The 57,671-nt window shown below is 68.4% G+C and carries 48 protein-coding genes (2 of these 48 only partly in view); 29 read left to right on the top strand and 19 right to left on the bottom strand.

The genetic code is table 11. The features are described from left to right. The 4 genes from BS329_RS16730 to BS329_RS16715 form a co-directional block, all read right to left on the bottom strand. On the bottom strand, window positions 1–142 hold the 5' portion of the coding sequence (locus BS329_RS16730; RefSeq protein ID WP_244197183.1) for an enediyne biosynthesis protein. 932 nt of this gene lie to the left of the window's left edge; 142 of the gene's 1,074 nt are visible here — the first part of the coding sequence; it begins with the start codon at window positions 140–142; its stop codon lies beyond the left edge, outside the window. Window positions 143–152: 10 nt separating this feature from the next. Beyond that, a complete protein-coding gene (locus BS329_RS16725) occupies window positions 153–2,126 on the bottom strand; it encodes a CRTAC1 family protein (protein ID WP_076161758.1) in 1,974 nt (657 codons plus the stop codon). A 3-nt stretch (window positions 2,127–2,129) separates the two neighbouring features. Continuing rightward, window positions 2,130–3,095 carry a DUF1702 family protein gene (locus BS329_RS16720; RefSeq protein WP_076161756.1) on the bottom strand — a complete coding sequence of 322 codons (966 nt, stop codon included), beginning with the start codon at window positions 3,093–3,095 and terminating at the stop codon, window positions 2,130–2,132. A 111-nt stretch (window positions 3,096–3,206) separates the two neighbouring features. Further along, window positions 3,207–4,211 (bottom strand): DUF1702 family protein, encoded by a 1,005-nt coding sequence (locus BS329_RS16715; RefSeq protein ID WP_076161754.1) that lies wholly within the window; start codon window positions 4,209–4,211, stop codon window positions 3,207–3,209. A gap of 758 nt (window positions 4,212–4,969) precedes the next feature. Here BS329_RS16715 and BS329_RS16710 point away from each other — a divergent pair. From BS329_RS16710 to BS329_RS16695, 4 genes are all read left to right on the top strand, one after another. After that, complete coding sequence (locus BS329_RS16710) at window positions 4,970–10,768, top strand: type I polyketide synthase (RefSeq protein WP_076161752.1); 5,799 nt, start codon at window positions 4,970–4,972, stop codon at window positions 10,766–10,768. A gap of 1 nt (window position 10,769) precedes the next feature. After that, window positions 10,770–11,219, top strand: coding sequence for an acyl-CoA thioesterase (locus tag BS329_RS16705; protein ID WP_076161750.1), 450 nt, complete (start codon window positions 10,770–10,772; stop codon window positions 11,217–11,219). Continuing rightward, entirely contained in the window at window positions 11,219–11,794 is a 576-nt protein-coding gene (locus BS329_RS16700; RefSeq protein ID WP_076161748.1) for a flavin reductase family protein, read from the top strand. Before BS329_RS16705 ends, BS329_RS16700 begins: the two co-directional genes overlap by 1 nt. A gap of 145 nt (window positions 11,795–11,939) precedes the next feature. Further along, complete coding sequence (locus BS329_RS16695; protein ID WP_076161886.1) at window positions 11,940–13,481, top strand: acyl-CoA carboxylase subunit beta; 1,542 nt, start codon at window positions 11,940–11,942, stop codon at window positions 13,479–13,481. A 117-nt stretch (window positions 13,482–13,598) separates the two neighbouring features. Here the strand turns inward: BS329_RS16695 and BS329_RS16690 are convergent, their stop codons facing one another. The 4 genes from BS329_RS16690 to BS329_RS16675 all read right to left on the bottom strand — a co-directional run bounded on the left by BS329_RS16690 (window position 13,599) and on the right by BS329_RS16675 (window position 17,478). Next, window positions 13,599–14,321: a helix-turn-helix transcriptional regulator gene (locus BS329_RS16690; protein ID WP_158075799.1), complete on the bottom strand. Its 723-nt coding sequence runs from the start codon at window positions 14,319–14,321 to the stop codon at window positions 13,599–13,601. 448 nt (window positions 14,322–14,769) lie between these two features. Further along, window positions 14,770–15,621: an alpha/beta fold hydrolase gene (locus BS329_RS16685; RefSeq protein WP_076161744.1), complete on the bottom strand. Its 852-nt coding sequence runs from the start codon at window positions 15,619–15,621 to the stop codon at window positions 14,770–14,772. 184 nt (window positions 15,622–15,805) lie between these two features. Next, window positions 15,806–16,870, bottom strand: coding sequence for a DmpA family aminopeptidase (locus tag BS329_RS16680; protein WP_076161742.1), 1,065 nt, complete (start codon window positions 16,868–16,870; stop codon window positions 15,806–15,808). Then, entirely contained in the window at window positions 16,867–17,478 is a 612-nt protein-coding gene (locus BS329_RS16675; RefSeq protein ID WP_076161740.1) for a TetR/AcrR family transcriptional regulator, read from the bottom strand. Before BS329_RS16675 ends, BS329_RS16680 begins: the two co-directional genes overlap by 4 nt. Before the next feature lie 142 nt (window positions 17,479–17,620). Here BS329_RS16675 and BS329_RS16670 point away from each other — a divergent pair, with 142 nt between their 5' ends. After that, window positions 17,621–19,012, top strand: a complete 1,392-nt coding sequence (locus BS329_RS16670) for an APC family permease (RefSeq protein WP_076161738.1) — start codon at window positions 17,621–17,623, stop codon at window positions 19,010–19,012. Here the strand turns inward: BS329_RS16670 and BS329_RS16665 are convergent, their stop codons facing one another. Continuing rightward, window positions 19,013–19,579: a helix-turn-helix domain-containing protein gene (locus BS329_RS16665; RefSeq protein WP_076161736.1), complete on the bottom strand. Its 567-nt coding sequence runs from the start codon at window positions 19,577–19,579 to the stop codon at window positions 19,013–19,015. It abuts the gene before it with no gap. Between the two features lie 67 nt (window positions 19,580–19,646). On the opposite strand from BS329_RS16665, the gene BS329_RS16660 reads away from it, so the two are divergent. From BS329_RS16660 to BS329_RS16640, 5 genes are all read left to right on the top strand, one after another. Continuing rightward, a complete protein-coding gene (locus BS329_RS16660; RefSeq protein WP_076161734.1) occupies window positions 19,647–20,360 on the top strand; it encodes an AzlC family ABC transporter permease in 714 nt (237 codons plus the stop codon). Continuing rightward, complete coding sequence (locus BS329_RS16655) at window positions 20,360–20,680, top strand: AzlD domain-containing protein (RefSeq protein WP_007034928.1); 321 nt, start codon at window positions 20,360–20,362, stop codon at window positions 20,678–20,680. Before BS329_RS16660 ends, BS329_RS16655 begins: the two co-directional genes overlap by 1 nt. A gap of 54 nt (window positions 20,681–20,734) precedes the next feature. Further along, window positions 20,735–21,364, top strand: a complete 630-nt coding sequence (pdxT, locus tag BS329_RS16650) for a pyridoxal 5'-phosphate synthase glutaminase subunit PdxT (RefSeq protein WP_076161732.1) — start codon at window positions 20,735–20,737, stop codon at window positions 21,362–21,364. Window positions 21,365–21,415: 51 nt separating this feature from the next. Further along, the gene (locus BS329_RS16645) at window positions 21,416–22,165 is read left to right on the top strand and encodes a YebC/PmpR family DNA-binding transcriptional regulator (RefSeq protein WP_076161730.1); all 750 of its coding nucleotides are present in this window, start codon (window positions 21,416–21,418) and stop codon (window positions 22,163–22,165) included. Window positions 22,166–22,316: 151 nt separating this feature from the next. Then, window positions 22,317–22,847, top strand: coding sequence for a DUF4262 domain-containing protein (locus tag BS329_RS16640; RefSeq protein ID WP_076161728.1), 531 nt, complete (start codon window positions 22,317–22,319; stop codon window positions 22,845–22,847). Between the two features lie 265 nt (window positions 22,848–23,112). On the opposite strand, the gene BS329_RS16635 is transcribed toward BS329_RS16640, so the two are convergent. Next, on the bottom strand, window positions 23,113–23,562 hold the full coding sequence (locus tag BS329_RS16635) for a cupin domain-containing protein (protein WP_076161726.1): 450 nt from the start codon (window positions 23,560–23,562) through the stop codon (window positions 23,113–23,115). Between the two features lie 76 nt (window positions 23,563–23,638). Between BS329_RS16635 and ruvC the strand changes: the two genes are divergently transcribed. The 8 genes from ruvC to BS329_RS16595 all read left to right on the top strand — a co-directional run bounded on the left by ruvC (window position 23,639) and on the right by BS329_RS16595 (window position 32,638). Then, window positions 23,639–24,223, top strand: coding sequence for a crossover junction endodeoxyribonuclease RuvC (gene ruvC / locus BS329_RS16630; RefSeq protein WP_076161884.1), 585 nt, complete (start codon window positions 23,639–23,641; stop codon window positions 24,221–24,223). Continuing rightward, complete coding sequence (gene ruvA, locus BS329_RS16625; protein ID WP_076161724.1) at window positions 24,220–24,819, top strand: Holliday junction branch migration protein RuvA; 600 nt, start codon at window positions 24,220–24,222, stop codon at window positions 24,817–24,819. The genes ruvC and ruvA overlap by 4 nt, the downstream gene beginning before the upstream one ends. An 8-nt stretch (window positions 24,820–24,827) precedes the next feature. Beyond that, window positions 24,828–25,904 (top strand): Holliday junction branch migration DNA helicase RuvB, encoded by a 1,077-nt coding sequence (gene ruvB / locus BS329_RS16620; RefSeq protein WP_076161722.1) that lies wholly within the window; start codon window positions 24,828–24,830, stop codon window positions 25,902–25,904. A 145-nt stretch (window positions 25,905–26,049) separates the two neighbouring features. Continuing rightward, on the top strand, window positions 26,050–26,448 hold the full coding sequence (gene yajC / locus BS329_RS16615) for a preprotein translocase subunit YajC (RefSeq protein WP_076161720.1): 399 nt from the start codon (window positions 26,050–26,052) through the stop codon (window positions 26,446–26,448). 232 nt (window positions 26,449–26,680) lie between these two features. Next, the gene (gene secD / locus BS329_RS16610; protein WP_076161718.1) at window positions 26,681–28,387 is read left to right on the top strand and encodes a protein translocase subunit SecD; all 1,707 of its coding nucleotides are present in this window, start codon (window positions 26,681–26,683) and stop codon (window positions 28,385–28,387) included. Window positions 28,388–28,443: 56 nt separating this feature from the next. Continuing rightward, the gene (gene secF / locus BS329_RS16605; protein ID WP_244197194.1) at window positions 28,444–29,589 is read left to right on the top strand and encodes a protein translocase subunit SecF; all 1,146 of its coding nucleotides are present in this window, start codon (window positions 28,444–28,446) and stop codon (window positions 29,587–29,589) included. Window positions 29,590–29,701: 112 nt separating this feature from the next. Next, window positions 29,702–30,220 carry an adenine phosphoribosyltransferase gene (locus BS329_RS16600; RefSeq protein ID WP_076161714.1) on the top strand — a complete coding sequence of 173 codons (519 nt, stop codon included), beginning with the start codon at window positions 29,702–29,704 and terminating at the stop codon, window positions 30,218–30,220. Window positions 30,221–30,298: 78 nt separating this feature from the next. Then, complete coding sequence (locus tag BS329_RS16595; protein ID WP_076161882.1) at window positions 30,299–32,638, top strand: RelA/SpoT family protein; 2,340 nt, start codon at window positions 30,299–30,301, stop codon at window positions 32,636–32,638. Window positions 32,639–32,741: 103 nt separating this feature from the next. On the opposite strand, the gene BS329_RS16590 is transcribed toward BS329_RS16595, so the two are convergent. Further along, on the bottom strand, window positions 32,742–34,586 hold the full coding sequence (locus tag BS329_RS16590) for a PPC domain-containing protein (RefSeq protein WP_076161712.1): 1,845 nt from the start codon (window positions 34,584–34,586) through the stop codon (window positions 32,742–32,744). A gap of 123 nt (window positions 34,587–34,709) precedes the next feature. On the opposite strand from BS329_RS16590, the gene BS329_RS16585 reads away from it, so the two are divergent. Next, a complete protein-coding gene (locus BS329_RS16585) occupies window positions 34,710–35,489 on the top strand; it encodes an enoyl-CoA hydratase/isomerase family protein (RefSeq protein ID WP_076161710.1) in 780 nt (259 codons plus the stop codon). A 126-nt stretch (window positions 35,490–35,615) separates the two neighbouring features. Here the strand turns inward: BS329_RS16585 and BS329_RS16580 are convergent, their stop codons facing one another. Next, on the bottom strand, window positions 35,616–36,473 hold the full coding sequence (locus BS329_RS16580; RefSeq protein ID WP_076161708.1) for a peptidylprolyl isomerase: 858 nt from the start codon (window positions 36,471–36,473) through the stop codon (window positions 35,616–35,618). Window positions 36,474–36,629: 156 nt separating this feature from the next. On the opposite strand from BS329_RS16580, the gene BS329_RS16575 reads away from it, so the two are divergent. Both BS329_RS16575 and BS329_RS16570 read left to right on the top strand, forming a co-directional pair. Then, the gene (locus BS329_RS16575; protein ID WP_076161706.1) at window positions 36,630–37,229 is read left to right on the top strand and encodes an MBL fold metallo-hydrolase; all 600 of its coding nucleotides are present in this window, start codon (window positions 36,630–36,632) and stop codon (window positions 37,227–37,229) included. Beyond that, on the top strand, window positions 37,229–37,888 hold the full coding sequence (locus BS329_RS16570; RefSeq protein ID WP_076161704.1) for a hypothetical protein: 660 nt from the start codon (window positions 37,229–37,231) through the stop codon (window positions 37,886–37,888). The genes BS329_RS16575 and BS329_RS16570 overlap by 1 nt, the downstream gene beginning before the upstream one ends. Window positions 37,889–38,121: 233 nt before the next feature. Here BS329_RS16570 and BS329_RS16565 read toward each other — a convergent pair whose 3' ends face one another. Together BS329_RS16565 and BS329_RS16560 are read right to left on the bottom strand one after the other, a co-directional pair. Then, the gene (locus BS329_RS16565) at window positions 38,122–39,528 is read right to left on the bottom strand and encodes a YibE/F family protein (RefSeq protein WP_076161702.1); all 1,407 of its coding nucleotides are present in this window, start codon (window positions 39,526–39,528) and stop codon (window positions 38,122–38,124) included. 41 nt (window positions 39,529–39,569) lie between these two features. Further along, window positions 39,570–40,547 carry a GlxA family transcriptional regulator gene (locus tag BS329_RS16560; protein ID WP_076161700.1) on the bottom strand — a complete coding sequence of 326 codons (978 nt, stop codon included), beginning with the start codon at window positions 40,545–40,547 and terminating at the stop codon, window positions 39,570–39,572. Window positions 40,548–40,645: 98 nt separating this feature from the next. Between BS329_RS16560 and BS329_RS16555 the strand changes: the two genes are divergently transcribed. Together BS329_RS16555 and BS329_RS16550 are read left to right on the top strand one after the other, a co-directional pair. Beyond that, on the top strand, window positions 40,646–41,353 hold the full coding sequence (locus BS329_RS16555; protein WP_076161698.1) for a DJ-1/PfpI family protein: 708 nt from the start codon (window positions 40,646–40,648) through the stop codon (window positions 41,351–41,353). A gap of 88 nt (window positions 41,354–41,441) precedes the next feature. Beyond that, window positions 41,442–44,408 carry an AfsR/SARP family transcriptional regulator gene (locus tag BS329_RS16550; RefSeq protein ID WP_076161696.1) on the top strand — a complete coding sequence of 989 codons (2,967 nt, stop codon included), beginning with the start codon at window positions 41,442–41,444 and terminating at the stop codon, window positions 44,406–44,408. A 179-nt stretch (window positions 44,409–44,587) separates the two neighbouring features. Here the strand turns inward: BS329_RS16550 and BS329_RS16545 are convergent, their stop codons facing one another. Then, a complete protein-coding gene (locus BS329_RS16545; protein WP_076161694.1) occupies window positions 44,588–45,706 on the bottom strand; it encodes an erythromycin esterase family protein in 1,119 nt (372 codons plus the stop codon). 596 nt (window positions 45,707–46,302) lie between these two features. Between BS329_RS16545 and BS329_RS16540 the strand changes: the two genes are divergently transcribed. The 3 genes from BS329_RS16540 to BS329_RS16530 all read left to right on the top strand — a co-directional run bounded on the left by BS329_RS16540 (window position 46,303) and on the right by BS329_RS16530 (window position 49,169). Next, window positions 46,303–47,160 carry a helix-turn-helix domain-containing protein gene (locus BS329_RS16540; protein ID WP_076161692.1) on the top strand — a complete coding sequence of 286 codons (858 nt, stop codon included), beginning with the start codon at window positions 46,303–46,305 and terminating at the stop codon, window positions 47,158–47,160. Between the two features lie 70 nt (window positions 47,161–47,230). Continuing rightward, the gene (locus tag BS329_RS16535; RefSeq protein WP_244197182.1) at window positions 47,231–48,739 is read left to right on the top strand and encodes a CYTH and CHAD domain-containing protein; all 1,509 of its coding nucleotides are present in this window, start codon (window positions 47,231–47,233) and stop codon (window positions 48,737–48,739) included. Window positions 48,740–48,815: 76 nt separating this feature from the next. Beyond that, a complete protein-coding gene (locus BS329_RS16530; protein WP_076161687.1) occupies window positions 48,816–49,169 on the top strand; it encodes an STAS domain-containing protein in 354 nt (117 codons plus the stop codon). 229 nt (window positions 49,170–49,398) lie between these two features. Here BS329_RS16530 and BS329_RS16525 read toward each other — a convergent pair whose 3' ends face one another. The 4 genes from BS329_RS16525 to BS329_RS16510 all read right to left on the bottom strand — a co-directional run bounded on the left by BS329_RS16525 (window position 49,399) and on the right by BS329_RS16510 (window position 55,404). Beyond that, a complete protein-coding gene (locus BS329_RS16525; RefSeq protein ID WP_084749831.1) occupies window positions 49,399–50,853 on the bottom strand; it encodes a DNA polymerase ligase N-terminal domain-containing protein in 1,455 nt (484 codons plus the stop codon). A 111-nt stretch (window positions 50,854–50,964) separates the two neighbouring features. Further along, window positions 50,965–52,986, bottom strand: a complete 2,022-nt coding sequence (locus tag BS329_RS16520; protein WP_076161685.1) for an ABC transporter ATP-binding protein — start codon at window positions 52,984–52,986, stop codon at window positions 50,965–50,967. Beyond that, window positions 52,986–54,719 carry an ABC transporter ATP-binding protein gene (locus BS329_RS16515; RefSeq protein WP_076161683.1) on the bottom strand — a complete coding sequence of 578 codons (1,734 nt, stop codon included), beginning with the start codon at window positions 54,717–54,719 and terminating at the stop codon, window positions 52,986–52,988. The genes BS329_RS16520 and BS329_RS16515 overlap by 1 nt, the downstream gene beginning before the upstream one ends. Before the next feature lie 31 nt (window positions 54,720–54,750). Then, entirely contained in the window at window positions 54,751–55,404 is a 654-nt protein-coding gene (locus BS329_RS16510) for a TetR/AcrR family transcriptional regulator (protein ID WP_076161681.1), read from the bottom strand. A gap of 271 nt (window positions 55,405–55,675) precedes the next feature. Here BS329_RS16510 and BS329_RS16505 point away from each other — a divergent pair, with 271 nt between their 5' ends. The 3 genes in view from BS329_RS16505 to BS329_RS16495 are tightly spaced (at most 19 nt apart) and all read left to right on the top strand, a layout consistent with a single transcriptional unit that may run on beyond the window. Next, window positions 55,676–56,896, top strand: coding sequence for a sensor histidine kinase (locus BS329_RS16505; protein ID WP_076161679.1), 1,221 nt, complete (start codon window positions 55,676–55,678; stop codon window positions 56,894–56,896). Next, window positions 56,893–57,327 carry a roadblock/LC7 domain-containing protein gene (locus BS329_RS16500; protein ID WP_005159022.1) on the top strand — a complete coding sequence of 145 codons (435 nt, stop codon included), beginning with the start codon at window positions 56,893–56,895 and terminating at the stop codon, window positions 57,325–57,327. The genes BS329_RS16505 and BS329_RS16500 overlap by 4 nt, the downstream gene beginning before the upstream one ends. A 19-nt stretch (window positions 57,328–57,346) precedes the next feature. Further along, window positions 57,347–57,671, top strand: partial view of a DUF742 domain-containing protein gene (locus BS329_RS16495; protein ID WP_076161677.1) — the 5' portion only. It continues 59 nt past the right edge of the window; the window shows 325 of its 384 coding nt (coding positions 1–325); the start codon lies at window positions 57,347–57,349; the stop codon falls past the right edge of the window.

Raw genomic sequence — 57,671 nt, 5'->3', positions numbered from 1 at the left:
TGTAGCCGAGGATGTTGAAGATCGTGATCGAGATGGCGAACCGCCGCAGGGCCGTGATCACTTTCGGATCGTGCCGCGGAGCGATGCTCTTGCCGTTCTGGACGCCGTTCTTCGGGTTGGCGTCGGTTGCGTGCTCGGTCATGTCGGTCACCTCATTTCTTCAGGGGTTCGGCTTGCGCGCCGAGCCGCAGGTCGTGCCAGCCCGCGTTCAGCGAGAGGTCCTGCTGCCGCACCTGACCGGTGCGGTCGCGCCATTGCAGGTGGACCTGTACCGGCCCGGACACCTTTTCGCCGAGGCCGATGTGCAGCTCGTGACTGCGCTTGCCGGAGTGACCGCTGCCGCCGTCCACCCGGCCGATGAGCTTGCGCCCGTCCGCGGTGGTGACGGTCGCCTCCGCGCCGATCACCGGTGAGCCGGTGGCGGCGGAAGGTCCGGCCGAGGACGGCGCGTCGTGGGAAAGCCGCAAGCCGAGGAAGGAGCCCGTGTCCGGACTGTCGTTGTGGTAGAACACCGGCGCTTCCCACTGCCGGGCGACGGCGAGGTCGAGGCGGCCGTCACCGTCGGCGTCGCCGGTGGCGATGGCCCGGGTGGGCACCGGTACGGCCAGCCCGAGCTTCGGCGCGAGGTCGGTGTAGCGGCCGTCGGAACCCTTGACGAAGAAGTGCAGCGTCTGGTCGCCGGCGAGGTCGTCGCCCGCCTTGAGATTGGGCCACCACAACGGATTGTCGAGCAGTCCGTCGTTCGCCGTCGCGAGTTCCTGAAGCTGCGGCCAGCGGTTGACCGCGCCCTTGACGAAGCCGGTGGCCTGTGCGATCGCCGGGTCACCGCTGTTGTCGAAGTCGGCGATCTTGACGTCCCAGCCCCAGCCGGACCAGGCGGTCCCCGCTTCCGTGCTGCGGTCGGCGTAGGGTGCCACGCCCTTGCTCATCTCGGCCCGCATCCCGGCGTGGTCCTTGGCGTCGGCCAGGAAATGGAAGTTGCTTTCCTGGATGCCGAACGTGGTGGTGATGTTGCTGACGAACGCGTCGTTGAGGCCGTCGTGATTCAGGTCGCCGAAGTCCACGCCCATGCCCTTGAACGAGTCGTTGCCGAGCCGTTTGGACTTGGGCACCCCCGGGGTGTGCGCCCCGATCACGTCGGTGAAGGCGAACTGGCCGGGCTTGGACTGGTTGTACAGCAAGTGATCCGGACCGAAGTCGTTGCCGATGTAGAGTTCCGGCAACAGATTGCCGTCGAGGTCGGTCGCGCTGGCCGCGAGCGACCAGCCGGTGTTCGCCAGCCCTGGCAGCGCGTTGTCGAAGCTCTTGAAAGTGGCGCTCGGCCGGTCGCCGCCGCTCGCCCCGGTCCAGCGGAACAGGTACTTGCCGCCGCTGTTGTGGGCGTGTGACATCGAGTGGTTCATCGCGACCCCGGTGCTCACGCGGTCGTCGAGCACCGGACCGTCGGGGAAGTAGTTGCCGATGAAGATGTCCTGGTGCCCGTCACCGTCGAAGTCGCCGACCGTGGCGGCGTTGGTGTTCCACAGTGGACCCGTGTAGCGCCCGGCGTCGGAGTTGTCGCCGGGCACCAGTTCGGTGGCCTGGTAGGTGGAGGCGTCGAGCCGGGTGGCGGTGGGCTTGGCGAGGTGGAGGATCGGCGTGCGGCCCCAGTAGTAGGCCAGCAGGTCCATCCGGCCGTCCTCGTTGAAGTCGCCGGGCACGCAGCCCATGGGCGCCATGATGTCGCTCGTCGGCAGGGGTGCCGGGTCCAGTGCGAACGGGGCATAGCGGTCGCTGCCCGCGCCCGGCGTCGGGGTGATCACGACCTGGTCGCTGCGTGGGTCGACCAGGCACAGGTCGTTGGCGCGGCGGTCACCGTCGAGGTCGTTCATCGCGACCGCCGCGCCGACCGAGGAGATCCACGCGCGAATGTGCTCGTAGTCCTTGTTCACCTTGCGGATGCTCTGGTGCTTGGCCGCGGCGGGCAGCGCGATCGTCATCGGGGTGAACGCGTACTTGCTCGCCATGCGGTCCTGATCGGCGGAGGCGGCGACCGGGAGGCGCACCAGCAGGTATCCGATCACCAGCAGCACCACCGCGAGGATGCCGGGTAGCTGCTTGCGCAGCGGGCCGAACGTCGTGGTCATCGGTCAGCACCTTCCGAGAGAGACGAATTGGTCGGCTGTCTGCCGGCGCCAGATCTCGTAGGCGGCGACTCCGGCCTGTGGCTCGGCCGAGCCCGGGCGGGCGCGGACGGTGAGTTCGGCGGCATCGTGCGGGTTCATGCCGCAGAGGATCTCGGTGGCGACGCCGGTGTGCGGGACCACCAGTCCCGCCCGGACGCGGGCTTCGGCGGCGAAGGCGCTGGCCTGCGCGACAAGTGGCCAGTGCTCGCCAGACCGCTTCCGCAGCAGTTGGAGTTCTTCCCTGTCCACGCCGCCCGCGTAGGTGGCCGCGAGGGCCGCTCCGCTGTAGAGGTCTTCGTGCCGCCGTGGCGCGAACCCTTCGATCTGGGTGCAGACCCGTTCGGCGTCCGTGCCGCAGACGAACCACAAAGCCCGTCCGATGCCCTGGTCGAGTACCCGGTCGGCATACGAGGCCGGTTCGTCCGGCCAGGAGAACGCGCTGTCGACGAACTGTTCCCCGACGTACTTGGTGGTGTGGAAGTAGGCCTGGTGGAACCCGTAGCCGTCGAGGAGGAGCCAGCGCAGCAACGGGTCGTACGCGGTGATGTCGGGCCAGAGGAACCGGGGAAGCCTCGCCAGCGCCCACCCCACGCCGATGTAGGCCATGTAGACGTGTTGTGAGCTTCGGGCGGCCAGCGCGTCGAGGACCCGGCGGCCGCTGGTCAGGGGCAACGCGTCCATGACGGCGAAGCCCATCGCCGCGCCTTCGTAGGCGAAACCGCGGAAGCGTGACGGCACCTGTTCCAGTTCGGTCTCCGCCTCGGCGACCGTACGAGCCTCCGCGGCGAATCCGTACCCGGTGAGGAATGTTCTACCCACGGTTTCCAGCAAGTCCTTGCTGGCCGCTGTCTTCACGTGAAATCCGCGTGTTTCGACCTGTGTCGCCTTGACACCTGGTGTCAGGATTTGTCGCCTGAGTGCTCTGAACATGGCGGCCAATGGATTCTCCGCTCGTGGACTGGAATGCGATTCGTTTTTCGGGCAGCATGCTGATTCCGGTGCCGCGGGCACCGGGTCGAGGTTTTCTGCTTTTCGGGTTTTCTACTTTTCGGAACGGGACAGCTTTTCCCGTGGCGTGGCCGGTTCCGCGAACTTGTCACGGATCCCGCGTCGCCAGAGTTCGTAGGCGGGCACGCCGTTCTCGCCGGTGGTGACGGCTGTCGCGCCCGCCACTTCGAGCAGTTCGCCGGGGCCGCGGCCGGTCAAGGCCCTGCTGGCGACTTCGGTGTGCGGCGGGCTGTATCCCGCCAGTGTGCGGGCACTGACCGCGAAGACCGACCCCACCGCCACCGACGCCGCATGGCCGCCGGATGCCTTTCTCAGCGCGATCAGGCCGGATTCAGCGCACCCGCCGGCGAAAGTGGCGGCCAGGCCGACGCCCGACCAGAGATCGGCGTGGCGCGGGTCGGGGAACCTGGTGACGGCGGCCGTCACCGCCTCCGGGGCCCCGCCGTGCATGAACCACAGCGCCCGGCCGATGCCCTGGTCCACCGCGCGGGTGAAGTAGTCCGGCGTCCCCTGCCAGGGATAGGGCTTGGGTACCTCCTGGCGGTCCACCCAGCGTTTCTTGTCGAAGTAGGCGAGATCGAACCCGTAACCGTCGACCGCCAGCCAGCTCATGGCCGGGTGGAACAGCGAGTCGTCCAGTGACGGCAGTACCTTCTTCCACAGCATTCTCGGCAGTTTCGCCATGGCGAAACCGATCCCGATGTAGGCGAGCAGGAGATGCGGTGCCCCCGGCCCCCGGAGGAGGTCGCGGGTGCGGTGCCCGCCGCCCATCGCGTCGAGCACGGTGAACGCCATGGTGGCTCCCTCGTAGGCGAATCCACGCATTTCCGGTTCGATCAGCTCGAGTTTGCGTTCGAGCTCCCACAGGCTTCGCGTGTCTATACCCCATTCGAATCCGCAGACGACCGCCTGCGGTATCGCTTCCAGCCTGCGGACGGCGTCGGAATCCGTCACGTCGAAACCGCGGGTGGCGAAGGAGACTTCACTCAACGCGGGGGTCAGGACGAGTCTGCGCAGTGAACCTGATGTGGTGGGCATGGTTCCTCCTGATAAGCGATCGTGGCTCAAGCGGTCGGTGGCGTCATCTCAAGCCATGCCCGCTTCTTCTTTTGGATTCAATTGTCAGGAGCGCGTGCCACGTGGATGAACACGCGGTGGCAGAAGGTGTTTCCGCGACAGGCGGGAACCGGGGGAAATGCCCCTTGTGTTTCGATGCGGCCGCCCCACTTCGCGCGGCCGAGTGATCCATGCTACCGACTTCCGCATTTGTTTCGAATGGTCGTCGCGAACAAGGGCAGACGTGAAGTCGTTAGGCAGGCGAACGGCCCAGCGGGATCGCTTTCAGTGAGCATCGCCTGGTCAGGCCGCTCGGCCAAACGGGACGCCGTTGCGACTATCGGGTGGGAGCGCCCGGAAAACGGGTGAACGGCGAATCCTTGTGTGACGCTCGGTCACTCGTCCGGGGAAAGTGCTCCGAAGGAGTCCCGGGCGGGTCGTCGCGTACGCCGGCGGGTTTCGCGATTAATTCGAGAACATTGTTGTGACTTGTCCGTCGTTTCGGTGGGCACGGCTGAAGGCGGAGGTTTCGCCTGCCTGGGGCAGACTGAGGGCATCAAGGGTGCACGCCGCCGGTGAGTGTCGATCCGCCGTCGCCGCGTGCCGAATGGAATTCTCCGCACCGAGTAAGGGGATCCATGTTCTGCGTTCCATCGCGATTAAACGAATGCCGGCCGAGGCGGATCGATGGCGGTGGAACCGGCCGGTCAACGGGCAATCACCGTGGAGGTGGTGAAAGCGTGAGCAGTACCAGGATCGCGATCGTCGGTATCGGGCTGTGCTACCCGGACGCGGGCTCGCCCCGCGAACTGTGGGAGAACGTGCTGGCAGGACGCCGAGCCTTCCGGCGGCTGCCGGACGAGCGGATGAACCACGCGGACTACTACTCGCCGGACCCGGCGGCGCCGGACCGGTTCTATTCGGCGAAAGCCGCTGTGCTGCGCGACTTCGAGTTCGACCGGGCACGTTACAAGGTGTCCGGTGGAACCTACCGCGCGACGGATCTGACCCACTGGCTCGCACTCGACGTCGCCGCGCAGGCGCTGACCGACGCGGGTTACGCCGACGGTGAGGGGCTTCCGCGGCAGTCGACGGGCGTCGTTCTCGGCAACAGTCTCACCGGGGAGTTCTCCCGCGCCAACATCATGCGGCTCCGCTGGCCGTACGTCCGCCGGACGCTCGCGGCGGCACTGGCCGACAAGGGATGGACCCCGGAAGAGTCGGGCGAATTCCTCCGCGAGTTCGAAACCCGCTACAAGGAACCGTTCCCGCCGATCAACGAGGACTCGCTGGCCGGGGGACTGGCGAACACCATCGCCGGCCGGATCTGCAACCACTTCGACCTGCGCGGTGGCGGCTACACGGTCGACGGCGCGTGCTCCTCCTCGCTGCTGTCCGTCGCCACGGCGGCGAAGGCGCTGGAGGACGGTGACCTCGACGTCGTGCTGGCCGGTGGTGTCGACCTGTCCATCGATCCCTTCGAGGTGATCGGGTTCGCGAAGACCGGTGCGCTCGCCAAGAGCGAGATGAAGGTCTATTCCAAGGACTCCAACGGTTTCTGGCCGGGGGAGGGGTCGGGACAGCTGGTGCTGATGCGGGAGTCCGACGCGATCGAGCAAGGGAAGCGGATCTACGCCACGATCACCGGCTGGGGTGTCTCCTCCGACGGCAAGGGCGGGATCACCCGGCCCGAGGCGGACGGCCACCGGCTCGCGCTCTCGCGCGCCTACCGCCGGGCGGGCTACGGGCTGGAGTCGGTCTCCTACTTCGAGGGGCACGGCACCGGGACCGCTCTCGGCGACGCCACGGAAATCGACGCGCTGTCTTCGGCACGCCGGGACGCGAAGCCGTCGGCCCGTCCGGCCGCGCTCAGCACCGTGAAGGGCAACCTCGGGCACACCAAGGCCGCTGCCGGGGTCGCCGGCCTGATCAAGGCGTCTCTCGCGGTGTATCACCAGGTCATCCCGCCGGGCACCGGGTTCGGCGAACCGCATCCGAAGCTGCTCGACGACTCCGCCGCGCTGTACCTGCCGAACAGCCCTGAACTGTGGCCCACGAGCGAGCCTGTACGGGCCGGGGTCTCGGCGATGGGCTTCGGCGGGATCAACACCCACATCGCGGTCGAGGAGCCGCGTGGTGTCACGCGCCGCGCCGAGCTGGACGGCTGGACCGCGAACGCCGTGGCCGGACGCCAGGACGCCGAGGTCTGGCTGTTCGACGCGGCCGACACCGCGGAACTGCGGGAGCGGATCGCGAGGGCCGCCGCGGTCGCGGGCAAACTCGCGTTCGCCGAACTGGCCGACGTCGCGGCGGTTCTGGCCGGTGAACTCACCGGCGCCGCCGTCCGCGCCGCCGTGGTGGCGGCGAACCCCGAAGAAGCGGAGAAGCGCCTCGCCGGTCTGCTCGGCCGGATCGACGCGGGGGAGGCCACCGTCTTCGAACCGGGTGAAGGCATCTTCCTCGGCCGTCCGGCCCGCACACCGGCGATCGCTTTCCTCTTCCCGGGGCAGGGCTCGGGCAAGGGCACTGCCGGAGCTCTCCGGCGGCGGTTCGAAGAGGCCGACGAGCCTTTCGTGACGGTGGGGTTGTCCGGGAACGGCGACCAGGTCGCGACGCAGGTCGCCCAGCCGAGGATCGTGGCGGGAGCGGTGGGCGCGCTACAAGTGTTGCGGCGCCTCGGAATTGAAGGTGCTGTCGCGGCGGGGCACAGCCTCGGCGAACTGAGCGCGCTGCATTGGGGCGGTGCCCTGGACACCGCGCAGGTGCTGCGTCTGGCCGCGGTGCGCGGCGAAGTCATGGCCACGGCCAGCCGCGGTGGCGGCACGATGGCGGGTCTCGCGACCGGCCCCGACGACGCGGCACGGCTGGCCGAAGGCGAGGACGTCGTCATCGCCGGGTTCAACGGGCCCTCCCAGACCGTGCTGTCCGGTGCCGTCGCGGCGATCGAGCGGGTGTGCGCCCGAGCGGCCGCGGCCGGGGTCACCGCCACCCGGATCGCGGTCTCCCACGCGTTCCACTCAACGCTCGTCGCGCCCGCGGCCGAGGCGATGACCGAGCGTCTCGCCGAGTTCGACTTCGCGCCGTTGACCGGCCGGGTGATCTCCACCGTGACCGGCACGGCCCTCACCGCGGGGACCGACCTGCGGGCGTTGCTGCGCGAGCAGGTCCTGGCGCCGGTGCGGTTCCACCAGGCGGCCGCCGAGGCCGCGGGCCAGGCCGACCTGGTGCTCGAGCTGGGGCCCGGCCGGGTGCTCGGCGGCCTGCTGGCCGAGATCGCGCCGGGTAAACCGGTGCTGTCCCTCGACACCGACAACCCGTCACTCATCCCGCTGCTGCGGATCGTCGCGGCGGCGTTCACCGCGGGCGCGCCGGTGGACACCGAGGCGCTCTTCGAGGGCCGGGTCGTCCGGCCGTTCCCACTCGACGGCGGGTTCACCTTCCTGGCCAGTCCCTGCGAGGAGGCCCCGGAAAGCTCGATCGGGCAGACCATGCTGCCGGAGGAGGCGCCCGCCGAGACGGCGGTCCTCGCGTCCGATATCGGCCGGTCGACGCTCGACCTGCTGTGCAAACTGGTCGCCGACCGGCTGGAACTCCCGCCCGACGTCGTCGGCCCGGACACTCATCCACTCGACGACCTGCATCTGAGCTCGATCACTGTCGGCCAGCTGATCAACGACGTGACCAGGGAGCTTGGCCGTCCGGCGCTGGCCGCGACGACGAACTTCGCCACGGTGAGCATCGGTGAACTCGCGAAGATGATCGACGAGCTGGCCGCGACCGCGCAGGCGGACGAGTCGCCGGACAACACGGAGCCGCCCGGTGTCGCGACCTGGGTGCGGGCCTTCTCTGTCGGCGAAGTCGCCGAACCCGCCCCAGCGGCCGGCGACACGACGAGCGCCGGTCCCGGCTCCTGGACCGTTCACACGGTGGCGGGTCATCCCCTCGCCGGACCCGTGCGCAGGGCGCTCGAGGCCGCGGCCGTCGGCGGGGGTGTGCTGCTGTGCCTGCCGCCCGAGTGCGACGAGTCGCGTTCGGGACTGTTCCTCGAAGCGGCACGAGCGGCGCTGGCCGCGCCCGCGGGCAGCCGGTTCGCGGTGGTCCAGCACGGGCTGGGTGCGGACGGGCTGGCCAGGACGCTGTTCCTGGAGTCGGGCGCCACACCCACGACCGTGATCACCTTCGACGACTCGGCGATCGCGGCCGAGGCGGCGGCAGCGCTGGTGGCCACCGAGGTCGCCGCGACCACGGAATACACCGCGGTGCGCTACGCGGCGGACGGCACCCGGACGGTACCGGCGCTCACCGCGATGCTGCCGGACCGGGCCGGACCGTCCCCTTTGGACACCACCGACGTGGTGCTGGCGACCGGGGGCGGCAAGGGCATCACCGCCGAGTGCGCGCTGGCCATCGCCATGGACAGCGGTGCCAGGCTGGCCCTGTTCGGCAGGGCAGCGGTGCACGAGGACACCGAACTCGCCGCGAACCTGTCCAGAATGGACGCCGCGGGAGTCGAGTACCAGTACGAACAGGTCGATGTCACCTCGGCGGCGGAGGTCGCGGCCGGGGTGGCCCGGATCAAAGCCGGCCTGGGTGCCGTCACGGCCGTTCTCCACGGCGCCGGGCGCAACATGCCCGCCGCGATCGGCTCGCTGACCCCGGAGGAGTTCAGCGCGACCTTGGCGCCGAAGGTCTCGGGGCTGCGGAACGTGCTGGCCGCGGTCGACCAGGACCGGCTCAAGCTACTGCTGACCTTCGGCAGCGTCATCGGCCGTGCCGGTTTACGCGGGGAAGCGCATTACGCCACCGCCAACGACTGGATGTCCGAGCTGACCGTGCGGTTCCAGCGGGAGCACCCGCGGGCCAGGGCGCTCGCGCTCGAGTGGTCGGTGTGGTCCGGTGCGGGCATGGGGGAGCGGCTGGGCGTGGTGGAGGCGCTGATGCGCGACGGCATCACGCCGATCTCGACCGAAGAGGGAATCGCGGTGCTGCGCCAGGTGCTGGGCGATCCGTCGGCAGGACCGGTGCTGGTGGTTTCGGGCAGGCTCGGCGGGCAGCCGACGCTGAACCTGCCCCGCCCCGAACTGCCGCTGCGCCGGTTCACCGACCGGGTTCTCGTGCACTACCCGGATGTCGAACTCGTCACAGAAGCCGACTTGAGCGCGGGCAGCGACCCGTACCTCGCCGATCATCTTCTCGACGGCGACTACCTGTTCCCGGCGGTGCTGGGCATGGAGGCGATGGCGCAGGTCGGCGCCGCGGCCGTCGGGCACCGGAGCTCGCCGCTGCTCGAAAACGCCGAGTTCCTGCGCCCGATCGTCGTGCGCCCCGGTGGTGTCACGACCGTCCGGTTCGCGGCGCTCGTACGGGACGCCTCGACGGTGGAAGTGGTCATCCGCAGTGCCGAGACGGGCTTCAGCGCCGACCACTTCCGGGCCACCCTGCGGTATCCGCGTCCGCGGCTGATGGCGGCGGTCGACGGCGCCGAGCCCGGTTTGCCGCTGGTCCCGGTGGAACCGGTCAGCGACCTCTACGGCGGGGTGCTGTTCCAGGGAAAGCGGTTCCAACGACTACAGGCCTACCGGCGCGTCGGAGCGCGACGTGCCGTCGCCGAGGTCTCGACGAGCTCGACGTCGGCGTGGTTCGCGCCGTTCCTGCCGCAGGAACTGGTACTGGCCGACCCGGGCACCCGGGACACGATGATGCACGCTTTGCAGTGCTGCGTCCCCGACGCGACGTTGCTGCCCGAACGCGTCGACCGGCTCCATCTGTCCGAAGTGGAGGACCAGAACACGCCGTACGTCGTTCTCGACGCGCGTGAGCGGTCACAGGACGGGGACAGCTACATCTACGACATCGACGTCCGCGACCAGGTCGGGATCCTGGTCGAACGATGGGAAGGTCTCAAGCTCAGGGCGGTCCGCAAACGCGACGGCGCCGGCCCGTGGGTGCCGTCGCTGCTGGGGCCGTATCTCGAACGCTCCCTCGAAGACGTGCTCGGGGGTGGGCGCACGGTGGTGGTCGAACCCGACCCGGTCCGGACGGACGCGGGTCCGCCCGCGGAGCGGCGGGCGCAGACGAAGCTCGCCGTGAGCCGGGCGCTGGGCCGCCCCGTCCAGGTGCGGTACCGGCCTGACGGGCGCCCCGAGACCGACGGCGCGGTCATCTCGGCTTCCCACACCGCGGGGCTGACCATGGCGGTGGTGGGCGAGGGACGGCTGGGTTGCGACATCGAAACGGTTCTGTCACGCACCGAAGCCGACTGGGCGGGCCTCCTGGGGCCGGACGGCGTCGCGGTCCGCGACCTGTTGTGCTCCTTGTCTGCGGACGACGAGGCGGTGGCGGGCACTCGCGTCTGGAGCGCGCTCGAGTGTGTGCGCAAAGCGGGTTCGGCCGGTCAGGCGCTGACCGTGGACCGGGTGCTGCCCCACGGCTGGACGGTGCTTTCCGCCGGCGACACCCGCATCGCCACCTGGGTGACGACGATCTCCGGGGTGGCCGAGCCGGTGGTGTTCGCCGTGCTGGTGGGGAAGGAGTGGTGACATGTCCGGGTACTACGAGATCCGTCATATCGTCGGGTTCGAGGAGACGAACCTGGTCGGCAACGTCTACTACGTGAACTATCTGCGCTGGCAGGGACGGTGCCGTGAGATGTTCCTCAAAGACAGGGCACCGGCGGTGCTGGAGGAGGTGCGCGACGACCTCAAACTCTTCACGCTCAAGGTCGATTGCGAGTTCTTCGCGGAGATCACCGCCTTCGACGAACTGGCGGTGCGGATGCGGCTCGAGGAACTGACGCAGACGCAGATCCAGTTCACCTTCGACTACGTACTGCTGGAGCGGGACGGCGAAGAGACGCTGGTCGCCCGAGGCCGTCAACGCATCGCTTGCATGCGAGGCCCCAACACGGCGACAGTCCCGACAAGGGTTCCTGAAGCGCTCCGCGACGCGCTCGCGCCTTATGCGGTGTCGACGGCGGCGGTGAGCCCCTGATGGGCGGCGACGTCACACCGGGGCCGGGGCGCGGCTCCCCGGTACTCGCCAGGAACCCGGTACCCACCCGGTTCCGCGAGACGATGTCCCGGTTCGCCACCGGGGTCACGGTCCTCACCACGGGGGGCGAACGGGTGCACGGGATGACCGCCAACGCGTTCACCTCGGTGTCGCTCGAACCGCCGCTGGTGCTGTGCTGTGTGTCCCGGGCGGCGGTGATGCACGAGGCGATCACCGCCACCGGGTCGTTCGGCGTATCCGTGCTGGGTGCCCGGCAACAAGATCTGGCGAAGTACTTCGCCGGCCGGTCGCGGCCCTTGGGCGCCGCCCAGTTCGACCCTGTCGAGTGGGTACCGGGTCCGCGTACCGGCGCCCCTCTGCTGACCGGCGCGCTCGCCTGGCTCGAGTGCGAACTGGTCGACGGGCACCAGGGTGGGGACCACTCCATCTTCGTCGGGTCGGTCCTGGCGTCCACCGTGGGCGCCGGGCACGACGCGCTCGTCTTTTTCGGCGGAGCCTTCGGGCAGACGGACCAAGGGCAGGGCGTGCCCCGGCTCGACCGAGGAGGAGCCTGATGCGGGCCACCGGATCGCCGGGCACCGCCCGGGAAGGGACCAAAGTGGACAGAACGCCGTGGCCGGTGATCGCGTCTTGAGCACCTTCGAGCGAGAAGCCAGTCCGAGGATCCCGTTCGAAGAGCGTGTGGCCTCGTTCGTGTCGATGCGCGAGCTGCGCGAACGGCGGGACAGCCTGCACCGGAACACGCTCGCCGGCGGCCACGCGGCCGTGGAACGACAGCGCGCGAGCGGGAAGCGCACCGCACGGGAGCGACTGGACCTCCTGCTCGACGAAGGATCGTTCGTCGAGCTCGGCCTGCATCGCCGGCAGCTGCCGACAGGTCCGTTGAGCCCCCGTGAGCGGCCGCGGACCGACGGCGTGGTCGTGGGATCCGGGACGATCGAGGGCCGCCAGGTGTTCGTCTACGCCCAGGACTTCTCCATCTTCGGCGGCTCACTGGGCGAAGCGCACGCGGCGAAGATCCACAAGGTGATGGATCTGGCGCTGGAGACCGGTTCGCCGTTGATCGGGTTGAACGACAGCGGCGGTGCGCGGATCCAGGAAGGGGTGATGGCGTTGCACGGCTACGGCGGTATCTTCCGCCGCCAGGTCGCCGCCTCGGGCATCATCCCGCAGATCAGCGTGGTGCTCGGCCCCTGCGCGGGCGGCGCCACCTACTCGCCCGCGCTGGCCGACTTCACCTTCATGGTCCGCGACATCGCGAAGATGTACCTGACCGGCCCCGCGGTCGTGAAGGCCGTCACCGGCGAGCACGTCAGTCACGAGGAACTCGGCGGGGCCGGGGTGCACGGCGAGTCCTCGGGGGTGGCGACCTTCGTGTACGACGACGAACCGGGTTGCCTGGAAGACGTCCGTCACCTGGTCTCGCTGCTGCCGTCCAACAACATGGAGCTGCCACCCCGCTCCGCCGCGTCGGGCGCGGACACGGACGTGCGCCCCCGGCTGGCCGAGATCGTGCCCGCGGATCCGGCCAAGCCCTACGACGTCCGTGACGTGATCGCGGAGGTGACCGACGACGGCGCGTACTTCGAACTGCACGAGGGCTGGGCGGCCAACATCGTGTGCGCGTTCGCCCGCGTCGACGGTGAGGTGGTGGGGATCGTCGGCAACCAGCCGATCGTGCTCGCCGGAGTGCTGGACGCCGACGCGGCACAGAAGGCGGCACGGTTCGTGCGTTTCTGTGACGCCTTCGGTATTCCTCTCGTCACCCTGGTGGACGTACCGGGCTTCCTGCCCGGCAGCGAACAGGAACGCGGGGGCATCATCCGTCACGGAGCGAAGCTGCTCTACGCCTACTGCGAGGCGACCGTGCCACGCGTCCAGGTGATCCTGCGAAAGGCATACGGCGGCGCCTACATCGTCATGGATTCCCGCTCAGTGGGCAACGATCTGTCCCTGGCCTGGCCCACCAACGAGATCGCCGTGATGGGCGCGGAGGGGGCGGTGGACATCCTGTTCCGCCGCGAACTCGCCACCGTCGACGACCAGCGGGAGCTGCGTGCCGAGCTGCTGGCGCACTACAACGAACAGCTGATCCATCCGTACTACGCGGCCGAGCGGGGCCTGGTGGACGACGTGATCGACCCGGCGGAGACCCGGTCCCTGATCGCCAAGGGGCTGGCCATGTTGCGGGACAAGAGAAGGCAGCCTTTCCGGCGGAAACACGGAAACATGCCGCTGTAGGCCCGGCCCGCTCGCGGTGGGCACAATGCGCGGTATCGAAATACAAGAGGGCCCGGAGCGAATCCGGGCAATCCTTGTATTTCGTGCCGAAAGCCGCGAAAAAGTGAAGCCGGAAAGCTATCCGGCTTCGGTGAGTATCGACGACCTGATTTCCAGCAGGGCGAGTACCACCGGGGGGTCGATCATTCGCTTGGGTGTGAGGGTCAGATTCACCGGCCCGCAGGAGACGCCGGCGCCTACCGTTATGGGGCCATATGCGCCAACCGACAACCCGAGGTCGTCATCGACCGGGACACGTAAAACCTCATTGCGGTCCTTGGACAACGAGTGCGACAGCACGTACCATTCCCCGTTCGGAACGTCGTCGATGCGAAAGTGGCCAGGCCTGTCGAGCACGGTGCACTTGATCGGGCGTCCTTGGGGGATGCGGCCCGGGAACACGCCCACGAACACCACGCCGAGTTCGTCCGGGTGCTCCGCGGTGACCTTCCCGTGCACCACGCCCGGGTTGTGGCTGTTCCTGCTGGTCCTGCTCTGGCAGCGCAACTGGGCGACCCCGCCGCCGCTCCGGTACTCGGTCGGTGAGACCCCGACGGCCTTGCTGAACGTCGTGCTGAAGGTGCCGACGCTGGAGTAGCCGACCAAATGGCTCACTTCGATCACGTTGATGGAGGTCGTCAGCAGCAGCCGTTTGGCCTCTTGCAGCCTGATGGCGGTGAGGAAACGCCCTGGGGAAATTCCGGTCACTCGCTGAAACATTCTTGTGAAATAAAACTTGCTGAACATGGCGACTCGGGCCAGATCTTCGACTGTCACCTTTTCATTGAAATTCTCGAACATGTATCCGACTGCACGATCAACTGCACGCTCGGAAGAAGTCATACTTTCCCCAGTCCCCTTGTGACAACCGAACTCGTAATCCCTTCAATGTCACTTTAAAACAGTACCAAGCGATTCAGGGGTCGTCAAAGGAAGAGATCTTCTTATCATGGCGACCGAACCTCGCACTAGTGATCGCGGACTTGTTCACCACAACGGCCCATGGTGCAATTCGCAGAGTGAGCCCTTTAGCGTCAAGGGTCTTACGTGGCCAAAATAAGGGAGGTCTTGAGGAGGTGCGGGACCAGGGGGGATGTGACCCAAAGTGACTTCGATCGGGTGATACTCCCAGCACCGAGGCCGATAAGGGCACGTGGGAAGACGTGGCGCGCACGAGTGCCTGATGCGTTCGCGCCCCCGCCGGGCGCGACGGGATTCGATCCCCATCGCACCCGGGTGGCCCGCGGCGTCATTTCCGGGCGGTGTCCTGCAAAAGCCAGTCGAGCGCCTCGACCGCGGAGCCGAGGACCGAAATGTGCCCTTCGTCCGGCCGCAGCCACAGCTTCGCCGAATCGCACCGGTTCGCCAGCCATTCGGCGTGCGCACTGGGTGCGATCCGGTCTTGGCCGCCGTGGATCAGCAGTACCGGCGGACGCACCTGACCGAGGTCGCAACCCCACTCCGCGACATAGGCCAGCTCGTCGTCCATCATGCCGCCAGGGTCACCCTGGATGGCCTTCTCCGCGACTTCACCCAGCCAAGACCATTCGCCCGAAAGCAGGTCGTGGTCAGCGGGCGTGAAGTCGTCCGGGTCGAACTCACTGTCGGAGAGGAAGTTTTCCAGCTGCGCCCTCCCCGCCGAAGCGGCGCGAAGCCTTCTCTCGCCGGAGGCGCTCATTCCCGCGAACCAGTCGAGTCCCTCGACTCCCGCCGGGGCCAGCCCGGAAACGCAGACCGCGCCCAGTACGCGCTCGGGCAGCAGCGCGGCGCACGCCAGCGCGTGCGAGCCGCCGCCGGAGTGCCCCATCACCGCGAACTTCTCGACGCCCAGCGCGTCGGCGATCGCGGCCACGTCGGCTGCCACCGACGAGATGGCCCGGCCGGGGTGGGGCGTCGATCCGCCGTAGCCGGGACGATCGTGCGAAACCCACCGCACGCCTCGTTCGGCCGCGGCGGCGAGCAGCGGCTCGGGTGGCGCGCCGACGTTCGGGGTGCCGTGGTGCCAGAACACGAGAAGTCGCGTTTCGGTGTCGCCTGGGCCGGTGTCGTAGACGTGCAACGTGCGGCCGTCATTCAGTGCCAGGTCTTTTTCCGTCACCATGCGCAGAGCCTAGCCCAGGCAACCACCCCGAATTCGACGGCCGAGCCCACGACGGAATGGCGGAGTTCGTCGTTGTCCGAACCCGCCCGGAAACAGTCGGCGAATGTAGCGGTGGATCGCTTCTGCCGCGGCATCGGGAATCGTCGCGCATTCTCCGGAATCGGCTCCCGTGAGCAGGGCCCGCTCAGTCGCGCCAGCGTGCTGTCGGCAGCGCGGGGACCCGGTGACCTCGGTGGCCGGTCATCTCCTCGTTCGCGACGAGCGCGTTGAGCACGGCTTCTTCGGTCGCCTGCACCACGGCTTCGAAGAACGGGTCGAGCCTGCCCCACGGAATGAACCGGAGGTTCTCGTACTCGGCTTCCTCGGTCCGGGGGAAGCGGCTGGTGAGCGAGCCAGGGTTCGCCGTGCTGAACGCGAGAAAGAGGTCGCCGGAGAAGTGCGAGCCCGCGGTGCCGGTGCGGGCGAGGCCGAGCGGAACCCGGCGCGCGAGCGAGGTGCATTGGCCCGGCAACAGGGGAGCGTCGGTGCCCACGATCACGATCACCGACCCCGCGCCCGACGGCGCCGCCCACTGCTCTTCCATCGGGTTGTCCGCGCTCAGCTCGATTCCGACCGGTTCACCGGCGACGGTGAGTTCGCGGCGTGAGCCGAAGTTGGCCTGTACCAAAACGCCCACGGTGTACTCGTCGTCCCCGTAGGGCACCAGTCGGGAGGCCGTGCCGGTGCCGCCCTTGAAGCCGTAACAGGTCATCCCGGTACCGCCGCCGACGGAGCCCTCGCCGACCGGGCCGGTCCGCGCGGCGTCGATCGCGTCGATGGCGTGTCCAGTGTGGATGGTCGGCGCGGTGCTGTCGTTCAGGTAGCCGTCCCAGGTTTCGGCGACCACCGGCAGCAGCCATTCGGCCGCCACGTCGGGCCGTTCGCGCACCACCCAGTCGATCACGCCTCGGTGACAGGCGCCGACAGCGTGGGTGGAGGTGATCAGCACCGGCAGCGTCAGTGAACCCGTCTCGGCCAGCCAAGCGGTGCCGGTCATCTCGCCGTTGCCGTTGAGCGCGTAGGTCCCGGCCGCGCAAGGCACGGCGAAATCCTCCCGTCCGCGCGGCAGCACGGCGGTGACGCCGGTGCGCACGGACTGGCCTTCGACGAGTGTCGTGAAGCCGATCTCCACACCGGGGACGTCGGTGAGCGCGTTGTGCTCGCCGGTCCGGCCGGGCAGGGGGACACCCAGATCGCGGGCGCGGGTCATGAACGTTCCTCCAGGGGATTCGTGGTGGCGGTGCGGGCGTAGGACAGCAACATCGCTTCGGCGGTCGCGGTCTCCAGCGTCGGCACGGCTTGGGTGAGGTGCAGGCCGTAGCCGTCTTCCAGCGCGACGAGGTTCCGCGCGATCGACACCGCGTCCGTGGTCAGCACGAACTCGCCGGTGGCGGCGCCGGCTTCGAGAATGCCGGTGTAGATCCGCACCTGCTGTTCGTAGAGCGTGATGTGCCGGGCGGCGTACACGGGATCGCGGCGGGCGATCGTGCCGAGTTCGTAGAGCAGCACGCAGAGTTCGTCGCCGGGGCCGGTGGGCAGGCCGCTGCGGATCATCGAGAGCAACCGTTCGCCAGGGGCGGTCTTCGCGTTCGCGGCCCGTTCCCTCGCCGAACAGAAGCGCGCCACCGCCTCGCGCTGCACCTCCTGGAGCAGGTCGGCGAGGGTGGGGAAGTAGTACAGGACCGAACCCGACGACAACCCCGCGCCCTCGGCGATGTCCCGCAGCCGCAGGTTCAGCACGCCGCGTTCGAGGACGGCGCGTCCGGCCACCTCGATCAGTTCGGCCCGTCGCTCCGGTGCCTTGCTCGGTCTCGCCATCCGCCCATTCTTCGAACCTTCTTCAAAAAACGCAAGACCGGATCCGGATCAGGTCTTGACGTCACACGGTGAAGAGCCTTTGATGCGTGCTCAACAGTTTTTCGAAGGAGACTCAAAGAACCCACCTTCCAGGAGGTCGGCCGTGTCCACTCCCGCCTTACGCCGCGGTCTGCGCACCCTCGGCACGCTGCTCATCACGCTTTCCGCGATCAGTCCCGCCTCGTCGGTCTTCATCATCGCGCCGGGAGTGATCTCCGGCGCCGGGACGGGCGCCTTCTACAGCTTCGTGGCCGCCGCGGTCGTGGGCGTGTTCATGGCCTTCGTCTACGCCGAACTCGCGTCGGCCTTCCCGCTGGCAGGCGGGGAATACGCGATCGTCACCCGCACGCTCGGGAGGTTGCCGGGGTTCGCCGTACTGGGTCTGATGATCATCACGCAGGTGCTCATCGTGGCGGTGATCGCGCTCGGCGTCGGCACCTATCTCGGTGTGCTCATGCCCGGCGTGCCCGGCCCGGTGATCGCCGCCGTGACCTGCGTGGTCGCGGCCGTGGTGGGGGTGTTCGACATCAAGCTCAACGCCTGGGTGACCGGGATCTTCCTCGCCATCGAGATCCTCGCGCTGATCGTGGTCAGCGCACTGGGGCTGTTCAACCCGGCGCGGTCGTTCAGCGAACTGCTCGCGCATCCGGTCGCCTCCGACGGGAGCCCGGCGACGGTCGGCGCCATCGCGATCGCCACCTCGGTCGCGATCTTCGCTTACAACGGCTACGGCTCGGCGGTGTACTTCGGCGAGGAGACGCAGGACGCCTCCCGCGGGATCGCCCGCGCGATCCTGTTCGCGCTCGGCATCACGGTGCTCGCCGAACTGATCCCGGTGACCGCGGTCCTGCTCGGCGCGCCCGATCTGAACGCGTTGTTCGCCTCGGAGAACATGTTGTCCTATTTCATCGACTCGCGTGGCGGCGGAACGCTCGACACCGTGCTCGGCCTGGCGGTCGCGCTCGCGATCGTCAACGCGGTACTGGCGATCGTGCTGATCAGCTCGCGGATGCTGTTCAGCAGCGGCCGCGACCGGGCGTGGCCGTCGCCGGTCAACCGGGCGCTGTCCGCGGTGCACCCGAAGTTCGGGACGCCGTGGGTGGCCACCGTCGGCACCGGCCTGGTGGCCGCGCTGCTTTGCTTCGTCGACCCGAAACTGCTGTTGGTGGTCACGAGCACGTCGATCGTGGCGGTCTACGCGGCATTGTGTCTCGGAGCGATCGTCGGCCGCCGCACCGGCGCCACCGCGCACGCCGAGTACCGGATGCCCTGGTTCCCGGTCGCGCCGGTGCTGGCGCTCGCCGTGCTGGTGTTCGTCGTCTACCAGAACCTGCTCGATCCGGCGGTGGGACGGCCGAGCCTGATCGTCACGGCCTGCGTCGCCCTGCTGTCGATCGCGTACTACGTCCTGGTGCTGCGGCGAAAGGGTGGCTGGAAGCTCGCCGACGTCACCGAGGAGAAGGTCACCGACGAGAAGGCCGAGGAGCGCGCCTGATCAGGTGTATTCCGCGATCTCCACGCCGTACGTGCCCGGTTCCAGTGCCTCGAAGATGTGCGGGATGTCGCCGGGGTAGCAGATGTAGTCGCCGGGCAGCAGTTCGACCGGGTCGTCCTGCGGCCCGACCCTGGCCCGCCCGGCGCTGAGGACCATGTGCTCGACGATGCCGCTCATATGCGGATCCGAGAGCCGGGGCTTGCCGGGCTCGGCGCGAATCAGGTACACGTCGCGCCGGGCGCCGGGCGGGCAGGAACTGAGCAGCGTGCACGCGTAGTCGGCGTGTTCGGCGAACACCGTCGGCCCGCTGCCCGAGCGGATGACCTGCACGCGGGGGCGTTCGGGCTCGACCACCCGGGAGAACGGGACGTCGAGCGCGACACACAGCGCCCAGATCGTCTCGACGCTCGGGTTCCCGGCCCCGGACTCCAGCTGGGAGAGCGTGGATTTCGCGATGCCGGCGCGTTTGGCGACCTCGGTGAGGGACAGCCCGGTGCGGGCGCGCTCCCGGCGCAGGGACGTGGCGATGACGTCCAGTGGGGCGCCGTCGGACGCGGTCGGAGACATGCGTTCGCTCCATCGGTCGTTGCGTTCGCCTTGACGAACACGGGGCGTTCGTTCATTGTATGACGCTATGCGTTCGATATGGCGAACAACCACCCGTGTCCTGGGGCGCGATCTTCTCCGTGACATCGGACTGGTCTGCCTCGCCGACACCATTGTCGGCATCTCCTACGGCGCGATCGCCGTGGGCTCCGGCTTCCCGATCTGGGCGCCGATGCTGCTCTCCGTACTGGTCTTCGCCGGTGCCTCGCAGTTCATGTTCGTCGGCATCATCGCCGCCGGCGGCAGCCCGGTCGCGGCCGTCGCGGCCGGTCTGCTGGCCAACGCGCGGCATCTGCCGTTCGGCTTCGCGATCGGCGACGTCCTGGGGAAGCGCTGGTCGTCGCGAGTGGTCGGCAGTCACCTCATGATCGACGAATCGGTCGCGTTCGCGCTGGCCCAGCGCGACGAGGCCCGCCGTCGCGCGGCCTACTGGGTGTGCGGGATCGGGCTGTTCGTGTGCTGGAACGTCGGCGTCCTCGCCGGGGCGTTCGCAGGGACGGCGATCAGCGACACGGACGCCTTCGGGCTCGACGCGGCCTTCCCCGCGGTCCTGCTCGCGCTGGTCCTGCCGTCGCTGCGCGACCGCGCCACCCGGCTGCCGGTGTTCGTCGGGGTGGCCGTCGCACTGGCCACGACACCGTTCCTGCCCGCCGGGCTGCCGGTGCTGCTCGCGCTGGTCGGCGTGCTGGCCGGAGTGGCCGCGAAGGAACCCGCCGAACGCGAACCCGAGGGAGTGCACTGATGGATCCGCTCGAACTGATCATCGCGGGCGGTGTGCTCGCCGCCGGAACCTTCGCCTTCCGCTTCGCCGGACCGGTGCTGAAGGCGCGGTTCACCGTTTCTCCCAAGGCGGAGAAACTGATGGCACGCTCGGCCGTCGTCCTGCTGGCCGCGCTGGTCGCCGTCGCCGCGCTCACCGAGGGGCACGAGTTCGCCGGTTACGCCCGGCCCGCCGGTGTCCTGGTCGGTGGCGTGCTCGCCTGGCGCAAGGCGCCGTTCGCGCTGGTCGTCGTGGCGGCCGCCGCGACCGCCGCCCTGCTGCGGCTCGCCGGGGTCCCCTGACCTGGCCGTTCCCCTGGCCGCCTAAGCTAAGGGGAACGTCTTTCGGGAGGTCGGGTGGCGATCGCGACGGGGGCACGGCCGGTGGTCGGCGTGCTCGCACTGCAGGGTGACGTGCGGGAGCACGCCGAGATGGTGGAGCGCGCCGGTGCGCGCGCCGTGGCGGTCCGCCGCGCGAGTGAACTGTCCGAAGTGGACGGTCTGGTGCTGCCGGGTGGCGAGTCGACCACGATGTCGAGGCTGCTCGAGACCTTCGAACTGCTCGAACCCCTGCGCGAGCGCATCGCGGACGGACTGCCCGCGTTCGGCTCCTGCGCCGGGATGATCCTGCTCGCCCGCCAGGCCCTCGACGGACGCCCTGACCAGCGGCAACTCGGCGGGCTCGACGTCGTCGTCCGGCGGAACGCGTTTGGACGGCAGGTCGATTCGTTCGAGGCCGACCTCGACTTCACGGGCATCGAAGGCGGCGCGGTGCACGCTGTGTTCATCCGCGCGCCGTGGGTCGAAAAAGCGGGCGACGGGGTGGAGGTACTCGCCAGTGTCCCCGAAATGCCGGGCTCGGACGGCACGGCCGCTAGGATCGTCGCGGTCCGGCAGGGGGCGGTACTCGCCACGTCGTTCCACCCCGAACTCACCGGGGACGAGCGCGTGCACAGGCTGTTCGTCGACCTCGTGCGGCAGGCTTAGGCAAAACCGACACTGTGCTCAGCGGCGGGCACAGGAGTAGATGGAGGAGAGATGAGCGGCCACTCCAAGTGGGCCACCACGAAGCACAAGAAGGCCAACCTGGACGCGAAGCGCGGCAAGCTCTTCGCCCGGTTGATCAAGAACATCGAGGTGGCTGGACGGACCGGCGGTGGCGACCCGGATGGCAACCCGACGCTCTACGACGCCATCCAGAAGGCCAAGAAGAACTCGGTCCCGCAGGACAACATCGAGCGCGCGCGCAAGCGTGGTGCCGGTGAAGAGGCGGGCGGCGCCGACTGGCAGACCATCACCTACGAAGGCTACGGCCCGAACGGTGTGGCCGTGCTGATCGAATGCCTCACCGACAACAAGAACCGCGCCGCCATGGAGGTCCGGACCGCGCTCACCCGGAACAACGGCTCGCTCGCCGACCCGGGTTCGGTCTCCTACATGTTCAACCGCAAGGGCGTCGTGATCATGCCCAAGGGTGAGGCCGCCGAGGACGACGTCCTCATGGCCGTGCTCGACGCGGGCGCCGAAGAGGTCAACGACCTCGATGAGAACTTCGAGATCGTCTCCGAGGCCACGGACCTCGTCCCGGTCCGGAAAGCCTTGCAGGAGGCCGGTTTCGAGTACGAGTCCGCGGATCTCACGTTCCTGCCGTCGGTCAGCGTCCCGCTGGACGTCGAAGGCGCGAAGAAGGTCTTCAAGCTCATCGACGCCCTCGAAGATTGCGACGACGTGCAGAACGTTTACGCGAACTTCGATGTGTCCGACGAGGTCATGGCCGAGGTTGGTTGAGGGTTGGTCGTGACGAGGTGCGGAACGTTTACGCACTGCGCCGGATTCCGCGTCTCCGACGAGGTCATGGCCGAGGTCGGCTGATCGTTTTTCCCGCCATGCCGCGGAAAATCCGTCCCGGGACTAGGTGCGGACGAGGACGTGGGGCAGAATGTCGCGCGTGACGACCTCCGAAGCCGATGCCCTCACCGCCGAAGAAACCGAACTCATCCAGTGGATCGAGTCTCAGGCGCAGGCGAGAGGGAACGCGGTCATCGCGGTCGAGGGTGACGGGGAGGAAGCGGCTTTCTGCTTCACCGCGTGCGCCTGGGCGCTGCACGGTGTCGCGGAAGCGGTCGTGATCGGCCTGCCCGGGCACATGGGGCCGGTCCTGCTCGACGCCTACGTCGACCGCGCGGCCGCCGGCGAGATTTTCGAGGTCGGCAGGCGCTATGACGATTTCTTCGAGGGCGCGCCGGTGATCTTCGAACGGGTCGCGAAGGGGCACTATCCCGAGTACTTCGGGAGCGCGTTCCTGATCTACCCGGACGGGGACTTCCCGGCGTTGCAGTTGATCGTCGCGACGCCGGACGGGCACTTCCCGTGGCACCCGGACGCTCCGGAGGGCTTCGCGCGGTACCAGCCGGTGCTGACCGAATCCGGTGACCCGGAGAGCTGGACGCCGGGCGTCGACGGCCCCTGACGCTCGCACGGCCCCCCGGGTCCACGCGGTACCCGGCGCCCTGCTCGCTTGAAGTACATGAAGGACCCCTTCCTTGCGCCTAGGTACAGGAAGGGGTCCTTCATGTACTTGGGGGACGCGTGAAGGGGCCTTCCCGCGACTCGGTCGGGTGAGGGGGTGGTCCCGGTACCGCGCCCGAAATACGACACCTATGCCATACCCGAAGCGTCCTTCACGGACCTGAGGCGAGGGCGCAACGGCCGCAACCAGAGGACTGATCGCGGGCTCAAGCGAGCCAGGGAGTCAGGTCCTCGGCGGCCCCCGGCCACTCCGCGGCCAAAGTGGCGGCGGGCCGGAACTCCACACAGTCGTCCGTATAAGGCGGCACCACGACCGTCCCGAGCAGGCTCCACTCACCGGTGCTCACGGACGCCTGCCACACCCCGGCGGGCACCACCACCTGCGGACGCTGACCGGCCGCGACGTCCGGTCCCAGCACCGGACGGGAGATCCGCCCGTCCGGGAACAGCAACAGCATCCGCACCGGGGCACCGGCGTGATGGGCGTAGATCTCCAGCCGGTCCAACCGGTGCGGAGCAGAGGTCTCCGGCGAAACGAGCAGGTAGTAGATCGCGGAAGCGGTCTCGTCGCGCCAGCTCTGCGCCCAGCGGCCGCCTTCCACGGGAAGCGGCTGAAGGCCCAGATGGGCGGCGAAGTCGTCGAAGCTGCTCGGCATGTCTCCATCCTGCCGTGGGGCGCTCCGGGTAGCCTCAGGGCTCGAACTGATGTTCGTCAAGGTGGAGGGGAAAAGCGTGCGGGTACTCGGGGTCGACCCCGGTCTGACCAGGTGCGGTCTCGGCGTGGTCGACGGCGGCACGGGCCGCACCGTCCGCGCCGTGGCCGTCGAAGTCGTGCGGACGCCGCCCGACGCCGACCTTTCCGTACGCCTGCTGGGGATCTCCGACGCCGCCGAGCGGTGGATGGATCGCTACAAACCCGAGGCCGTCGCGGTGGAACGTGTCTTCGCGCAGCACAACGTGCGCACCGCGATGGGTACCGCGCAGGCGGGCGGCGTCGTCGCCCTCGCCGCGGCCAAACGCGGGCTGCCGGTCGTGTTCCACACGCCGAGTGAGGTCAAAGCGGCCGTCACGGGCTCCGGCCGCGCGGACAAGGCGCAGGTCACCAGTATGGTCATGCGGCTGCTCGGCCTCGAGGTCAAACCGCATCCGGCTGACGCCGCGGACGCGCTCGCGCTCGCCATCTGCCATCTGTGGCGGGAGCCGATGAGGGTCCGGCTCGCCGAAGCCGAGGCCAGGGCGGCCGAGATCGCCAAGAACCACAAGGCCAGGCTCGCCGCCGCAAGCAAACAAGCCAAAACTCAGGGAGCGGCACGATGATCTCCTCGGTACGCGGAGAAGTCCTCTCCATCGGCCTCGACCACGTCGTGATCGAGGTCGGGGGAGTCGGCTTCGCCGTCCAGGCCACGCCCGCCTCTCTCGCGACGCTTCGCCGCGGCGAGGAGGCGATGCTGCACACCGCGCTCGTGGTCCGCGAGGATTCCTTGACGCTGTTCGGTTTCGCCGACGCCGACGCCCGCGAACTGTTCGGGCTGTTGCAGACGGTCTCCGGGATCGGCCCGCGGCTCGCGCTGGCGACGCTGGCCGTCCTCGATCCCGACAAGCTGCGCTCCGCCCTGGTCGAAGGCAACATCACCGTGCTCACCCAGGTACCCGGCATCGGCCGCAAGGGAGCGGAGCGGCTCACGCTCGAACTGCGCGACAAGGTCACCGCGCTCGCCGGCCCGACCGACGGCTCCCCGGCGGTGGTCGCGCCCGGCGCGCTGCGCGGTGAGGTCGTCGAGGCGCTCGCGGGCCTCGGCTTCCCGGCCAAGCAGGCCGAACAGGCCGTCGACAAGGCGCTCGGCGAGGGCGACGGCCACACGACGTCCTCCGTGCTGCGCGCCGCGTTGGCCACCCTCGGGCGTAAGCGGTAGCTCGCCACATGGACTATGAGGCCGTGACGGATTTCGAGGCCGACGACGAGACGCTTTCGGCGCTGCCACAGATCGGCGAAGGCGAGGTCGAGACCACACTTCGCCCGCGTAAGCTCGACGAGTTCATCGGCCAGCCACGAGTCCGTGAGCAGCTCGAACTCGTCCTGGAGAGTGCACGCCGCCGAGGTGTCCCGCCGGACCATGTCCTGTTCTCCGGCCCACCCGGACTGGGCAAGACGAGTATGGCGATGATCGTCGCCGCCGAACTGAACGCCGCCATCCGGATCACGTCGGGGCCCGCGCTGGAACGCGCGGGGGACCTCGCCGCGATGCTGTCCAACCTGGCGCCCGGCGACGTCCTGTTCATCGACGAGATCCACCGGATCGCCCGGCCCGCCGAGGAAATGCTGTACCTCGCGATGGAGGACTTCCGCGTCGACGTCGTCGTCGGCAAGGGGCCCGGCGCGACCAGTATTCCGCTGGAGATCGCGCCGTTCACGCTGGTCGGAGCCACGACGCGGTCCGGTTCGCTGACCGGTCCGCTGCGCGACCGGTTCGGTTTCACCGGCCAGATGGAGTTCTACACCGACAGCGAACTCGACCTCGTCGTGCGCAGGGCCGCCACGATCCTGGAGATCGAGATCGATCGCGACGGTTCCGCGGAGATCGCCCGCCGGTCCCGCGGCACACCCCGGATCGCGAACCGGCTGCTACGCCGGGTACGCGACTACGCCGAGGTTCGCGCCGACGGGCATGCCACCCGCAAGGTCGTGCGCGCCGCGTTGGAGGTCTACGACGTCGACGAACTCGGCCTCGACAGGCTCGACCGCGCGGTGCTGACGGCGCTCGTCCGGTCCTTCGGCGGCGGCCCGGTCGGCGTGTCCACGCTGGCCGTCGCGGTGGGGGAAGAGCCGACCACCGTCGAAGAGGTGTGTGAGCCTTACCTGGTCCGCGCCGGTATGCTCGCCCGCACTCCTCGCGGCCGCGTCGCCACAGCGGCCGCGTGGGAACACCTCGGCCTGCCGGCTCCGGCCGGTGTCACACGTGGCGAGCAGGGTGGCCCGAACCTGTTCGACCAGGAATGACCGGACCGCTCACGCGGTCCGGGGCCCGTGGTGACGACGGGTGGTGGTGGAGTTTCCGCTGGCACCTGGCACACTCGGGGAGAGCACACCCCGCCAAATCGGACAAAACAGCGCACCGCGCGGCGTCCGCTCGAAATGGAGAGTCATGAACCAGTTATTGCTGCCGCTGCTCCTGATGCTCGTTGTGGCGATCCCGCTCGTCATGGGCACCCGTAAGCAGAAGAAGGCGGCGGCAAAGCAGCAGGAGCTGCTCTCGAGCCTCGCTCCCGGTGACCGGGTGATGACCACCTCCGGTCTCTACGCGTCTGTCGCCGACGCCTCCGCCGACACCACGATCGACCTCGAGATCGCCCCTGGTGTCGTGACCACCTGGCTCCGCCAGGCCGTTCGCGAGAAGGTCGAGCCGGTCGTCGAGACCGACGAGGACAGCCTCGGCACCGATGAGGTCGTCGAAGAGCCGGTCATCGAGTCGAAGGACGAAGAGCGCGTCGAGGAGAAGTCCGGCGCGCAGATCGCTCCTCCGCTGGAGCACGGCAAGAAGTAGCACCTGTAAGGCCATCCCCGACACCAGACTTTCGTAGGTGCGGGGGCAACGCCGGGCTCACGCAGCACCGAGTACTGTCTCGGTGCTGCGTGCGTGTCCGTCGTCATAGTCGTGCCCGTTCACCGGGCATCGTCATCGGGGCAGGTTCGCGGTACCGCCGGGCTCCCGTCCGGCGAGTGAACAGCCAAGTCCATTGGGGAACACCCAGTCCGTCCGAGGAGACCGAAGCACAGTGGCCGCACCGGCCGGGCATCTCCGCCCGGGACGCTATCTCGCCTTCTTCGCCCTGATCGTGGTGGCGCTGTACGCCCTGGTGTTCTTCACCGGAAGCGGCAAGCCGACGCCGAAGCTCGGCATCGATCTGCAAGGCGGCACGAGGGTTACGCTGACCGCCCGCAATCCCGACGGCGGCGACCCTCCGCGAGATTCCCTCGAACAGGCCCGCTCGATCATCGAGCGCCGGGTCAACGGTATCGGCGTGAGCGGCACCGAGGTCGTCCTCGACGGCAGCAACGTCGTGATCACCGTCCCCGGCGAGCAGGGCGACCAGGCCAAGGCCCTGGGCAAGACCGCGAAACTGGGCTTCCGGAAGGTCGTGACTTCGCAGCCGGTTACCCCGGCTCCGCAGCCGTCGACCCCGCCCACGTCCGGAGCGCCTTCGTCGGCTCCGCCCGCGTCGTCGGGTGCCCCCGGCGTGAGCGCTCCGCCGAGCAGTCCGGCCAACGGCGGCGGTGGCGCCGCCGGCGCGCCGCAGCAGCAGCCGGACGAGAATGCCGACGAGCAGACCAAGAGGGAGATCGAGGAAGCCCGGAACGTCCGGCAGAGCCCCGATCTGCTGTCGACGGACCAGGCGAAGCAGGCCGCGGCCGCCGAGAAGGCCTTCGCGTCGCTCAACTGCGCGCCCAACGTGTCGGACCCGCTGGTCGGCAACGACCTCACCGACAAGCCGCTGGTCGCCTGCGGTGACAAGAACACGATGAAGTACCTGCTGGAGCCGGAGTTCCTCCCCGGAACGGAGATCTCCGACGCCTCTTCGGCCTACGACACCCAGAACTCCCAGTGGGTCGTCAACCTGAACTTCAAGGGTGACGGTTCCCGGATCTGGGGCGACTTCACCTCGAAGAACGTCCAGAAGCAGGCCGCGTTCGTCCTCGACACGCAGGTCGTCTCCGCGCCGACCATCCAGTCCGCGATCCTCGGCGGTCAGACGCAGATCACCGGCCGGTTCAGCCAGACCGAGGCGAAGGATCTGGCCGATGTGCTGAAGTACGGTTCGCTGCCGCTGTCGTTCGAGTCCTCGGACGCGACCACGGTGTCCGCGACGCTGGGTCTCGCGTCTCTGCAGGCGGGCCTCATCGCCGGCGGTATCGGTCTACTGGCCGTGTTCATCTACTGCATGTTCTATTACCGGCTGCTCGGCCTGCTGACGATCCTGTCGCTCGGGTTGTCGTTCGCGATCGTTTACGGGGTCCTGGTGCTGCTGGGGCGGTGGATCGGGTACACCCTCGACCTCGCGGGCGTGGCAGGCCTGATCATCGCCATCGGTATCACCGCGGACTCGTTCGTCATCTACTTCGAACGATTGAAGGACGAAATCCGCGAAGGCAGAACCTTCCGATCAGCGGTCCCGCGCGGCTGGTCTCGAGCCCAGCGCACGATTCTCGCGGCGGACGCGGTCAGCTTCCTCGCCGCGGCGGTCCTCTACCTGCTGGCCGTCGGTGACGTGAAGGGCTTCGCGTTCACTCTCGGCATGTCGACGGTCCTCGACCTCGTGGTCGTCTACCTCGTCACGCATCCGCTGGTCGCGATGGTGTCGCGGTCCAAGTCGAAGTTCCTGTCCAACCCCAAGAACCTCGGCCTCGGCGCCGTGCAGCAGCTGGGTTCGGACCGCAAGGCCGCTCGCACCGTCTCCGGCCGTCCGAACGTGAAGGAGGCGTGACCGTGGTCGACGAGAAGAACACCACCGAGAACAAGCGCGAGAGCGTCTTCCACCGGATGTATGTGGGCAGCGGCGTGTTCAACGTCGTCGGCGTCCGCAAGCGTTGGTACCTCTTCTTCGGCGCGCTGGTGCTGGTGTGCATCGCGTCGATGGGGGTCAAGGGCTTCAACTTCGGCATCGACTTCGAAGGCGGCACCCAGATCCAGCTGCCCGCCAACGGCAAGAGCGGGCAGATCACCGAAGAGCGGGCCAAGGAGGTCTTCGCCTCCTCGCTGGGCAAGCCCGCCGACGAGGCGCAGAAGGTCGGCAGCGGCGTCTCGTCGACCATTCAGCTCCGTTCGGACACCTTGGACGCGGCCGAGGTCGCCAAGGTGAAGCAGGCCCTGTTCCAGGAACTGGGGCCGATCGGTTCCTCCGGCCAGCCCAGTGTCCAGGCGATCAGTGACAGCGCGGTGAGCGCGTCCTGGGGCGGGGAGATCTCCCGGCAGGCGCTGATCGCGCTCGGGGTCTTCCTGCTGGCGGTCACGTTGTTCCTGGCGTTGTACTTCGACCCTCGGATGGCCGCCGCGGCACTGGTCACCCTGCTGAACGACATCGTGGTGACGGCGGGTGTGTACTCGCTGATCGGTTTCGAGGTCACGCCGGCGACGGTGATCGGTCTGCTGACGATCCTCGGGTTCTCGCTGTACGACACGGTGGTGGTGTTCGACAAGGTCCGCGAGAACACGCGCGGTCTGCTCGGCCTGACCCGCCGGACGTACGGGGAAGCGGCGAACCTGGCGTTGAACCAGACGCTGATGCGGTCGTTCAACACGTCGTTGATCGCGGCGCTGCCGATCCTCGGTCTGCTGGTGATCGGCTACCTCCTGCTCGGTTCCGGCACCCTCCAGGAGCTCGCGCTCGTGCAGCTCACCGGCACCGTGGTCGGCGTGCTGTCGTCGGTCGCGCTGGCGACGCCGCTGCTGGTCGACTTCAAGATGCGTGACCCGAAGTACCGGCAGCAGGCCGATCGGGTCGCCTCGCGGCGCGCGAACCAGGCTCGCAAGGCCGCCGCCGAACGCGACGACGACTTCGACCCCAACGACGAAGACGCGCTGGAAGCCGAACTCCGCAAGGAGAAGGCGTACGCCGCCGCGGCGAGCGTTCCGGCGCGGAACCAGAAGGCCCACAAGGGCCGTCCGCAGGGCAAGCGCAAGAGGTAACCCCAGGTTCGAAGCGTGTTATGAACGGACCTTTCATAACAAATTTTGTTATGAAAGGTCCGTTCATAACGACCGGGGTGCCGCGGCCGTGAGTCTGAGAGCAGGAAAGTACATGGAGCTGGACAAGGCACTCGACCTGATCGCCGACGTGCCGGACTTCCCGGAACCCGGCGTGCTGTTCCGGGACCTGAGCCCGTTGTTCGCCGACGCCGCCGGTTTCAAGGCCGTCACCGACGCGCTCGCCGCCACCGTCGATCCCGGCGTCGACCTGCTGGCGGGCGTGGAAGCGCGCGGGTTCCTGCTGGCCGCCGCCGTCGGCTACTCCCGCGGTCTCGGCGTCGCGTTGATCCGCAAGCCCGGCAAGCTTCCCCGGGTCGCGGGCAGGGTCGACTACAAGCTGGAATACGGCACCGCGACCGTCGAACTGCCCGAGGGCATCGTCAAGTCTGGTCACCGTGTCGCGGTCCTCGATGACGTGCTCGCCACCGGCGGCACGGTCGCGGCGACCTGCAAACTGCTGGAAGACGCGAAGGCGCAGGTCACCGGGGTTTCGGTGGTCATGGAACTCGCCGCGCTCGGTGGTCGTTCCGTGCTTGAAGGGCGTCGCGTGGAGGCCCTCCGGGTGTGTTGAGCGGGCGTACCCAGTGTGCCGCGAGGGGGAGCGGTTACCCTTGACGTCCGAAGGCCGCACGAAGCGCAGGAGGTGCGGGTGAGCCAAGAGCTCGATGCCGCGGTGTCCTCGAAGGACGGCACCGAGCAGAACGGTGCGGCGCGACAGGGGGCAGCGCCGACGCCATCCGCGACGCGCCGCGTCCGTGCCCGTCTCGCCCGCCGGATCACCGCACAGCGCGCCGCGCCGGTCAAGCAGGTTCTCGAACCGCTCGCCGTCATCCACCGCGAGCTGCACCCCAACGCCGACCTCGCGCTGCTCCAGCGCGCCTACGACGTCGCCGAAGAACTCCACCGTGAACAGCGGCGCAAGTCCGGTGACCCGTACATCACGCACCCGCTTGCCGTCGCGACCATTCTCGCCGAACTCGGCATGGACACGACGACGCTGGTCGCGGCGCTCCTGCACGACACCGTCGAGGACACCGGATACTCGCTGGAGACCCTGAAGGCGGACTTCGGCGAGAAGGTCGGCGAACTGGTCGACGGCGTCACCAAACTGGACAAGGTCAAGCTCGGCACGGCCGCCGAGGCCGAGACGATCCGCAAGATGGTCATCGCGATGGCGCGCGACCCGCGCGTGCTGGTCATCAAGCTGTCCGACCGCCTGCACAACATGCGTACGATGCGCTTCCTGCCGCCGGAGAAGCAGGCCCGCAAGGCTCGCGAAACCCTGGAAGTCCTCGCCCCGCTGGCGCACCGGCTCGGCATGGCGACGGTCAAATGGGAGCTGGAGGATCTGGCCTTCGCCATCCTGCAGCCGAAGAAGTACGACGAGATCGTCCGCCTGGTCGCCGATCGCGCGCCCTCGCGGGACACGTACCTGCGGTCCGTGATCACCGAGCTGACCGGCAACCTCGAAGGCTCGCGGATCACCGCCAAGGTCGAGGGACGGCCGAAGCACTACTACTCGATCCACCAGAAGATGATCGTCCGCGGACGCGACCTCGATGACATCCACGACCTGGTCGGCGTGCGGATCCTGGTCGAGGACGTCCGTGACTGCTACGCCGCGATGGGTGTCGTCCACGCGCTGTGGCAGCCGGTTCCCGGCCGGTTCAAGGACTACATCGCGCAGCCGCGGTTCGGCGTCTACCAGTCGTTGCACACCACGGTGATCGGCCCGGACGGCAAGCCGCTGGAAGTCCAGATCCGCACCTACGAGATGCATCGCACCGCCGAGTACGGCATCGCCGCGCACTGGCGGTACAAGGAAACCCGCGGTACCCACAGCGGAAACGGCGCCAACGCGGTGGACGTCGACGAGATGGCGTGGATGCGCCAGCTCCTCGACTGGCAGCGTGAAGCCGCGGATCCGGGTGACTTCCTCGAATCGCTGCGCTACGAGCTCGCCTCGCGCGAGATCTTCGTGTTCACGCCCAAGGGTGACGTGATCACACTGCCGGTCGATTCGACCCCGGTCGACTTCGCCTACGCCGTGCACACCGAGGTCGGCCACCGCTGCATCGGCGCCCGCGTCAACGGCAGGCTCGTCGCACTCGAGCGCAAGCTGGAGAACGGCGAGGTCATCGAGATCTTCACCTCGAAGGCCGAGACGGCAGGGCCGAGCCGCGACTGGTTGCAGTTCGCCGGTTCCCCCAAGGCACGCGCGAAGATCCGGCAGTGGTTCGCCAAGGAACGCCGCGACGAGGCGATCGAAGGCGGCAAGGAGGCCATCACCAAGGAGGTCCGCAAGGTCGGCCTCCCGATCCAGAGGCTGGTCTCCGCCGAATCCATGGGCGCGGTCGCCACGGAACTGCGGCATCCCGACATCAGTTCGCTGTACGCGGCTGTCGGCGAGGGCCACACCAGCGCGAAACACGTCGTGCAGCGGCTGGTCGCGCTCATCGGCGGGGTCGACGAGGCGGAGGAGGAGCTCGCCGAGCGCGCGACCCCGTCCACGGTGACCCGCCGCCGCGGCTCGAACGACGTCGGTGTCGTGGTGAAGGGCGCCGGCGACGTCTGGGCCAAGCTCGCCCGCTGCTGCACGCCGGTGCCGGGCGACGAGATCCTCGGTTTCGTCACCCGCGGCGGGGGCGTCAGCGTCCACCGGACCGACTGCACCAACGCCGATGATCTGACCGCGCAGCCTGAGCGTCTGGTCGAGGTCGAATGGGCACCGTCGGCGTCTTCGGTGTTCCTCGTCGCGATCCAGGTCGAGGCGCTGGACCGGCACCGCCTGCTCTCCGACGTCACCAAGGTGCTCGCGGACGAGAAGGTCAACATCCTGTCCGCGTCGGTGACCACGTCGCGCGACAGGGTCGCGGTCAGCCGGTTCTCGTTCGAGATGGGCGACCCGAAGCACCTCGGCCACGTGCTGAAGGTGGTCCGAGGTGTCGAAGGCGTCTACGACGTCTATCGGGTGACTTCGGCGTCCTAGGTCAGTGAAGATCGGACCATTCGACTCACCGGGTGTCCTTTGAGCATTGCAGTATGGACATACGGTCACTGCGCTTCATACGATTTTTACGGAATCAACCCGTCTAGGCCCCGCGGACGAAGGCCCAGGCGCTGCGGTTGAGGGTGTCCTCGATGCCGGTGAAGTGTTCGGCCGGACTGATCCCTTCCTCGACCAGGTCGAGGTCCGGATCGTCGGCCGTGCCGCCGCGGCCGTCGGGGCCGACCGCGAACATGACCGCCGGGTCGCCGCCGGGGTCCATGATGCCGGGTACGGCGTTGGTCAGGTCGGTGTGCCAGCTCCCCGACATGTGCCCGGCTTCGTGGCTGGTGATGTTGCCGACCGCTCGGCCGATGAACGCGATCTTGTCGCTGCCCTTGCCGAGGTAGGTGTTGAGCGACCAGACCGGTCCGGTGGGCGCGCTGATCTCATCGAGCAGGACCAGCGCGGTCTCCTCCTTGCCGAAGTTGCCCGCGTCGATGGACTGGGCGATACCGATGGTCATGATTCCGGATTCGACCGTGGTGCCACCGACGACGACCCGGCTCACGTTCGGTTGTCCCCAGGGATCCGCGTGGTCGCGGCTGTTGAGGACGCGCAGCGCGAACCGCGGGTTCGTGCCCTTGGCGGCGAGGTCTCGTCCGAGGTTCTCCTTGACGGTGGCGATGATCGCGTCGGTCAGCGCGCGTTCGTCGCGGGCGGTGAGGCCCCAGCGAGGCAGGAAACTCGACAGCGGCGAGAGATCACGGAGGCCCCCACCGGTGCCGAAGATGGAGGTGTTGACCCTGGCGCCGTCGAAGTCCAGGAAGATCGTGTGCACGCTGCCGCGCGGGGCGGTTTCGGTGCCGGGCCGGAACGCTTCGAGCTTGATGTCGTAGGCGCCTTCGCCTGCTTCGACGCCGAGCTGATAGCGGCCTTCCTTGGGCGCTACGAAGTCCACGACAGCGTTGCCACCGCCAGGCATCGGTGAGTCTGTCGAGAAGATCGAGGTGGCGTCCTGCGACGAGCCGAAGACCTCTCGCCCTGCCGGGTCGTAGACCGCGAGCCGCGTTCCGCCGTCGGCCAGTGACGCGCCGAGCACGTCCCCGGCCCGCAGGTCGAACGAGTAATAGTCGAGGTCGCCGCCGCCGATACCGCTGGTGATCGCCAGGTCGTACGGTCCCTCGGTCAGGACGCCGCCGCCGGTGCCGGGCTTGGTGGGGTCGGCGGGGATGCCGAACGGGCCGGAGCCCACCATGAGGAAGAACTCCCGGCCCGGCGGGATGGTGAACGCGAGCGTCGAGTCGGTGGACTCGCCGGCGTTGTCGTTGATCGCCCACACGCCGTCTTTGTCGAGCAGCGCCAGGAACGTGTCGAGATCGCCGGCCGGGGTCCGGGTCCGCGCGGAAAACGTCACCGGGGTGGTACCGGCGCTCAATCGGTAGAAGTCGAAGTCACCCGTGCCGTCCCCGGCGCTGCCATAGGGCCCGTCACCGATGACGCCACTCGTCCGGACGGCCCGGCGGGTGGCGCCGACGCCCGTTTCGGTCGCGAGACCGAGGGCGTCGTTCGGCTCGGCGGCCGGGGGAAGCGTGGGAATCGAGGCGTCCGGCTTGAGGTCACCGGTCAGCCGGACCTTCGAGTTCTTGGCACGCTGGGTACCGAATCCCGCGATGTGCTCGGGTCTGGCGAGGGAATCGTTGGCGCCGCTGTTTCCGGGCGGTTCTATTTCTTTGTAGGGCAGGGGATTCGAGGCTGAGACTGGTACGCGTGCTTTGGTCTTCGCCGCACGGTCGCGGACAACGGCCGCCCAATCCGTCGTCGCCGGGCGTTGCGGGAACATCAGCAGCGGATCGGGCTGGATCCGGCCGGGCGCCGCCGAGGACTGCCCGCTCAGCAACGCCGAGGAGAGCAGAGCGATCGTGAGAATTCCGAGCACGCGTTTCGCCATCGAGTTCCCCCTAGCTCGTTGGACGCCCAGAAAACCACAGCGAGGGAAGGTTGTAAGCCGCCTTTCGGGGGCTTGCCCACATCCGGCTGGTTCCGGTGGAGGCGCGCACCTAGGGTGCGGAACATGACTGAAGGGTTCGAATTCACTCGTGACGGCGAGATCGCGCGACTGACGTTCACCAGGCCGGAGAAGATGAACGCGATCACCTACGGGATGTGGTCGGCGATCCCGGACGTGGTCGCGACGGTGGAGACGGACCCCGCGATCAAGGTGCTGGTGCTGACCGGCGAGGGCAAGCACTTCTCGGCGGGCGCGGACATCAGCGAGTTCCAGGAGCTGCGGTCCACCGCCGACGCGGCGGAGACTTACGACAAGGCCGTCGACGGTGCCGTGGCGGCACTGACGGCGTCCCGGAAGCCGACGGTGGCGATGATCCAGGGGAACTGCATCGGCGGCGGCTGCCAGATCTCGGTCGCCTGCGACTTCCGGTTCGCGGCGGAAGGCTCGCGCTTCGGCATCACGCCGGCGAAACTCGGCATCGTCTACCACTTCGGCTCGACGCGGCAGCTGGTCTCACTGGTCGGCCCGGCGAACGCGAAGTACTTCCTGCTCTCGGGGGAACTCGTAGACGCCCGGCGAGCGCGGGAGATCGGGCTGCTCAGCGACGTCTTCCCGGCTGACGAGCTGGAGGCGTCGACGGCGAAGTTCGTCGAAACGCTGGCTTCGCGCTCACAGGCGTCGGTGCGGGGGATGAACCGGATCATCGAGAAGATCGTCGCGGGGCAAGAGGAATCCGACGCCGAGGTGGACGAGATCCGGCTCGGTGCCTTGCACGGCGAGGACTACGCGGAGGGAGTGGCCGCGTTTCTCGCGCGGCGGCCGCCGAAGTTCACCTACCGCTGAGATCGGAGCCGGTGAACACCTGTCCACCCACTGGAACGATCATGGAGCTGACCGGACCTTCACCTGCCGAACGCGCCCGCCAGGTCTTCCGATCGGGCGGGCGCGCCGGTGAACTCCAGCTTCACGTCAGGCGTTGACCGTGACGCCGGTGAACTTGACCTCGGTGTTCGGCGGGCCGGTGCCGTCGCCGTTACCGGCCTGGGCGTTGGCTCCCGCCTTCGCGACCTTGTCGAGCACCTTCAGGCCTTCGTCGGAGATGCTGCCGAAGACCGAATACTCCGCGGGCAGTTCGGCTTCGCCGTAGACCATGAAGAACTGGCTGCCGCCGGAGTTCGGCTGCTGTGTCTTCGCCATCGCGAGGAGGCCGCGGCCGTACTTGATCTCGGGGAACGCCTCGTCCGGCATCGTGTAGCCCGGACCGCCCATGCCGCTGGCCTCGGGGTCACCGCACTGCAGCATCTGCAGGCCGGTGGTACCGAGCCGGTGGCACTTGGTGTCGTTGAAGTAGCCCTGCTGCGAGAGGCTGATGAAGCTCTGCACGGCGCAGGGGGCGAGGGCCTTGTCGAGTGTCAGCGGGATGTCGCCCGCGGTGCTCTTCAGCACGACGTTGACCGTGCCGTTCGAAGAGACGTCCTTGCCTTCCGGCTTGTTCACCTGCTTCGAAGCCTTCTTGGTGGCGTCGGCCTTGTAGTCACAGGCCACCGGGTTCGCCAGCGGTGTCGCCCGTTTGGGCATCGGCGCGCGTTCGGTGGGGATGGTGACCTCGGGGGTCGGCGGAGCCGAACTCGGGGAAGCGTCGGAGGCGGCATCGTCACCACTGTTACTGCTGACGATCCACCACACCGCGCCCGCCACGATCGCGACGACACCGACGACCGCCACCGAGCCGACGATCTTGCGCCGCTTGGCCTTTTCGGCCTGTCGCACGATCTGTCGCTCGAGCTTGCGCTTCGCGGCTTCGCGGCGCTGCTGGTTGGTCGGCACCCGCCCTCCCGGTTTCCACTCGATGTCACACGTCTGAGGTAGCGGAAGTCTATGGGCACAGCCTGTGAGACCCCCGTACAGGGGCCGCTAGGCTTACTTGATCGTGATCAGGGCCATCCTGTCACCTGTTCGGCGGAAGATACGAGGAGGCGTTTCGTGCTGGTTGTCGGTTTTCCGGCAGGCCCCCTCGAAGCGAACTGCTATCTGCTCGCTCCGGCCGACGGCGGGGAGTGCGTGATCGTCGATCCCGGCGAGGACGTTCTCGAACCGCTGGAGGCCGCGCTGGCCGCCCATGGGCTGACGCCGGTCGCGATGCTCGCGACGCACGGACACCCGGATCACGTCGCTTCGGCGGCCGAGGTCGGTGCCCGACACGGAATACCTCTCCATCTGGACGAGGCGGACCGGCCACTGGTGGCCGGGGAATGGAAGGACGGGATCGTGCCACTCGTCGATGGCCCGCTCAGGCTGGCCGGACTGGAGATCACGGTGTCCCGCACACCGGGTCACACCGCCGGTTCGGTGGTCTTCGGGCTGACCTCCGCCGAGGGCGGCCGGATCGCGCTCACCGGGGACAGCCTGTTCGCCGGTTCGATCGGCCGGTCTTCCGGTGAGGACGGCGAACTCGTACGGTCCCTCGGTGCCAAGGTGATGACGCTGCCCGACGACACCGTCGTCCTGCCGGGCCACGGTCCGGCCACCACGATCGGCCAGGAGCGCGCGGGCAATCCGTTCCTGACCGGAACGGGCGTGTGATGGCGGAGCCGACCGGGACGCCGGAGACCCCTGAGCGTCTCCCGCTGTTTCACGACGACCCCAAGCTCCGCCGCAGGCGTGGCTGTTCCGGTATCGCCGGTGTCGTCATCTTCGCCGCCGCGTTCGGCGGGATCGCGGGGCTGATCGGCGGTGAGATCGCCGGGCTCGTCGTCGCCGGGGTGATCGCGCTGCCGCTGCTCTACATCATGTTGTACAACCTGCGCCGCCGAGTCTGGCTCGAAGGCGACACGCTCATCGTGCGGACCTGGGGGCTCCGGCGGATCGGCCTGACCGGAGCCGAGCGCATCGACCTCGTGATCAGCGACGTGCGCGGCACCCGGACGGTCAGCCTGCTGGTCAACGCGGGCAAGCGCCGCAAGGTGGCGAAGGTCGACCTCGCCGTCTACTCGGGCGCGGGCGGCCGGGAACTCGGCGTCCTGCAACTGCGCAAGCTGGCGAACGCGCTGCTGAACAACACCGAGGCGAACGGCCTGGTGTTCTCGGAACTGCTGGTGGCGCAGCTGAAGTCGGAGGCTCGCGGTGACGCGGCGGCGGAGCGGCCGCTGTACCGGCTGGCTTCGGCGGCGCCGTCGGGGAAGTACATCCAGCGGTTCACGATGGAAGCGGTCAGCCGGTTCGTGGCGACGCTGGACGGTTAGGCCGGGCCACCCTTACCACTCACGAGGCCTCGGTGGGGTCTCCAGCTTCTCCAGCCGCGCTCTGATTTCCTCCGGCTGGTAGACGATCGCCGGCAACTCGCCCGCGGCGCACGACGGCTAACACGGCGTCGAGCATGGCCCCTCCGATCACGCGGCGAATCTCGGGTGCGGCCTCTTCGACTCGACTCCGGCCCGTGATCGCGCGGAGGGCTCGTGCTTTGGGACGCTTGTGACTACAGGGACTCTCGAGGCTCCCGCGAGGCGATCAACGCGGCCAGTACGGTGGTGACCGGGACCGCCGCGACGATGCCGACGCTTCCGGCCAGTGTCCGCACGATCTCCTGCGCGATCTCTTCCGCGCCGAGGATCGACCCGAGTCCGACACCCGAAAGCGACGTGTACAGCAGCACCGGCAACGCCGCGCCCGCATAAGCCATCACGAGCGTGTTGACCGCCGAACCGACGTGGTCACGCCCGATCCGCAGGCCCGCGCCGTACAGCTCACGCCAGCCGAGCGACGGATTCGCCCGCCGCAGTTCCCAGACCGCGCTCGTCTGCGTCACCGTGACGTCGTCCAGCACCCCGAGCGCGCCGATCACGACACCTGCCAGCAGCAGCCCCCGTGCGTCGATGCCGTGCCCGAGCGAGCCGATCAGCTGCGAGGTGCTGTCGTCCAGCCCGGTCAGCGACGACGCGGCCGAGAAGATCGCCGACAGGACGCCGATCAGGATCAGGCTCACCAAAGTGCCCAGGACCGCCACCGAGGTTCTCGCGGACAGCCCGTGCGTCAGGTACAGCGCGACGAACATGATCGCGCCCGCTCCCGCGATCGCCACCAGCAGCGGGCTTTCCCCGGCGAGGATCGACGGCAGCACGAAGAGCGCCAGTACCAGGAAGCTCAGCCCGAGCGCGACCAGCGCGGCGAGACCCCGCCAGCGGCCCAGCACGATCACCGCGAGCGCGAACAGCCCGGCCAGCAGCAGCAACGGCGTGCCGCGCTGGAAGTCGACGATCTGGAACGACGCGGGGTCCGCGACGTCGCCGCCGTTGTAGGACAGCACCACCTCGTCGCCCGCGGTGAACCGCGGCGTGCTCGGCTCGATCGGGAGGGTCAGCTTCAGCGGTTTCCCGACGCCGGGACCGTCGGTCATGGTCAGCTCGCTGGTGAGACACGGCTTCGCGTCCGGCGGCGGCTCACCGACCTGGACCTGACCCTCGGCGAGGCAAGGCCCGGTGAACGTCGCCTTGATCGTGGCGCTCACCGGGGTCCCTTGGGAGAAGACGCTTTTCGCCGGATCCTTGCCCCACGGGTAGAGCAGGACCATGCCGGCGAGGGTCGCGACGGCGAGCGGGATCAGCAGCCACATCAGCAGCCGCCGGACACGGCGCGACGCGGGCGCCGCCGGGCCGTGGCCGTGCGAGTGCCCGTGACCGACCGGCTTGGGCTCGGGTCCGGGCTTCGGTTCGGCGGCGCGGCGCCTGCCCGGTTCGGCCGGACGCGGCCGTTCGACAGGGGGACGCGTGCCTTCCGGCGGTCGCCGGCGCGGCGTTCGGGACGTTCCGGGCGAGCGATCGGACGGTGTGTCCGTGACCCGGCGAATCGGGCCGGTGTCGTCGTCGGAGATGTCGCGGCGGTTCACCCGCACATCCTCCACAGCGCCGATCGGAGCCCGCATTCGGCCTAGCCGAAGGCCTGCCGCAGATGGACCCGGCGGTAGGCGGACGGCGGCGTGTCGAAATGGTCGAGAAAGGCCTGGCGCAGGGTCTCGGTCGAGCCGAAACCGCACCGCCTCGCGATCGACGTCAGCGGGAGTTCGGTGCCGCACAACAGTTTCGCCGCGTTCTCGGTTCTCGCCGCCCGGACGTACCTGCTGGGCGTGGTGCTCAGGTGCGCGTCGAACAGCCTGGTCAGCTGCCTGGTGCTGATCCCCGCCCGTTCGGCGAGCACGGTGGTGCCGAGATCACCGGCGAGGTGCTCGGCGACGTACGCGGTGATGTCGCGGACCAGCCGGTTCTCCGGCGGCGGCCCGGACAGGAACATGCTCACCTGTGCCTGGTTCCCTGGCCGTTGCAGGTAGGTCACCAGCATGCGGGCGACCTCCCTGGCGACGCTCGGGCCGAGGTCCTCCTCGACGAGCGCGAGAGTGAGGTCGATCCCGCTCGTCACCCCGGCCGCCGTGTAGACGTTGCCGTCGCGCACGTACAGCGGCACCGGGTCAACGTTCACCTGCGGGTAGCTCGTCGCGAGCCGGTTCGCGAACCGCCAGTGGGTGGTGGCGCGGCGCCCGTTGAGCAGCCCGCACGCGGCGAGGACGGTCGCGCCGGTGCACACCGAGGCGACGCGCCGGGCGTCCTGCGTGAGCCTGCGGATGTGGGAAACCATCCTCGGATCCGCGGCGGCGGTCTCGTGCCCGGTCCCGCCCGCGACGATCAGCGTGTCCAGTTCGCCGGTCACCTGGTCGAGCCGGTGCTGTGCCTGCAACGTCAGCCCGGACTCACAGCGGATGCCGCGGCCGTCGACGCTGGCGAGCATGATCTCGTATCCCGGCTTGCCGCCGAGTTTGGTCGCTGCGTCCAGGACATCCGCCGGACCGGCGATGTCGAGCATCTCCGCATTGCTGTAGCCGACGATCAGCACTCGTCTGGGTGAGCCCGGCATGATCGAACGCTAGCAGTAACGCCCGGCCGTCGGACGTAGTTCGCAGGAATCCGGACATCCGGCTCCCCGTGGTCCCGCCCTTGCGACACGGTTGGGTCATGACTGACGACAGGAAGACCATCGCGTTCGTGGTGTATCCGGGGATGACCCCGCTCGACATGGTCGGACCGCTGACCGTGCTGGAGGGCATGGCGAGTACGGCGCAGGAGTACCGGACGGTCGTGGTCGGCGAGACGAAGGCCCCGATCGTCACCGACAACCCGTTGAAGCTCGTGGCGACCCATACCTACGACGAGATTCCCGCGCCGTACGCGTTGCTCGTGCCCGGCGGCGGCACACCGACGCTGAAGGCACTCGCCGACGAGAAGCTGATCGGTTACCTGCGGACCGCCGCGGCGAACGCGGAACTCGTGACGTCGGTGTGCACGGGATCGCTGCTGCTGGGGCAGGCCGGTCTGCTGGAGGGCCGCCGGGCCACGACGCATTGGATGTTCCGCGAGCTCCTGCGCACGTTCGGCGCGGAACCGGTCGCCGAGCGCTGGGTCGAGGACGGCGACCTGATCACCGCCGCCGGGGTGTCGGCGGGGATCGACCTCGCGCTGCACCTGGTCGAGCGGCTCGTCGGCACCGAGATCGCGCGGACGATCCAGTTCGTCATCGAGTACGACCCGGAGCCGCCGCTCGGCGCACTCGACTGGTCTCAGCGGCCGTACGGGGACCTCAAGCCGTTGCTGGAACACAGCCTGAACGAGGCACTCGTGGACGAGCCCGCCCTGCGGGACAAACTGCTGGCGCACACTGGGTGATAAGGGGGCGGCCATCCGGGTGAGAAGCGCTAATTCGGGGACTGCGCCGGGTTAGATTCGGGTCATCCGTCCAGGTGATAGGTGGTTCGTGGAGTTCAAGGTGCTCGGCCCGCTCCGGGCCTCGGTCCCGCTGCCGTCGGCGGCACAGCCCCGTCGGGTACTCGCGGTGCTCTTGACCCGGCCGAACGAGTTCGTCCACCGGGACGTCCTCGTGGACGAACTCTGGCCGCAGGAGCCGCCGTCGAGCGCCGCGGCGGTCGTGCAGATGGCGGTTTCCAAGCTGCGCAAGGCGTTGTCGCCCGGATTGCCGGTGGACGACGCCCGGCAGCGGCTGCGATCCGGCGCCGGTGGCTACCGGCTGACCGTGTCGGAAGGGGAACTGGACGCCTCCGGTTTCTCCGGCTTGAAAGCGGCGGCCGCGACGGCGACCGGCGGTGAGCGCCGGACGCTGCTCGACCGGGCGCTGGGGTTGTGGCGCGGTGCGGCGTTCGCCGACGTTCCGGCAGGCCCGCTGGTGGAGGCGCACAAGCTGTGGCTCGAGGACCAGCGGTGCTCGGTACTGGGCAAACTCGTGGAGCTGGATCTCGCGGCCGGTGACCACAAGGCGGTCGCCGACCGGCTGGGACCCGAACTGGCCGCCCGCCCTGGCGACGAACGTCTCGCCGGGTGGCTGGCCGAGGCACTGAGCGGGCTGGGGCGGCGAGACGCCGCACTGGCCGTCCTCGACCGCTGCCGGCACGCGCTCTGGGAGCAGGCCGGTGTTTCACCGGGGGAGGACCTGCTCGCGGTCCACCGCCGGATCGCCGGAACCGGCTGGTCGGCGGGTGGCCCGCCCAGCCGCCTTCCGCAGGCGACGCCGGATTTCTCCGGCAGGGCGGCCGAACTGGCGGAGGTGGCACGGGCGTTGCGAAGTCCCGCGCCGGTCGTGCTGCACGGCACGGCGGGAGCGGGGAAGAGCGCGCTGGCCGTGCAGGCGGCTTGGCGGGCGCGCAAGCGGTTCCCGGACGGCCAGCTCGTCGCCGACCTGCGTGAGACCGGTGACGTGCTCGCCGGATTCCTCCGCGCGCTCGGCCTTGCGGAAGCGGAACTTCCCACCGACCGGGCCGGACTGATTTCGTTGTGGCAGAGCCACACCGCGGACCGGCGGCTGCTGGTGATCCTCGAAAACGGCCGGTCTGAGGCTGAGGTACGGCCGCTGCTGCCGAGCGGCCCCGGCTGCGCGACGATCGTCACGACGAGACGGCGGCTGGCCGGACTCGTCGGAGCCAGACCGGTCGAGGTCGGTGAACTGTCCTACGCGGAATCGCGAGCGCTGCTCGGCGCGATCGTCGGAGAGGCCCGGTTGTCCGCCGAAACCGACGCCGTCCGCCGCGTGCTGGCCTGCTGCGACGGACTCGCGCTGGCGGTGCGGGTGGCGGGTGTGAAACTGCAGCAGCGGCCGAGGCTGAGCATCGCCGACTTCGCGACCCGCCTGGAGAAGGAGCGTCTGCGTCTCGACGAGCTGGCCGTCGGCGACCTCGCCGTCCGCCCGGCGCTCGCCGAAGTCCTCGCCGAGCTGTCGCCGAGACAGCGGAACTCCTTGCGGCTGCTCGGTTCTCCCGGTGCCACCGAGATGGCCGACTGGTTCGCGACGGCCCTGCTGGGGTGTTCGTCGCGTGAGGCGGCCGGACTGCTCGACGAACTGGTGGACGATCATCTGCTCCACGCCGAGCCGGATCGGTCCGGTTTCCGCCGGTACCGGCTGTCCGGTCTGGTCCGCCTCGCGCTCCGGGAACCGCCGGACCCCGCCGCCGTCAGACGCGCGCTGACGCTCATGGCGACCTTGGCCGAACACGCGTCCGCCGCACTCGGCCCCGAGTACCCGCCGGCTCGCCGGGCAGACGCCCCGGCGGCCGCTCTGGACCGCGTCGCGGCCGATCCGATCGGCTGGCGCGCCACGGAAACCGCGAATCTCGCGCTCGCCATCCGGAGCGCGCGTGCCCATGGCTGGGCCGCGCTGACCGAGCGGCTGGCCGACGCCTACAGCGATCTCGTCGGCCCCCGGCACGGCGGTTCGCTGGCCTTGCTCGGGTTCGAGATCGTGCGCGACCGGCTCGATCGCCCAGCGGAGGCGGCGAAATTGCTGAAGCTCGGTCATTCCCACGCCGACGCGGGGGACTCGGCGCGAGCTAGGACGTGCTTCGCGCTGGCAGAAGCGCGATTCCGCTCCGCAGGCGATCAGCGGGGCACCGGGGCCGCGCTCGTGGCGCTCGCCGACGTCGACGCGGATTCGGGCCGCACTCGCTCGGCGGTCGACGCGCTGCGGGAGGCCTTGGACCTGTTGCGGGCCTGTGGTGACCTCGCCGGGCAGGCGATGGCGTCGGCCCAGTTCGGCTCGCTCTGGGACGACTTAGGCGACTTCCGGCGGGCGAAGGAATGCTTCGACGCGAGCCTGCTGCTTTCGCTCCATTGCGAGGACGGGTGGCAACACGACCGGTCCGCCAAGCGGTACGCCGACGTCCTGCGACGGTACGGCCGCATCGACGAGGCCGGTGAACTGCTGACGAGCGCGCTGACCGGCACCCGGAATTCGCGTGAACGCCATTGGGAGGCGCACGTCCTCCGCAGTCTCGGCGATCTCCACGCCAAAGCGGGCGACGCGCGGGAGAGCGAACGCTGTCATTCGAGGTCGCTGCAGCTGTTCGAGCACGTCGGGCATCGGCACGCCGCCGCTTACACCCACCGGAGTTTCGGCGAGTCCCTGCGGCTCGCGGGCGAGCACGGCCGGGCCGCGGAACACCTGGGACTCGCGATGAGCACGTTCCGCGCGCTCGGTGACCGCCGGGGCGGCGGATACGCCTTGCTCAGCTTCGGACGTCTGCGGGCGGACGAAGGCGTCGCCACCGAAGCCGCCGAAGGACTCCGTACGGCGGCGGGGTTGTTCCGGGAGCTGGGTTTCCCGGTGTGGGAACTGCGTGCGCTCCAGGACCTTTCCGCCGTCGACAGTGGCGGACGGCAGCGTGACCGGGCTCGTGAAGCCTTGACGAAGATCCGTTCCGGGGCGGTTCCGGGCTAGTCCGGCGGTGACGGACCTGCCTCGGCGTTTGGCGAAGTTATGGCGACGGCGTGTTGACTCGTCCTCGAGTCAAACGGACTTCGCGCCGTCCCGGGAACTGTGCGGGACTGGGGGTGACGGCGCGTGCTCGTGGCCGGGTGACGCCTTCCGAGGGCAGGAGGCGTCACCCGGTTCCACGGTCAGCCGCGGACGTGCAGGATCGCCTCGGCGTCGTCGAGGGTCGCCTGGTCGAGCGGGAAATAGCCCTGCCGGGGAGTGGGGTCGGTCCGGACCATCGCCGGTGGGATCCCGGACGAGGGGAGCAAACCCCAGGCCGTGGTGACGTGCTTCTGCAGGAACCCTTCGTAAGTGTCGGCTTCGGGCTCTTGGAGCCCCATGGCCTCGCTGAGGCCGAGGCTGGTCGCGACGAAGGCGTAGCGATCGCCGAGCAGCGGCGCCACCAGCGCCCCGGCGGGGAGCCAGTGGGTCCCCTTCCCGGCCACCCGCATCGTGCCCGCCTGGCGGCGCAAATGGAGATTGTGGGCGAAGACCAGCGTCGCACCACGACCGGCTTCGGCGGCGCGGATGTCCAGCAGATTCCGCGCCATGATCGCGTCGCGGACGGCGGAGAGGGGCATGTAACGCTCCTGCGGCTCGAGAGGCTCGGCGCATTGGCGGTGGTAGCGCAGCAGGTCGATGCCCGCCACGAGGTGGATCTCCGCCCTCGACCACGCGTCCGTGACCGGTTCCGGTTTCCTCGCGCGGAGCACGGCGAGCAGATCGGTCGCGATCGCGCGCAGCCGGTATGCGTCGGCCGTGGCGCCGATCGACGACGCCGCGTCCATGACCGCTTCCGTGCGGTTCCAGCGCTCGTCGTCACCAGCCGGGCCCGCGATGTCCGCTTCGAGGTCCAGGAAATCGCGGGCGTACTCGAGATAGCGCCGCGGGCTGGGCGCGGAGGTGTTCTCGGTCTGGGTGTCGAATCCGTGGAACGAAAGCCGTTTCGCGGGTGCGCGGGTTTCGTTGTACTCGCGCATCCACGCGATCAGCCGCCGGTTCGCGGCCACGCCGCCGAAGACGTGCGTGAAGCCTTCGCTCATCGCGAGGTCGAGGGTGCCGGTGCCGTCTTGGACGAAGTCGTTCGCGACGAGCGCGGCCACGCGATCGGTTTCGAGGGCGATCGAGCGGAAACCGCGCTCGACCAGCTGGGCGAACAGTTCGTTGCGGACCTCCGCGAAGACCGGGGTGGAGTGGGTTGGTTCGCCCAGGCCGAGCAGGTCGCACGAGAGGGTCACGAAGTCCCGGATGTCTTGACTCATGGGGTTCAAGCGTATCGTTGATACCTCAGTTGAGACTTTTGATGACAGGACCTGTAGCGGCTGCGGTAAAGCTTCAAAGCGGTGTCAGCCGTCGGAAGACCTCGCCCGCCGCCGGTTCGGTTCGGGTTGAAGTACCTGAAGGCCCCCTTCCTTGAGGTGGGGCCCCGTTGCGGAGCCGCCGAGCGGGGAAGATTTCGGACGTTCACCGTCCGGAATCTTCCCCGCTCGACCCTTACGGGCACCAGCGATGCCCAATCCGGTTACTCAGAGCAGCGCTGACCAGCAGCTCTGCGACTTTGCCGGGACCCTGCCTTCAGAGTAGGCAAGGAAGCCTTCACCGACTTGTCCGATCGGGTGCGAGCACAGGCGGGCAGACGGCTGTCGCGCCCTGCCGCCTCCGCAACAATGCCACTCAAGAATTACTCGACCCCGTTCCTTTCTTGCGATATAAAGTTAAAGAACCCTTCGCGTGCGAAGGCGCTTCGCTCGCGAAGCAGGCCTTCGCAGAAATGCGCGAGCGCAAGTTATCAGCAGTTGAGGTGAATTCCCGCGTGGCAATCACTGCGCGGCCGGAGTTCGGCCCTACTTTGGCCCGCATGGTTGAGAAGGATTCGACGGCGCGGACCCGGGAACTGGGCCACCGCATGAAGGCGTTCCGGCAACGCAGGCACTTCAGCGGAGCCGACGTCAGCCGCCGTAACGGCTGGTTGCAGAGCAAGGTCACGAGGTGGGAACAGGGGTTGCGTGAGCTGTCCGTCGTGGACGCGGCGCTGTATCTCGCGACCTGTGGCGAGGCGGAGCCGGAGCGTGACCTGCTGCTGGAACTCACGCAGCCCGGCAGTGACCTCTACTGGGTTCGGCCGTACTTCGACGAACTCGTCGATCCGATGAAATCCCTGGCGATCCAAGAGAATCTCGCGCACACCGTGGTGCGCTACGAGTCGTTGACGCTGCCGGGGCTGTTGCAGACCGAACCGTACGCCCGCACCACCTACGAACTGATCGGCAACCGCGGCCAGGCCCAGCTGGACCAGGCTGTCAACGCGAGGATGGACAGGCAGAAGCTGCTGCGACGGGACCGCCCGCCGCGGTGCCGGTTCTACGTCCACGAGCGCGCGTTGCGTTCGGTCATCGGCGGTCCGCGCGTCATGCACGAGCAACTGCTCCACCTCGTCCTGTCGGCTAATCTCCCTTATTGCTCCATTCGTATCGTCCCGGAAAGCAACGAAGTGAGCAGGGTGATCGAGAATGCTTTCACCATCATGGAATTCACGGAGCATCCCGCGGTGGTGTACACCGATTCCTATGCGGCCGGAGTGTTCATCGACGATCGCGTGGCGGTCGAGGCTTACTATTCGCTCATCGCACGACTGGAAAGCGATACCCTGACCGAGGAGAGGTCACGCCAAATGCTCGCCGAATGGGCGGACCGGTACGACCGGATGGGGGAGTGACCTGATCGGGGTTTCCCAGGGCCTCTTCCTGGGGTAACCCTCCGGAGTAGCCGAGGAGAAGGAGTTCGTGGTGACGAAGACGCAGGGTGGTGCCCCGGTCGCCGAGGCGGAGATCGAGCGAAAGTACGACCTGGCGGCCGACAGGCCCATCCCGCCGCTGGTCCCGGCCGGTCCCGTGACCAACCAGGCCGAGCCGAGGGTCGACGTCCTCGACGCCACGTACTTCGACACCCCGGACTTCCGGCTCGCGCAGGCGGGTATCACGCTTCGGCGGAGGCTCGGTGGAAGCGACGAAGGCTGGCATCTCAAACTTCCGGTCAGCGAGGACAAGCGCGAGGAACTCCGCCTTCCGCTGTCGGGCAAGCCGGAGAAGGTGCCCGGCGCGCTGGCGAAACTGGTCCGCGCGCACACTCTCGGCGCCAAACTCGTCCAGGCCGCGCACCTGCGCACCGAGCGCACTTCGTACGCCCTGCTCGACGCGGAGGGTCGCGAGCTCGCGACCTTGACGGACGACGTCGTCACCGGCGAGGCGGGTGGGGAGAAGGCACACCTCGACCGCTGGCGGGAGATCGAGATCGAACTCTCGCCCGGCACCGGTCTCGAAGTGCTCGACAGCCTGGACCGGGCCGTCGTGAACGCGGGGGCGGAGCGGTCGAGGTGGCCGTCGAAGCTCCGGCGGCTGACCGACGAACTCGTACCATCGGCGGGCGGCGCGTCCGGTTCGGTGCTGGCGGACTTCTTCGCCGAGCAGCTCGACGCGTTGCGCCGCAACGACATCGGGGTTCGCCGGGACGTCGAGGACTCGGTACACCAGATGCGGGTCGCCAGCAGGCGGCTGCGGAGCGGCTTGAAAACCTTTCGTCGCTCCCTCGACGCCGACGTCGCGAACGGGCTCGCCGCCGAATTGCGCTGGCTGGGTGGCGAACTCGGTCCGGCGAGGGACAACGAGGTGATGGCCGAGCGGCTGCACCACGAGGTCAAGGCGCTTCCGGCCGAACTGGTACTGGGCAACGTCGAGCAGGTGATGACACGGCACTTCGCGCGCGAGGCGGAAGAGACCAAGGTGCGGGCGATCCGGGCGCTCGACAGCAAGCGGTACACGGATCTGTTGCGGGCACTGGAAAAGCTCGCGGGCAAACCCCGGAAGATCAAGGATGACAAGAAGGAACTCCGCAAGGCGGTCGCACGTTCGGATCGGAAGCTGCGCAAGGCGGTGGCGATCGCGAGCGAACTCGAGCCCGGCCCGGAGCAGGACGCCGCGCTGCATGAGGTGCGCAAGAAGGCCAAGCGTGCCCGGTACGCCGCGGACACGGTCCGGCCGGTGACCGGCAACAAGCTTCGAGAATGGCGCGAGAACGTCAAGGCGGTGCAAACCACGCTCGGCACACACCACGACGTCGTGGTCACCCGGGAAGTCCTGCGGCTTCTGGGTCTCCGCGCCTACGCCGAAAGCGAAAACGCTTTCACCTATGGCCTCATGCATGGTCGTTCCGTGGCGACCGCCGAGGCCGCGCACCGCCGCTTCGCCAGTGAATGGCAAGCGGTATGTAAAGGTTCTCGCCCGAAGTGGCTCGAATGAGGAAGGCCGGGGTTGACCTCTCGCCGCCGCCGAGTACCGTCGAGGGGACTTGGTGGTCTGGAGAGAGGCGCCCCCAATGTTGCCTGGCCAGCGCGTACCCGGCGAACGGCTGCCCCTGGCCGTGACCACCAGCCGCCGCAACGACGGCGTCATCGTCCTCACCGCCGTGGGTGAGATCGACGCGGCCACCGTCGGACGGTTTCGCACCGAACTCAGCGGTGCGTGTGTCAGGGGAAAACAAGTGATCCTCGACCTCTCCGGCGTCGGTTTCCTCAGCTGCGCCGGAGTGCACGCCCTCGAGGAGGCCAATGCCGCGGCACCCCGGTTCTCGGTGATCGTGAAGACCACCCTGGTGTCACGCATTCTGGACGTCAGCGGCGTCGGAGCGGATCTCGATGTGCGGCGCGACGTCGAGGACGTCCTGACCTAGGCCGTGTCTGAATGTCGCGCTCGTCCCACCTCGGATCAGGGGATTCGGCGGTGCGGCGGATCTCGCGGTCAGCGATACCGTCGCCGGATTGGCGTTGGTGCTGCTCGCCGCCGGCCACACGCTGGCCTCGACGAGCAGGTCACACCGCCGAGCACGCCGGGAACCTCGTCGCGGGCGCCGTGGTCGTCGTCGCCGGTGTCGTGATGATCGTCCGTGAACGACCCGCGGCCTAGCCGTCGAGTTCCACCTCATCGGCGGTGACGTCCGGCAGCAGGCCGCGCCAACGCGGATTACGCAGGCAGCCCCCGTCGGTCCAGCCGCCGAAGACGACCTCGCCGACGATGGTCGGCCGCGACCACCGGGCGTCCCGTGCTTGTTTGTCCGGTACGGAGCGGAACGGGGAGGTCTTGCGCTCCAAGCGGAACAGCCGCCGGGACAGTTCTTCGAGTTCGTCACCCGCGAAGCCGACGCCGACGTTTCCGATGTACCGCAAGCCGTCTTCGTGCGGGACGCCGAGCAGCAACGAACTGAACGTGCCCGCGCGGCTGCCACCACCCGGCCGCCAGCCGCCCAGTACCACTTGCTGGACGAAGGTCCCGGTGATGGAAAGCCATTCCCCGGTACGTCTTCCTGGGTGGTATGCGGAGCCGGCGCGTTTCGCGACGATCCCGGCGAGCCCGTGCTCACGGGCCGCCCGCGCGACCGCGCCGCCGTCCCCGAGGTAGTAGCGGGGGACCTGCCAATGCGGTCCGGCGAGACCGAGACCGTCGAGGAGGTCTCGCCGTTCGACGTAGGGTGTGCCGAGGCAGGAACGGCCGTCCAGATGCAAGAGATCGTTCACCAGGTAGAACGCCGGGAATCGCGAGGTGAGCCGTTTCGCGGAATTCTTCGTGGCCCGCGCGCGGTGCCCGAGCCCTTCCGCACTCGGCTTCCCGCCGTCGAAGACGACGATTTCCCCGTCGAGAAAGGTTTCCGTGGCACCGAGTTGTTCGCCGAGCCCGCGGAATTCGGGATACAGCCCGGTCACGTCGTCGCCCGAATCGTCGTAGGCGGTGATCCGGCCGCCGGTCACCCGGATCAGGGTCCGGCGCCCCGACCAGTCGAATTCGTAGGCCCATTCCGCGTCTTCGCCGGTCGAGGGGAGACGCCCCGGCTTGGACAGCATCGGGGCGAGGAAAGAAGGAAGTTCCGCTCGGCCGGGATCGGCGGGGTCGAGCCGTTTGAGCAACCAGCCGCGGTCGTTCCCGTCCTTCTTCACATTGAGGAACAGGTATTTCCCGCGTGCCCGCTTCCCGTGGAAGACGATCTCGACCTTGTGCTCGTTGAAGTGCAGTGTTTCGTACCGGCCGGTGTCCCAGATCGTCATCGTGCCGCCGCCGTATTCACCGGCGGGGATCTCGCCTTCGAAGGTGAGGTAATCCATCGGATGGTCTTCGGTGTGCACGGCGAGTCGTTCGAGGTCAGGCGACATCGGCAGACCCTTCGGCACCGCCCAGGAGACCAGCACCCCGTCCCGTTCGAGACGGACGTCCCAGTGCAGGCTGCTCGCGTGATGTTCCTGGATGACGAAAAGATCGTCGGACCCGGCTGTCCCCTCGCGTTCCGGAATGGGTTCGGGGGTCCTCCCCGGTCTGCGCTTACGGCGGTATTCGCCGAGTTTCTCCGCCATGGTCGGCCAGCGCACCCCTCTCCGGATCCGGATACGCAAGCCTAGCGCCGTTCACCACCCGTACGCGTGGTGAAGGCCCCTTTTCCCACTGTGAGAGTAGGGAAAGGGGCCTTCGCGTCAAGCGGTTCAGTCGGTTTCGGCCAGCGCCTCGGCGAACTGGGCGGCGTAGAGCCGCGAGTACGCACCGCCGGTGAGCAGCAGCGTTTCGTGGTCGCCCTGTTCGACGATCGAGCCGTTTTCCATCACGAGGATGACGTCCGCGTCCCGGATGGTGGAAAGCCGGTGTGCGATGACGAAACTCGTCCGTCCTTCGCGCAGCGAATTCATCGCCCGCTGGATCAGCACCTCGGTCCGGGTGTCGACCGAACTGGTGGCCTCGTCGAGGATCAGGATCGCGGGCTTCGCCAGGAACGCCCTCGCGACGGTGATCAGCTGTTTCTCACCGGTGCTGACCGTGCCGCCCTCGTCGTCGATGATCGTGTCGTAGCCCTCCGGCAGAGTGCGGACGAACCGGTCGACGTGGGTGGCCTTGGCCGCCGCGACGATCTCCTCGTCCGTGGCGTCCGCGGAGCCGTAGGCGATGTTCTCCGCGATCGTGCCGCCGAACAGCCAGGCGTCCTGCAACACCATGCCGGTCTTGGACCGTAGGTCCTCGCGATCCATCTCGGCGATGTCGACACCGTCGAGGGTGATCCGGCCGCCGTCGAGTTCGTAGAACCGCATGAGCAGGTTGACCAGCGTGGTCTTCCCCGCACCGGTCGGGCCGACGATGGCGACGGTGTGCCCCGGTTCGACGGTGAGCGACAGGTCCTCGATGAGCGGGGTGTCCTGGGTGTACCGGAACGACACGTGTTCGAATTCGACCTGGCCGCGCACGTTCTCGACTCGCGCGGGCTCGGCGGGCTCGGGTTCCTGTTCGTCCGCGTCGAGCAACGCGAAGACCCGCTCCGCGGACGCGATCCCGGACTGGAGCAGGTTCGCCATGCTGGCGATCTGCGTGACCGGCTGGCTGAACTGCCGCGAGTACTGGATGAACGCCTGGACGTCGCCGAGCGACAGCGTGCCGGACGCCACCCGCAGCGCGCCGATCACCGCCACCAGCACGTAGCTCAGGTTGCCGATGAACATCATCGCGGGCTGGATGGTGCCCGAGATGAACTGGGCCTTGAAGCTCGCGCCGTAGAGCGTGTCGTTGTGCTCGCGGAAGACCTCCTCGGCCTCTTCCCGGCGGCCGAACACCTTGACCAGCGAGTGCCCGGTGTACATCTCCTCGATATGCGCGTTGAGCCGCCCGGTGGTGGACCACTGCTTGATGAACTGCGGCTGCGCCTTCTTGCCGATCTTGGCCGCGACGAACACCGAAGCAGGCACCGAAAGCAGCGCGACCAGTGCCAGCAGCGGCGAGATGACGAACATCATCGCGAGTACGCCGATGACCATCAGCAGCGACGACACGATCTGCGCGAGGGTCTGCTGCAAGGACAGCGCGAGGTTGTCGATGTCGTTGGTGGCCCGGCTCAGCACCTCGCCGCGTGGCTGGCGGTCGAAGTAGCTCAGCGGGAGCTTCGCGAACTTCTCCTCGATCTTCTCCCGCAGCTCGAAGACCGCTCGCTGGACCAGGTTCGTGGTCAGCCGGGTCTGCAAGAGAGCGAAGAACGACGCGACGATGTAGAGCAGCAGCACCCACATCAGCACCTGGCCGACGGCGTCGAGGTCGATCCGCTGACCAGGGACGAAGTCGATCCCCGAGAACATGTCGGCGAGCGTGTTGTCGCCTTCCGCCCGCAGCCCGGCGATGACCTGGTCCTTGCTCACCCCCGGTGGCATGTCCTTCGCGACGACACCCGCGAAGATCAGGTCTGTCGCCATCCCGAGGATCTTCGGGCCGATGACGCTCAGCGCGACACTGACGACGCCGAACGCCAGGATGCCGTACAACAGGGCACGCTGCGGTTGCAGCAGACGCAGCAGGCGTTTGAGCGACCCCTTGAAGTCCAAGGCCTTCTCGGCGGGCTGTCCGCCCATGAAGGCACCGGGACCGCGGCCGAAGCCGCCTCCGCCGGGGCCTGGTCCTCGTGCCGCGCTCGCGCGTTCGCCGGCGGGTTTGGCCGGAGCGCTCGATTCGGTGGTGGATTCGGGCGCGCTCATCAAGCGGCCTCCTGCTCGGTCAGCTGGGACAGCACGATCTCCCGGTAGGTTTCGTTGTCGTCCATGAGTTCGGTATGCGTGCCGGTGCCGACGACGCGGCCCTCGTCGAGGACGACGATGCGGTCGGCTTGGCGGATGGTGCTGACCCGTTGCGCGACGATCACCACGGTCGCCTCGGCGGTCTCGGCCGTCAGAGCCCGCCGCAGCGCGGCGTCGGTGGCGTAGTCGAGCGCGGAAAAGGAGTCGTCGAAGAGGTAGATCTCGGGGCGCCGCACCAGCATCCGCGCGATCGCGAGCCGCTGCCGCTGGCCGCCGGAGACGTTGGTCCCGCCCTGGGCGATGGGGGAGTTCAGCCCTTCGGACATCCGCTCGACGAAGTCCTTGCCCTGCGCCACTTCCAGCGCATGCCACAGTTCCTCATCGGTGGCGTCGGCCTTGCCGTAGCGAAGGTTGCTCGCGACCGTGCCCGCGAACAGGTACGGCTTCTGCGGCACCAGCCCGACGGCGTCGGACAACACGGTCTGATCCAGTTCGCGGACATCGACGCCGTCGACGCGCACGGAGCCGCCGGTGGCGTCCATCAGCCGCGGGATCAGATTGAGCAGGGTGGTCTTCCCGCTGCCCGTGCTGCCGATGATGGCGGTCGTCTCACCGGGCCTCGCCAGCAGCGAGATCTCTTGCAATACCGGCTTTTCCGCGCCGGGGTAGCGGAATTCCACATCGGACAGTTCGAGTCGCCCGTGCACCTCACCGGGGCTGATCGGGTTCGACGGCAGGACGACGCTGGTGTGCGTGTCGAGCACCTCGGTGATGCGCTCGGCGCTGACCTCGGCGCGCGGGATCATCATGAACATGAAGGTGGCCATCATGACCGCCATCAGGATCTGCATCAGGTAGGACAGGAACGCGGTCAGCGCGCCGATCTCCATGCTGCCGTCGTCGATGCGCAGCCCGCCGAACCACAGCACGGCGACGCTGGAGGCGTTCATCACCAGCATGACGATGGGGAACATGAGCGCCATCAGCCTGCCGACGATCAGCGAGACGTCCAGAAGTTCGGTGTTGGCCTTGGTGAACCGCCGCCGCTCGTGGGTGTCCTTGACGAAGGCCCGGATCACGCGGATGCCCATGATTTGCTCGCGCAGGATCTGGTTGATCTTGTCGATGCGCACCTGCATCAGCCGGAACGCCGGGCGCATCTTCGCGATGACGATCCCGACCGCGACACCGAGGACGGGCACCACGACCACGAGCAGCCACGAGAGTGTGACGTCCTGGTTCAGCGCCATGATGATGCCGCCGAAGCACATGATCGGCGCGGACACCATCAGGGTGAACGCCATCAACGTCAGCATCTGCACCTGCTGGACGTCGTTGGTGGTGCGCGTGATCAGCGACGGCGTCCCGAACTGGCCGACTTCGCGGGCGGAGAAGTCCTGGACCCGGTGGAAGATCGCGCCTCGGACGTCGCGGCCGACCGCCATCGCGGTGCGAGCCCCGTAGTAGACGGCGCCGATCGAGCAGACGATCTGCACCAGCGACACCAGCAGCATCACGCCGCCGACGCCGAGGATGTAGTCGATGTCGCCCTTGACCACGCCGTCGTCGATGATGTCGGCGTTCAGCGTCGGCAGGTAGAGCCCGGCGAGGGTTTGGACGAACTGCAGCAGCACGATCAGCCACAGGTCTCGCCGGTACGGGCGCAGGTGAGTGCGCAACAGCTTCGTCAGCACAACGGTTTCTCCCCCAGTGGTGGGTAGGGTGTTACTTCTTCTTCAATTTTTTCACCGGCTCGGGCCCGGATCCGGTGAGCGAGGGGATGCCCGCGGAGGCTTCGCGCAGGAGAACGGCGAGTGTCTCCAGGAAGGGCCCGGCACCCTCGTAGATCAGCCAGCTGAAGAACGCGGTCTTCACCGCGGACTCCACGATCGCCGCCATGAGCCGCGCGTTCAACGCGTTTTCCGCGCCCGCGCCCGCGCGCTCCAGGATGGCGTCGGCCAGCACCTGCTCGACCTTGGCGTGCGCTTTGAGGAACTCGCCCTGCACCGCCGGGTGCAGAAGCAGTGACCGGGCCACCGTGACCGAGTCACGATTCGGTTCTCCCAAGCTGCTGTAGGCCTCCAGCGTCGCGGCGCTGACCGCCTCCCACAGTGTCTCCTCCGCCGGCCGTACGCGGAGTGCCTCCCGCAGGCGTTCCTGCCGTTCGACGATGAACGAGCAGATCGCCTCCTCCTTGCTGGAGAAGTAGTTGTTGAACGTGCGCGGGGAGACTCCGACGGCGGAGGCGATGTCCTCGACGCGGACCTGTTCGACGCCCTTCTCGACGGCGAGTCTGAGCGCTGCCTCGCTCATCGCCTGCCTGGCCGCGCGCTTCTTGCGTTCGCGCAGTCCGAGTGGGGCGGCGGGGTCGGGTGTCACGATGGCAAGAGTAGGCAAAAGTTGCGGGACACGCAAATTTATGCGCGATCCGCACTTTTCGGTCATCCCCGTGTCGCGGAACACTCAAGATGAGCCGAATGGCCTAGCGCGCACCGCTCACCAGCCGCAACGCCTTCGTGACCACGTCACTGCCAGCGGTTGAACGGGAACCGACTGTGGACACGGATAGTGACTTCTGCTTGCATGGCCGTCGTTGTGCTGGGGAGTGCGACACGGGTCCGGGTATGCGAAGAGAAAGAAGTGGAAGCACATGGTGACGCGGGCTCGAGGCTTGCTTGACCGCTCACGGGTTCTTCTGGACCGTTCCAGGGTCGCCGCGGCGCAGTTCCTCGCCGCCCCGCCCCGGCACGCTCCGTCGGCTCCGCCCGCCGAACCGGCGGTGGAACAGCGGCCTGCCGTGGAAGCTCCGGACGCCGGCGCGCTCGCCGGTGTCTGTTCCAATGTCGCGCTGCGCGACCTCAATCTGCTCGACCAGCTGCTCGCGCAGCTGGAGACGATGGAGGCGGGGGAGGAGAACTCCGACCGCCTTGCCGAGCTCTACCGGCTCGACCACCTCGCGACCCGCTTGCGGCGCAACGCCGAGAACCTGCGTGTGCTCGCCGGCCGCGACGCCGACGACACCTCCGCCGGGATCTCGTCCGTGCTCGACGTGATGCGGGCCGCGATGTCGTCGATCGACCACTACTCGCGGATCACGATCGGCCGGGTCGTTTCGCTCGGCGTCGTCGGGTTCGCCGCCGAGGACGTCAGCCGGATCCTCGCGGAACTGTTCGACAACGCGGCGAACCAGTCGTCGCCGAGTTCTCCGGTCAGTGTCAGCGCGCACCTCACCGAGCAGGGGAGTGTGCTGATCCGGATCGAGGACGAGGGCATCGGCATGCCGCCGGAACGCCTCGCGGTGCTGAACGAGCGCCTCGCCGCCGGTCCCGTGCTCGACGACGATTCGGTGCGGCATATGGGACTCGCCGTCGTCGGCAGGCTCGCCGACCGGCACGAGATCACCGTCAAACTCGACCGTCGTACCCCGCACGGCACGGTCGCCACCGTGCTGCTGCCGGTGCCGGTGGTCTCGGAACTGGCCGAGAAACAGTGGTCCGGCAGCCAGACCGTGGTGCTGCCGCAGACGAGGATCACCAATGGCGCGCCCGCGGGCAGCCCCGTCGCGACACCCTCCGGGCTGCCGAGGCGCCGCCCCGCCGCGCCGCCGGAACCGGAACGGAAACCCAGCCCGCGGCCGCGCACGGCCGTCCCGCCACCCGCCGACGGCGGTACCACGCCCAGCGGCCTGCCGCGCCGGGTTTCCCGCAGTATCAGGACTTTGCCCGACGAACCGGCCCCGCCGACCACCTCGCCCGCCGACGCGGCGGACGGGCACGAGGCGCTGCTGGCCGACCTCGGTGCCTTCAGCGACGGTGAGCGCGCCGCTCTCGACGACCGGCACGAGCGTGAGACCGGAGGAAACACCCAGTGACCGCCCAGGACGCGACCACGGATTTCACGTGGTTGCTCGACGATTTCGTGCGCAAGGTGCACGGCGCCAGCCACGCGCTGATCATGTCCGTCGACGGTTTCCCTTTGACCGCTTCGGAATCGGTGTCCAGCGACGACGCGGAGCAGCTCGCCGCCATCGCGAGCGGTCTGCTCAGCCTCGCGGGCAACAGCGCCGCGTTGTTCGGCAAGGGCAACTGCGAACAGATCATCATCCGGCTCACCCGCGGGTACTTCCTGTTCATGGGGATCGGCGCCGAGGCCGGGCTCGCCGTGCTGACCGAGCCCGACTGCGACATGAAGGTCGTCGCCTACGAGATGACCCAATTCATCACGAACGCCGGTCACGCCCTCACCCCCGAGGTGCGAGCGGGACTCCGGCAGGTCCTGACCGCCCGACGGCCGCAGGCCTGAGAATCCGGAGAAGGAAGGGATGACCGTGTCCAGCGACCAAGCTCCGGACCGGCCGGTCAAGATGCGCAGCCGCAGAATCCGGCCGTACGCGCTGACCGGCGGCCGCACCAAGAGCAGCCACCTGTTGCTGGTGGAGACCCTGATCTCGGTTCCGCGCTACGACCCGGCGCTGGCCGAGGCGTTGATGCCCGAATCGCGTTCGCTGTACGAGCGCGCCCGTGAGCGCTCGTCGATCGCCGAACTGTCGGTGGGGCTCGACCTGCCGCTGGGTGTGGTCCGCGTGCTCATCGGCGACCTCGCCACCCAGGGCGCCGTCTTCGTGCACCCGACGGCCCACGCCTACA

This window comes from Amycolatopsis coloradensis (assembly GCF_001953865.1).
GTDB lineage: Bacteria > Actinomycetota > Actinomycetes > Mycobacteriales > Pseudonocardiaceae > Amycolatopsis > Amycolatopsis coloradensis.
The sequence above is the reverse complement of the archived record's forward strand: the minus strand, read 5'-3'. Positions and strand labels throughout refer to the sequence as shown.

Coding starts and splice junctions, on each gene's coding strand:
- BS329_RS16545 (WP_076161694.1), bottom strand. CDS start 45,706: ATGAGTCAAGACATCCGGGACTTCGTGACCCTCTCGTGCGACCTGCTC.
- BS329_RS16655 (WP_007034928.1), top strand. CDS start 20,360: ATGGATCCGCTCGAACTGATCATCGCGGGCGGTGTGCTCGCCGCCGGA.
- BS329_RS16640 (WP_076161728.1), top strand. CDS start 22,317: ATGTCGCGCGTGACGACCTCCGAAGCCGATGCCCTCACCGCCGAAGAA.
- ruvB (WP_076161722.1), top strand. CDS start 24,828: ATGGACTATGAGGCCGTGACGGATTTCGAGGCCGACGACGAGACGCTT.
- BS329_RS16585 (WP_076161710.1), top strand. CDS start 34,710: ATGACTGAAGGGTTCGAATTCACTCGTGACGGCGAGATCGCGCGACTG.
- BS329_RS16555 (WP_076161698.1), top strand. CDS start 40,646: ATGACTGACGACAGGAAGACCATCGCGTTCGTGGTGTATCCGGGGATG.
- BS329_RS16665 (WP_076161736.1), bottom strand. CDS start 19,579: ATGTCTCCGACCGCGTCCGACGGCGCCCCACTGGACGTCATCGCCACG.
- BS329_RS16675 (WP_076161740.1), bottom strand. CDS start 17,478: ATGGCGAGACCGAGCAAGGCACCGGAGCGACGGGCCGAACTGATCGAG.
- BS329_RS16725 (WP_076161758.1), bottom strand. CDS start 2,126: ATGACCACGACGTTCGGCCCGCTGCGCAAGCAGCTACCCGGCATCCTC.
- BS329_RS16570 (WP_076161704.1), top strand. CDS start 37,229: ATGGCGGAGCCGACCGGGACGCCGGAGACCCCTGAGCGTCTCCCGCTG.
- BS329_RS16660 (WP_076161734.1), top strand. CDS start 19,647: ATGCGTTCGATATGGCGAACAACCACCCGTGTCCTGGGGCGCGATCTT.
- BS329_RS16720 (WP_076161756.1), bottom strand. CDS start 3,095: ATGTTCAGAGCACTCAGGCGACAAATCCTGACACCAGGTGTCAAGGCG.
- BS329_RS16560 (WP_076161700.1), bottom strand. CDS start 40,547: ATGCCGGGCTCACCCAGACGAGTGCTGATCGTCGGCTACAGCAATGCG.
- BS329_RS16705 (WP_076161750.1), top strand. CDS start 10,770: ATGTCCGGGTACTACGAGATCCGTCATATCGTCGGGTTCGAGGAGACG.
- ruvA (WP_076161724.1), top strand. CDS start 24,220: ATGATCTCCTCGGTACGCGGAGAAGTCCTCTCCATCGGCCTCGACCAC.
- BS329_RS16695 (WP_076161886.1), top strand. CDS start 11,940: ATGCGCGAGCTGCGCGAACGGCGGGACAGCCTGCACCGGAACACGCTC.
- BS329_RS16530 (WP_076161687.1), top strand. CDS start 48,816: ATGTTGCCTGGCCAGCGCGTACCCGGCGAACGGCTGCCCCTGGCCGTG.
- BS329_RS16690 (WP_158075799.1), bottom strand. CDS start 14,321: ATGTTCGAGAATTTCAATGAAAAGGTGACAGTCGAAGATCTGGCCCGA.
- BS329_RS16645 (WP_076161730.1), top strand. CDS start 21,416: ATGAGCGGCCACTCCAAGTGGGCCACCACGAAGCACAAGAAGGCCAAC.
- BS329_RS16685 (WP_076161744.1), bottom strand. CDS start 15,621: ATGGTGACGGAAAAAGACCTGGCACTGAATGACGGCCGCACGTTGCAC.
- yajC (WP_076161720.1), top strand. CDS start 26,050: ATGAACCAGTTATTGCTGCCGCTGCTCCTGATGCTCGTTGTGGCGATC.
- BS329_RS16715 (WP_076161754.1), bottom strand. CDS start 4,211: ATGCCCACCACATCAGGTTCACTGCGCAGACTCGTCCTGACCCCCGCG.
- BS329_RS16635 (WP_076161726.1), bottom strand. CDS start 23,562: ATGCCGAGCAGCTTCGACGACTTCGCCGCCCATCTGGGCCTTCAGCCG.
- BS329_RS16680 (WP_076161742.1), bottom strand. CDS start 16,870: ATGACCCGCGCCCGCGATCTGGGTGTCCCCCTGCCCGGCCGGACCGGC.
- BS329_RS16590 (WP_076161712.1), bottom strand. CDS start 34,586: ATGGCGAAACGCGTGCTCGGAATTCTCACGATCGCTCTGCTCTCCTCG.
- BS329_RS16600 (WP_076161714.1), top strand. CDS start 29,702: ATGGAGCTGGACAAGGCACTCGACCTGATCGCCGACGTGCCGGACTTC.
- secF (WP_244197194.1), top strand. CDS start 28,444: ATGTATGTGGGCAGCGGCGTGTTCAACGTCGTCGGCGTCCGCAAGCGT.
- BS329_RS16540 (WP_076161692.1), top strand. CDS start 46,303: ATGGTTGAGAAGGATTCGACGGCGCGGACCCGGGAACTGGGCCACCGC.
- BS329_RS16505 (WP_076161679.1), top strand. CDS start 55,676: ATGGTGACGCGGGCTCGAGGCTTGCTTGACCGCTCACGGGTTCTTCTG.
- BS329_RS16700 (WP_076161748.1), top strand. CDS start 11,219: ATGGGCGGCGACGTCACACCGGGGCCGGGGCGCGGCTCCCCGGTACTC.
- BS329_RS16520 (WP_076161685.1), bottom strand. CDS start 52,986: ATGAGCGCGCCCGAATCCACCACCGAATCGAGCGCTCCGGCCAAACCC.